Raw genomic sequence first — 56311 nt, forward strand, 5'->3', positions numbered from 1 at the left:
CTAACTATGGCCACCTCCTCCTTAGGCTCTATAGCATCCCGATAGTCTTGGGCTGTTGGCACGATGCCTTTCGCCAGGCCGTCCTTGTAGAGCTTCTCTACCATTTCTTGCATACGGTCAAGCGCGAGATTAAGACTCTTGTTGCCGGTGTACCCCCGCACTTTAAACCTTTGCTCCCCTCCCTCCCACTCCCGTGGATCTGCTTTGACGTCAGTATATACCTTGATCTGCTTGCCGTGTGCGTAAATCGACATATACACAACAGTAGGCTCTTCGCTCTTCGGACGTTTTAGGTGAAATGATACCGTTGCCATGTTCTTGAGGTTTTATGCCGCAAGATAATAATGGGGTATGTAATGGGGCATGAGAACTTTATCAAAGGTTATTCACATTAGTTTTCGAAAAGGATAAAAGTCGCTCAAAAGCTCATTTAACGGGTTTTTATAGGCTATAATTGATAATGCTTGATAACAGGTTCGATTCCAATCATTACCACAAAAACCCTCTCTGTAAATTACAGAGAGGGTTTTTTGTTTTAGCCCGGCCCGTTTTGCTTGTCGACTGTCGGGATGGCTGACGATGGACACTCATTACTGTTATAGAAAATCGGCCTTGTCGTTTTGGAAAAATGCCCGCTGTTCCGGTTCGCCGGAGCAACGGGCATTTTTATTAAATAGTTATTTATCAACTAGTTAATCGGAGTTTCTGAAAATTCTTCCAGAAGCGGCACCGGTATTGGCATTGGGTCGGGGTCACCAAACGCCAACGCTACGCCGATGCCTATTTTCGACAACCTCGCCAAAGCGGCCAAAGACTTCTTCGTGGAGGAAGACGAAAGCCAGCCGGCCGCAGCTCCCGCCGCCCGGCCCCTGCCCGGCCCGGCCGCCCCGCCGGCCACCGGCCCCAACCCGGCCGCTTACCACGCCCCCGCGCCGGTCGTGAGCCAGCCCGAGCAGCGCCACCTCGACCATATCAGCGGTCTGCTGGCCGGCGACGGGAAGGACTTTGTGGCATTCGTGAAGATGGTCAAGAGTATGGCGGCCAGCGGGCTGAGCGGGCCGGTGCTGTACCGCACGGCCTTCAACGCCTTCAGCGCCATGACGGGGCTGGACCTGCCCACGCTGCTAGCCTCGGCCGAGCAGTTTGAAACCCGGCTGACGGCTGACCGCAACAAGGTGCTGGAGCGCCACCAGGAGAAGCTGGGCGAAATCCGGATTCCGAACGCGCCGCCGGGGCCCATCGTGCAGCTGCTCAGCCAGGAACAACAGCTTCAAAAAGACCTGGCCGAGCTGAGCCGACAGCTGGAAGACAAGCGCCAATTGCTGCTCACGGCCCAGCAGCAGCTCCAGCAGGAGCGTCAGAAGGCCCAGACTGCCCTGGCTTCCTACGAGCTGGCCAGCGCCACCGCCACTGCCGACCTGCACGCGCACCGGCAGGCCGCCCAATCCTTCCTCACCTCTTCCACTCCAACCGCCTAACGCTATGAACACACTGCTTTCATCGGATCAAAACGACGCGCTGCCCAAGTGGCAGCAGCCGGAAAAGGTAGCCGGCTGGGTTTTTCTGGCCGGAGCGGCCGGGGCCGCGGTGTACTTCTGGGGCCGCATCGTGCCCTACCTCGTGGATATCGTGTTCGACACGGTGAAGCTGGGCATCGGCCTGGGCGTGCTGTTTGCGCTGTTTCTGCTGGTGACCAACAAGCGGATTCAGACGGGGCTGTGGTACGCCGGGCAGCGGATTCTGCGCACGGCCGCCGGCATCTTCGTCAACACCGACCCCATCGGCATTATGGAGGACTACATCAAAAACACCGAGCAGGAAGCCCGCAAGATGGACGCGGAAGTCGGCCACATCGAGGGAGCCCACGAGCTGGTGAAGAAAAAGATGGCCGCCAACGCCGACCAGATGAAGGAGTACCTGGCTCTGGCCGACGCCGCCACCCGCCAGGGCGAAAAGGACATGGCCGAAAGCTACGCCAGCCGCGCCGCCCAGCTCCAGGACTACAACCAGCGCCTGACGCCCATGGCCACCACCACGGCCAACGTGACGGTGGTGATGCGCCAGATTCTGAAGGCGGCCCTGCGGCAGATTGACGGCAGCAAGTTCAAGGTGAATCTGCTCAAGGACGAGTACCAGCTGGTGAAGCGCACCAGCTCCGGCATGCGGGCCGCCATGAACATCCTGCGCGGCGACCCCGACAAGAAATACTTCTTCGACCTGGCCACCGACCGCGTGGCCCAGGACATGGCCCAGCAGCTCGGCCAGATCAAGCAGGCCATGCGCTACAGCCAGGAGTTCGTGAAGGAAATGGACATCCAGAACGGGGTGATGAGCGAGAAGGGCCAGCGCCTGCTGGAGAAATACCAAAAGGGCGAGTTCAACGCCGTGCTCAACGAAAAGCCCGCCGCCCCCCAGAGCCTCGGCGCCACCCGCCAGGCCTCCAACGACGCTTATTCCTCTTTGCTGGACTGATCTGGCCCCTGCCCTGGCGCGGGGCTCTGCCCCGTGCCAGGGCAGCTTTCCCTTCCTCATCATCTTCAAAAATCAACGCATTAAGACCATGACTACGCGCGGTAAAATCGTCATCGGGGCCCTCATCGTGGCGCTCCTGTACTTCGGCATCAACAAGCTGGTTTCCAGCGGGGCCGTGTTTAAAAAGGCCGACACGCAGTCGGTGCTGCTGAACTCCATCGAGCTGCCCGCGGTGGCGGCCGGCTCGCGCACCAACGTGGTGGTGCCGCTGGCTCCGCTGCCGGACGCGGCCCCCGCCGGCAAGGGCACGCCGGTAACCTGGGAGGTGATGGCCTGGAACTCGCAGATGGCCGGGATGCTGGCCAATGGCGGCCCCCGCACTACCGCCGGCTCCAGCATGGCCGCCAACGGAATCGACATGCAGATCGTGCGCCAGGACGACGTGGCCAAGATGCAGGCCGACCTGGTGAAAAACGCCCTCGACCTGCAATCCAACCCCGAAACCCCGGGCCTCATCGTCAGCATTATGGGCGACGGGCTGCCGGCCTTCTCCGCCGTGCAGGCTCAGCTGGCCAAGGCCGGCACGGGCCTGCAGATCATTCCCTACAGCTGCGGCAAATCGTTCGGGGAGGACAAGCTGATGGGCCCGAAGGAGTGGCTCGACAACCCCAAGCTGGCCCTGGGCAAGACCATTGCCTGCTACCTCCGCGACGGCGACCACAACATTGCCCTGAAGTGGTGCGCCGATAACGGCCTGAAGGTGAACCCCGACGAAACCACCTACGACCCCGAGGCCGTGAACTTCATGGCCGCCTCCGACTTTCTGGTGGCCGCTGAGAAGTACATCATCGGCAAGCCCGAGTCGCGCACCAAGATTGTGAAGGGCAAGAACACCGGGGTGCAGGTGGAGGTGGTAGCCGACGGCGTGGCCACTTGGACGCCCGGCGACGTGAACATTGCCAAGCAGAAAGGCGGCCTGGTGAACATCGTCTCGACCAAAGACTACAGCAACCAGATGCCCAACATCATGGTGACCACCAAGCGCTGGTACGACGCCCACCCCACCGAGGTGCAGGGCCTCATGACGGCCCTGGCCGTGGCCGGCGACCAGGTGAAAAGCCACCCCGAAGCCCTGGCCCACGCCGCCGACATCTCCGCCGCCGTGTACGGCGACCAGGACAAGCCCGGCGCGTACTGGCTGAAATACTACAAGGGCGTGAGCGAGGCCGACCGCAACGGCGAGGTGGTGGAGCTGGGCGGCAGCAAGGCCTTCAACTTCAGTGACAACCTGACCCTGTTCGGGCTGGACAACGGCGGCACCAACATCTACGCCGCCGTGTACAAGACCTTCGGCGACGTGCAGAGCCGGCTCTACCCCAAGGAGCTGCCCACCTACGTGCCCCTGGATCAGATGCTGGACCTGACCCTGCTGAAGAAGCTGCAGAGCCAGTACAAGGGCAAAACCATTGCCCCGGCTGAGCAGCCGCAGTTCGCGGCCGACGACGAAATCCGCCGCAGCGTGAGCCAGCGGGCCTGGAACATCGAGTTCAACACCGGCCAGAGCAGCTTCACCCCCACCGCCGAGCGGGAATTGCAGCAGCTTTTCGACGACCTGGTGGTGGCCGGCCGCCTGAAAGTAGCCGTGCACGGCCACACCGACAACGCCGGCGACCCGCAGCGCAACCAGCAGCTTTCGGAAGACCGCGCCCTGGCCGTGCAGCACTGGCTGGAGGCCAAGAGTGCCAGCGCCTTCCCCGCCGGCCGCGTGCAGGTGTATGCCCACGGCGCCACCGCCCCGGTAGCCAGCAATGCCACTGCCGAAGGCAAAGCCAAGAACCGCCGCGTGGAAGTGGTACTGGGCAATTAATCTCCTGTCATTGCGAGCGAAGCGAAGCAATCCGTCCCGGACAATGAGCTAAGCCTTGATTATACAAAAAGCCCTACTACCGCCCCAATAAGAGGCTTTCTATTGAAACAAAGCTTTCCACAATTCAGAGGACGGATTGCTTCGTCGTTCTTCCTCGCAATGACAAGCGACACCCCCATGAAAACTCTCTTCACCCCCAACGCCCAGCCGCCCCGCGCCACCTTCCTCGTGATGGTGGCCGGCCAAGCCCTCGTGCTGTTGCTGCTGTGGCTGTTCTACCCGCTCCGATTGTTTCCGTCCCTGGGCGAAGTTTTCCGCGCCCTCGGCGACTTAATCACGACCCAGGGGCTGATTCAGGAATTGTGGGCCAGCATGACCACGGCGCTGCAGGCCCTGGGCGTGGCCACGGTGCTGGCCCTGCTGATTTCCTACCTCACGGCCCTGCCCTTCTTCCGGCCCATTGCCTACGCGGCCTCCAAGATGCGCTACCTCACCCTCACCGGCCTCACCTTCTTTATGGCCCTTCTGCTCAGCTCGGGCCACCAGGTGAAGCTCTCGGTGCTCATCTTCGGGGCCACGGTGTACCTGATTACGGGCATGACCAGCGTGATTCTGACCACCACCCAGGAGGAAATGGACCACGCCCGCACCCTGGGCATGAGCGAGTGGCGCAGCTTTCTGGAGGTGGTGGTGCTGGGCAAGCTGGCCGATATGCTGGAAGTAGTCCGCCAGAACTTCGCCATCATCTGGACCATGATAACCCTGGTCGAAACCCTGTACCAGTCGGAAGGCGGCATCGGGCTGTTGCTCTACAAGCAGAACCGCTACCTCCACCTCGACGGCGTGCTGGCCATCCAGCTCGTCATCCTGGCCACCGGCGCCGCTCAGGACTACGCTTTCGGCCTCCTGCGCCGGGTGTTCTTCCCGTATTCGGCGCTGGCGGTGGCGAAGTAGCGCCTCACCCCCCGGCCCCCTCTCCGGGGGAGAGGGGGAGCCAGACGACTTCATTTCCTTCTCTCTTGCACAGAATCCTCTCTCCTTTCTCTCCCACAAAAAAACCGTTCAACGCAACCGCCCACGCTGCCGTGGCTCCCCCTCTCCCCCGGAGAGGGGGCCGGGGGGGTGAGGCACCGCCAGAACGACAACTCACCATCTCACTATCTCACCATCTCCCTCCATGACTCCCTACTCCTACAAAGAGCCCGTCCTGACCCTGGAAGGCGTTTCGATGAGCTATAACGGTGAATTGATCCTGCGCGACATCGAGGCTCAGGTGCTTGATGTGGTGCGGCCGGGCATGAGCCAGGGCCAGGTCGTGGGGTTCTACGGCCGCTCCGGCATCGGCAAGTCGGTGCTGTGCCGCATCATGGCGGGGCTGCTTATGCCCAGCCGGGGCACCGTGCGCGTGGGGGCCGGGCAGCAGGCCGTGGTGCCGGGGGCCGTAGGCTTTGTGCAGCAGCGCTACCCCCTCTTCGACCACCGCACCCTTTTCGACAACCTGCTGGTAGCCGCCCGCCGTAAGCACGCCCCCGACGCCGCCCGCCAACAGGTGGAAACCTACCTGGAACGCTTCTGCCTCACCCCGCACCGTCAGAAATACCCCGCCCACCTCTCCGGCGGCCAGCGCCAGCGCGCCGCCATTGCCCAGCAGCTGCTCTGCTCCGACCACCTCATCCTGCTCGACGAGCCCTTCTCCGGCCTCGACGTGGCCATGATCGACGAGGTGAAGAAGATCATCGTGGAAGTGACGACGATGGACGAGCTGAACACCGTCATCATCGTCTCCCACGACATCGTGACCACCACCGCCCTGGCCGACCGCCTCTGGCTGCTCGGCTACGAGCGGGACGCCGCCGGCCAGCTCCTCCCCGGCGCCACCATCAACAAGGAGCACCAGTACAACCTGGCCGAAATGGGCTTAGCCTGGCACGAGAACGTGGAAGCCGAGCCGGAGTTTGGGCAGTTTGTGGAGCATATTAAAGAGGAGATAAGGAAGAGTTAGGCCGGCACCTCGCGCACTTGCCAATCGGAGGCTAAACGGTCGGCATCGGCCATGTTGTACAGCGAGAAAAGCATTCCCCACTGGTGAAGCTTCGCCGCAAGACGCTGCTGCAAAGTCGTTTTGCCGCCTTTTTTGACGGCGCGGCGCAAGGTAGTTCCAGCTACGGGCGGCTCTACCCAGAATAAGACTACTTCGATTACTGGCTGCTCACTCAAACAAGCCATTGGCCTCAGCAGGTCATCATCCATTTGCTCGCCCAGCCGCTCCGCAATGACTAGGCTTGCCAACGTGCCGGCAACTTTGCTCATCACCGCTTCAAAAAGCAGAGTGCGCCGCTCGCCTTCTGCCCGCGCATCCAGCCGGTCATCCTTCACTTCAACAAATTGCAACCTTTTGGATACCCCCGGCACATTGCAGATGAAATCGACTGCCTGCACATGCTTCACTCCGCCGCCGGTTACTATCCGGCGGTAGAATCCGGCCGGTGCACCAGCAACCAAGTCGGCCAGCGCATCATATTGCGTTACTTGCCAGTCATCAGGAAAATCGAACAGTAGCTTTTTCTCCTTAAAGGTTTGCATGACGCTCCCGGTCTTCCTTGGCAAAAATTTCGTCCAGGTCGTCAGCTTGCTCCAGTTCAACTTCCAGCGCTACTACATCGGGCAGGTATTCAAAATTGTCAGCGGTAAGAACCCGGGTAGCCTCACCCGGGCCGGCATTCAGACCGAAATACTTTATCGGCAGTGGCTTAGCATCCTTCTGGCGGGACAGGATATGAAATTCTTTCAGCAGACTCATGCTGTGTGTAGCCACAATAATCTGGAATCCCTGTCGGGCCATCGAAGCTAGCACCTTTGCCAGTTCCCGCAACAGTAAAGGGTTAAGGTTGGCCTCCGGCTCATCCCAGAAAAGAGTAGTTTTCGGCGTGAGGCTTCCGTTCTCCAACAGCTTTTGAAGTGTGCCAAATTTTCGAAGACCTTCTGCCACCATATTCATCTCTGTTCGCTGCCCGCCTTCGCTTACTAAGTAATACTTGTCCCCTTCTTCCTGTACTTCGCCACCCAATACGGTAGCCAGAGCTGATGCTGTAGTAGAGCCTGAGACGCGAAGAGGTAGAAATCGGAGTTGTTTAAGTAGATGCAGATAATTCTGTTCTACGGGAATTCTGAACTGCTCTGAGGCAGGCAGCATCCAACTTAATGTGAGGACTTCTTTGGCGGGAATGAAAACTGGTGATACTACCTCTACTTGTTTGCTGGTAAGTTCTCTGCCGCCAGTTACCTGTAAGCTGTTAAGACCGGGGTTTACCTCAAATCGAACCTTTTCATTTTCACTTTCAGAATCAGAAAGGAATTCTACATCAATGACCGCATTCTGGTGTGGTTCCCTAGTTGAAACCATATTCTTTAAAAGTGCCGTCTGAAACAAATCAGGCAAATAATAGAATAAGCGGCTGCCCCACTCATCCTCTTTCTTAGCAAGAACTGCAGGATTTTGTACAGGGCTAAGATTCCTGACTTGCTCACGTATCATCTCTACTGCATACCCCAGCTTCAGCACATGGCTCTTCCCCGTCCCGTTGGTTCCAACAATCACATTCAGCCCTTGCACAAACTCGAAGTCGGCATCGGCGAAAACCGTGAAATTCCTGACATGGAGGCGTTTTAGCATATCCCAAAACTACTGCGTAATTGCGGCTTAATCCACTCTCTCTCCCAAAATGCCCACCGGAACCCTGCTCATCATCGACGACGAAGCCCGCTTGCGGCAGCTGCTGGCCCGGGTGCTGGAGCTGGAAGGCTACACCGTGCTCCAGGCCCCCGATGCCACCCGCGGCCTCGAAACCCTGGAGCAGCACGCCGCCGATGTGCTGGTGGTCATCTCCGACGTGAAGCTGCCCGACGGCCACGGCGTGGACCTCATCCCCCGCTTCCGCGCCAAGGCCCCCGAGGCCGAAATCGTGCTGCTCACCGCCTTCGGCACCATCCCCGACGGCGTGCAGGCCATGAAAGCCGGTGCCTTCGACTACCTCACCAAAGGGGATTTCGAGCAGCAGCTCATCGTGGTGGTGGAGCGGGCGGCGGAGAAGGCCCGGCTGCGGCGGCGGGTGCTGGAACTAGAGCGGCGCGTGGGCCAGCAGTACCGGTTCGAGAGCATGATCGGCGAGTCGGGGGAGCTGCGGCGGGTGCAGCAGCTGGCCCGCCAGGTAGCCCCCACCGACAGCACCGTGCTGCTGGAAGGGCCCACGGGCTCGGGCAAGGAGCTGTTTGCCCAGGCCATCCACCAGGCCAGTGAGCGGAAGCTCAAGCCCTTCGTGGCCGTCAACTGCTCAGCTTTCCCCAAGGATCTGCTCGAATCGGAGCTGTTCGGCTACAAGAAGGGCGCGTTTACCGGGGCCCTCACCGATAAGAAAGGTCTGCTGGAAGAAGCCAACGGCGGCACGCTGTTCCTGGACGAAATCGGGGAGCTGGAGCTGAACGTGCAGGCCAAGTTCCTGCGGGTGCTCGAAACCCAAAGCTTCACCAAGCTCGGCGACACCAAGCCCACCAGCGTGAACGTGCGTCTGGTAGCCGCCACCAACCGCAACCTGAAGCAGGAGGCTGCCGAGGGCCGCTTCCGCCCCGACCTCTACTACCGCCTCTCGGTGTTCACCATCGGCGTGCCCCCGCTCAAGGCCCGCCCCGCCGACGTGGCCCCGCTGGCCGATTACTTCCTGCAGTACTTCGCCGCCAAGCTGCAAAAGCGCCTCCCCGGCCTCGACGCCGACTGCCTGCGCCTGCTCCAGCACTACGACTGGCCCGGCAATGTGCGCGAGCTGAAGAACGTGCTCGAACGCGCCGCCATCCTGGCCCCCGCCGACCAGCCCCTTACGGCCGACTTCCTCCCCGACGAGTTCCACGCCCGCCCCCGCGCCGCCGGCCTGCTCGCCAACCCCGATGACGAAAGCCTGCGGGCCCTGGAAGCCCGCCACATCCAGCGCATCATGCTCAACCTGGCCGGCAACAAGCCCGAAGCCGCCAAGCGCCTCGGCATCGGCCTGACCACGCTTTATCGGAAGCTGCAGGAGTATGGGCTGGAACAGCCTCACGGCTAGCTCCTCTCCGTCGCCTCACCCCTAGCCCCTCTCCGGGGGATAGGGGAACTAGCTTTTAGTTTTCTAAATCTAAAATCAGCCTTACTCCAACCACAACTTCCTTTCCCTGGATGCTATCCTGAAAGCTAGAGCTAGTCCCCCTCTCCCCCGGAGAGGGGCTAGGGGTGAGGCAACTGTGGCGGACGGTGGGGCAACAGTGGAGCCCCACACGATGTCCCTTAAACTAAAAATCCGCCTCAGCATTTTCCTGCTGCTGCTGTTGCTGCTGGGGCTGGGCGGGTATGCCTTTTTCACCATGCGCTACCTCGAAAACGGCGCGGGCGGCCTGGAACAGGCTGACTTTGATATAGCGCGCGGTACGGTGCTGGCCTTTTTGGTGGCCGGCACAGCGGTGGGCATCACCATGATGGTGCGGCTGCCGCGCATGGTGGTGCGCCCCCTGCACCGCCTCACCGTGGATGTGGAGCGCGTGGCCGGTCCCGATGCCGCCACCCGCGTGGCCGTGGGTAAGCGCGATGAGGTGGGCAGCGTGGCGGCGGCCGTGAACCGGGTGCTGAGCCAGGCCCAGGCCGAGCGCCGCCTCACCCTGGCCGAGCTGTTCGCGGAGCGCAACCGCATGGAAAGCCTCGTGCGCAGCCTCGACGAAGGGCTTTTGCTGCTCGATGAGCACGGCACCATCGTGCTGGCCAACCCCGTGGCCTGTGACCTGCTGGGCCGGCCGGCGGCCGAGCTGCTGGGCCAGTCGGCCGAAGCGGTGGCGGCCACCTGCGCCCCGCTGCGCGAGTGGCTGGTGCCCCTGGCCGAAGCCAACCTGGCTGGCGACAACGTGCCCGACCCGGTTTTCACCTTTCCGCACCACCCCCGCGCCCCGCACTACCAGCTCAGCATCAGCCCCATCGAGGCCGCGACGCCGGGCCCGGGCCAGCCAGCCGGCGGCGGCCATATTCTCTGCCTACGCAATGTGTCCGACTTCAAGAAGCTGGACGAGACAAAATCGGCTTTTCTGGCCACCATCTCCCACGAGCTGAAAACGCCGCTGGCCAGCATCAACCTCAGCCTGATGCTGCTGCAGAACGAGCGCACCGACCCCGCCGAGCGCCAGCGCATTGCCAGTGGCATTCGGGAAGAAACCCAGCGCCTGCTCCAGATGGTGGGCCAGCTCATCGACGTGTCGCGCCTCGATGCCGGGGCCGATATCAAGCTCAACGTGCAGCCCGTGACCCTGGCCGACGTAGTACGCTACGCTACCGACACCGTGCGCCCCCAGCTCGACGACAAGCAGCTCCGCCTCGATATGCACCTGCCCGAAACCCTGCCCGCGGCCCACGCCGACGTCGAAAAAACCACCTGGGTGCTCATTAACCTGCTCGCTAATGCTATCCGCTACTCGCCGCCCGACGAAACCCTGCTGCTGCGCGCCGTGCCCTGGGGCGACATGGTCCGCGTCAGCATCCACGACCACGGCCCCGGCATTGCGCCCGAATACCACAAGCGCATCTTTCAGCGCTTTGCCGAGTTGCCCGCTTCCGTGGGCCAGCGCCAGGGTAGCTCGGGCCTGGGCCTCAGCATTTCCCGCGAGTTCATCACCGCCCAGGGCGGTCAGCTTTGGGTGGAAAGCGCGGCGGGCCGGGGCAGCATTTTCCTGTTCACGCTGCCGCTGGTGACGTAGCGCGGAAATCCGTTCCGCGACGAGCAAAGCAAGTGCCTGACGTGGGCGCACGCAGCGCAGCTTCGGATACTCGCGCTGCTCGTCGCGAAACAGATTTTCGCGCTACGGCGCTACCGGCAGCTTTTCCGCCGCGCTTCCGCCGCATACAGATACCCCAATGCCTCGGCTCGCCGAAAAAACTCGCATGCCGCCGGCCCGTTGCCCTCCTGCTGCGCCAGCCGGCCCAGCAGAAAACACACCTGCCCGTTGCGCGGGCTGTTTTCCAGCACCCGCCGATAGTCGGCCCGCGCGGCGGCAAAATCCCGCTGCTTGTAGTGGGCCAGCCCCCGATACGTGAGGTAGCGCAACGACAGCGGCTGCCGGGCGGCCAAGCGCTGCCGCAGGCCCGTATTGAAATCCTGAATAGCCTCCGGAAACACGCGCAACTCAAACAGGCGCAGCTCGCCGCGGGCCAGCCACGCCGCGCTGAGCGTGGAGTCCATCGTCACGGCACGGGTCAGGTTCAGTTCCGCCGAGTCGGGGCGGCCCAGGCTGGCCTGGCACTGCCCCAGCCGAAACAGCAGCTCCGCCGTTTCGGGTACCGATTTGCTGGCAGGCAGCGCCGCTTGGTAGTCGGCGCGGGCGGCCCGGAAGTCGTGAAATACCAGCTGGGCCAGCTCGCCGCGCCGCCGCAGGGCCGGCCCGTAGTCGGGCTTGAAGTGAATGGCTTCGCTGAGCAAGCTGTGCGCCGTGCTCCATTGCCGCCGGGCGTAGGCTCGCACGCCGTCTTCGTAGTTGCTCACGGCCGTCACATGGTCCATCGTCACCTTCACCGATACTATAAACAGCCCCAGCAGCCCCAGCAGAGCCGCCGTGAGCACAAAGTCGCGGCGCGTGAAGGTGCGGGCGCGCTGCTTCGGAATGCGCTGGTAGTGCCGCTCGGCCGCGCCGGCCGGCCGCCGGGTGCGCAGCGGCGCGGGCGGGGGCATGGGCACGCCATACACATACTGGCTCTGCGGGCGATACTGCTGCTGCCGCCGGGCATCCTCGGCCCGGCGCACTTCCTGGCGCAGCTGATGGTCGTAGGCGGCCCGCCGGGCCGGGTCGCCCAGCACGTGGTAGGCCGCCGTCACGGCCTTGAATTGCTCTTCAAACTGCGTGCTGCCGCCGTGCTTATCCGGGTGAAAGCGCACGGCCAGCCGCTTGTAGGCCAGCTTCACTTCGGCGGCCGGAGCCGTAGCCGAAACGCCCAGTGTCTGATAATGGTTTTTGCTCAAAATGCGGCAGTATATAGTAAAAGTAACGCCTTTTTCAGACACGAAGCCCGCTTTTGCGTATGGAAGGGTCGGCCCGAAAAACTACGCTCACCCGCCGTTTTCGGGCCTTGGCCTTTCTAAACATTCTTCTTCGCATTTCTTCTCCCCGCCGTATGGCTTACGACGACGACGCCACCAAAACGCCCCGCAACGACAGTATTGTCGGCAACCTGATGGGCTACCTCGACACGCGCATCGACCTGGTGCGCTTGGAAGCCCAGGAAAAAGTCAAGAATGCTTTCGTGGGCACGGTGCATGGCGCGGCCATGGGCCTGTTTGCGCTGCTATTTGTCATTTTCCTGAGCATTTTTGCCGGGCTGGCCCTCAATAGCGCCTTGGACAGCCCGTATTGGGGCTTCGGCATCGTGGCCGGCTTCTACCTGCTGCTGCTCATCATCTTTCTGGTTGGGGTCGATAAAAAGCTGTTTCAGGGCGTTGCCGACAAGCTGCTGAACAACACCATCTACAAATCTGACAAACGTCAAGCATAACCTGACTTATGGCTGAGCTACACAATCCGCTGTTTGAGGATGAAAAGGAATTCCTGGAGCGCCAGAAGCTCGAATATGAGCGGGCGCTGCTGGGCGATGTGGACAACATCAAGGAAAAAGGCCAGCAAGTGGGCAAGTACGCCCTGATCGGCGCGGGCCTGGCCGGCACCGTCTGGCTGATTGCCAAAGCGCTGGGTAAAAAAAAGCCCGCCTACGATGAGCTGGAAGACCGTGACCAGGAATACGGGCGGCACCTGCGGCCGGGCCGCTCGCGCAAAACGCACAAAGGCGCCCATTTTGCCGCGCTCCACACCGAAGCTGACACGGCCGTAGCCGATGATCTGGGCTTCGGGGCCGGCCAGCACCAGTACGACCGCGGCCGCACCACCACCGGCCACGAGGATCCCCACACCGCCAGCTCCTTCGAGGCGCGCTACGAGCAGCCCCGGCAGACCCGCCACACGCCTGCCCCCTACAACGCGGCAGCTTATGAGAACGAGAAGCCCTCTTCGGAAGCAGCCAACCTGGCGGCTTCGGCGCTACAGTCGTTCCTGCAGTCCGATACCGGTAAGATGCTGATTGCCCAGGTTTCGGCAGTTTTGATGGCGTATGTGGCCAAAAAAGTCGGGGAATATCTACCTATGATCAAAAATCCCGACCTTGCCACTTCTCCCGTGTATACCACCACGGAGCCGGAGACCCGGGATATCGACTTTACGTACCACGAAGAAGCGGATGCGCCTCACAAGCCTCTATGAAACCTTAAGTAAGCGTCGGGCGCGCGGCCAGAAGTCGCTGGCCGTATTGCTCGACCCTGATAATCTGGATGAGGCCGGCTGCCGCAAGCTGTTGCAGCTGAGCGAGTCGCACGCGGTAGACTACTTTTTTATGGGCGGCAGCCTGGTGATGAATTCTCACCAGGCGTCGCTCATTCGTTTGATTAAGGGCCTGAGTACTATTCCGGTCCTGCTCTTTCCCAGCCACAGCCTCCACCTCGATACCCAGGCCGACGGCATTCTGCTGCTCAGCCTGATTTCGGGCCGCAACCCCGATTTTCTGATCGGGCAGCATGTAGTGGCCGCGCCGCTGCTGCGGGCCAGCAACCTCCAGATTCTGCCCACCGGCTACATGCTGGTCGATACCGGCCGCCAGACCACGGCCAGCTACATGAGCGGCACCACACCCCTGCCCCACGACAAGCCCGGTATTGCGGCCTGCACCGCCATGGCCGGCGAGCAGCTCGGCCTGCGCCTCATGTTCCTCGATGGTGGCAGCGGGGCCAAATACCCCGTTTCCTCATCCATGATCCGGGCCGTGCGCCAAGCCGTGGAGCTGCCCATCATCGTAGGTGGCGGCCTCAATACGGCCGAAAAAGCTCACGACGCCCTAGCCGCCGGCGCCGATATTATCGTAGTCGGCAACCAGATCGAAAAAGCGCCCGAGTTCCTCGGCGAAGTATCCAAAGTGGTCCACACCTTCAACACCGTGCTGGATATTGCCTAAACCATGTATTCGTCCGGATTTTTCGGATTAATTGGATTTTGTACACGGCGCGAATCTCCGTTCAGCAAGCCCAAAACAAGAAAGGCCACCCGCAGGGGTGGCCTTCTTCGTGTGCAAAAAAATCGTCCACAAAATCCGATTAATCCGGACGAAGCCGTGGTTAGATGTTCATCGCTGACTCCCGACGGCGCATCTTGCCGGCCGGAATGCCGAACATCATCTTGAAGCGGCGGCAGAAATAAGCGGTGTCCTTATAGCCCACTTCCTTGCCGATGTCGCGGATACTTTTCTTGGTGGTGCGGAGCAGGAATACGGCCCGCTCCATGCGCTGGTACTCGATGTAGTCCTGCGGGTTGATGCCGGTCAGCATCTTAAAGTATTGGCCTACATAATCTTCCGACACGTTGGCCACGCTCGACAGCACCTTGTTCGACAGGTCGCCGCCGATGTTCTCCTTGATGTAGTTGAACAGGTCGATGAGGCGCGGGTCCTTGAAATACGTGCTGTTGGTGGCGAGTTGCTCCACAAACATCTTGTTTTTCAGGATGTAGCGCACGATTTCCACCACGATGTTCTCGGTATAAATCGTGATGAGACGCTCGCGGCCGGGCAGTTCCTGCATGCTCTCTTCCACCACTTTAATCACCAGATTGGCCAGCTTGGAGTTGCCGGTAATCAAGAACGCGGGCACGTCGAGCGAGGCGAAGAAGTTCACCGAGTCGAACACCTTGGCCTCGAAGCTCACGAAGCTGTGGCTTTCCTCCGCATCGCCGATCAGGTCGAGGTCGGCGTTGGAATGGAAAAACTTGTCCTTATTGCTAATCAGGTCATCGTTGGTGATGCTCTTGCCCGCGGCTTCACCGTAGCTCACCTTCGTGGCTCGGCCGCCGGGAATGAACAGCATTTCGCCTTCTTCCACCACCTGCTCTTCGTCGCCGAAGGCCACGCGGCCCTTGTGCAGCAGAATCAGGTTGTTGCCCACGTCGTAATAATTACGCACGGTAAAGGGCTGCTGCAGAACCAGATTCTTCGCTTTGATGTAACGCACACCAAGCGATTCAATGACTTTATTATAATCTTCCATATTCCGGGGGTGGTTGGGTTGTCAAGGAAATGTCGTCCAAATAGGAGGCCCGACTTAGACAATGCAAAATAACATATAAAAATTCACAAAAAACAAAAACCCAGCCATTTTGTGGCTGGGTTTAATGCAATCCTTCTGACTTTTAGGCTATTCCGGATTTATTTGAGCAATTCCCGCGAGATTACAATTTTCTGAATCTCGGAAGTTCCCTCGTAAATCTGGGTGATTTTGGCATCGCGCATCATGCGCTCCACATGGAATTCCTTCACAAAACCATACCCGCCGTGGATCTGTACTGCTTCTACGGCCGTATCCATGGCAGTTTTGGAGGCAAACAGCTTGGCCATGGCCCCCGACTTGGCATAGTCGAGGTGCTGATCCTTGTCGTGGGCGGCCTGCAGGCAGAGTAAGCGGGCAGCATCGATATTGGTAGCCATATCGGCCAGCTTAAATTGAATAGCCTGGTGCTTAGCTATTTCCACACCAAAAGCCTTGCGCTCTTTAGCATATTTCAGGGAAAGCTCCAGCGCACCGGAGGCAATGCCCAGCGCCTGCGCCGCAATACCGATACGGCCGCCGGCCAGCACCTGCATAGCGAACTTGAAGCCGAAACCATCTTCGCCAATGCGGTTTTCCTTGGGCACTTTCACGTCCGTGAACATGAGGGAGTGCGTGTCGGAGCCGCGGATGCCGAGCTTGTTCTCTTTCAGGCCCACCACGAAGCCCGGCGTGTCTTTCTCCACAATCAGCACGTTGATGCCGCGGTGCTTCAGCTCGGGGTTGGTTTGGGCTATTACCATATACACGGAAGCGGTGCTGCCGTTGGTAATCCAGTTTTTGGTGCCGTTCAGCAGGTAATGGTCGCCTTTGTCTTCGGCGGTGGTACGCTGCATGGTGGCATCAGAACCAGCCTCGGGTTCAGAAAGGCAGAATGCGCCGATGATTTCGCCCGTAGCCAGCCGGGTCAGGTATTTGCGCTTCTGCTCCTCGGTGCCGTATTTCTCCAGCCCCCAGCATACCAGCGAGTTATTCACCGACATGATAACGGAGCAAGAGGCATCGACCTTGGAAATCTCCTCCATGGCCAGCACATAGCTTACCGTGTCCATGCCGCCGCCACCGTACTCGGGGCTCACCATCATGCCCATAAAGCCCAGCTCGCCCATCTTTTTGATTTGCTCGGCGGGAAACTTCTGGTGCTCGTCGCGCTCAATCACGCCGGCCCATAGCTCGTTCTGGGCAAAGTCGCGGGCGGCCGCCTGAACGGCGAGTTGTTCTTCGGTGAATTCGAAATTCATACGGAAAATCTTGGGTGGGAATGAAGTGGGCCGCGGGAAAAGCGGGAGATACTGCGCCTCAAAATTAAGCCGCTACGCCCGCAGAATAAGCAGGTGGCCCGGATTTTTTAGCACCAAGCCACGGCGAGCTACATTTTTGCGGGAGCTTTTGTTTGCGCAGGCGGCTGATTCGCTCTTTCCAGCGCCGGCCGGATTGGTTTTTGGCGTAACTCAATGGGTTTAACTACCACCCATAATTTCAGTTAAGCCCTAAAAGAAACCAGCCACTCCGGGCTTCCGAAGTGGCTGGAATGCTTGTCAAGAAGCGGCGCTTAGCGGCGGCGACCCATGAAAATGCTGACGTAGTAAAGCAGCGTGGCCAGCGAGCTAATGGCGGCTACCACGTAGGTCATGGCGGCCCACCACAGCGCATCTTTGGCCATGGCGTGCTCCTGGGTGGTCACGATGCCGCGCTTATCAATCCAGGCCAGGGCCCGGCGGCTGGCATCGAACTCGACGGGCAGCGTGACGAAGCTGAACAGCGTGGTGAGCGAGAACAGGGCAATGCCCACGCCCAGCGGAATCACGCTGGTGCGAATCATCAGCACGCCAGCCATCAGAATCCAGGGCATGTAGGTGGCCACGCTGCTGAGCATGGGCACCATGGCCGAGCGAAACTGGAGCATACTATAGGCAGTGGCGTGCTGCACGGCGTGGCCGCACTCGTGGGCCGCCACGGCGGCGGCGGCGGCGCTACGCTCTTCGTACACGGCCTCGCTGAGGTTTACGGTTTTGTCGGCGGGGTTGTAGTGGTCGGTGAGGCGGCCTTCGGCGGAGATGACGCGCACGTCGGTGATGCCGTGGTCGGCGAGCATCAGCTCGGCAATCTGGCGGCCGGAAAGGCCCGACTGCAGCCCGATTTTGGCATACTCGCTAAACTTGCTGCGCAGCCGCCATTGAATGAGCCAGCTTATTCCCATCACCAGGATGAGTAGGAAGAAGATGGGGCTTGAGCTATAGTTCATGGCAGAAAAAAGACGTTAAGTGGTAAAAAGTTGGCGGACGCGCTCCACGATATTGGTGGTGCTGTAGCCGGCCACGAGCGGTACGGTAAGCACCTGCCCGCCGTTGGCTAACACCAGCTCGTGACCCACAATTCCACTGATCGGGTAATCGTCGCCCTTCACCAGAATGTCAGGTTTGATCAGCGTAATCAGCTCCAGCGGCGTGGGCTCATCGAAAAGCACGACGGCATCCACGAACAAAAGCGAAGCCAGAATCCGGGCGCGTGACAATTCGTCCTGCAACGGTCGGCCCGGCTTCAGGCGGCTTACCGAAGAGTCGGTATTCAGCCCCACCACCAGCGCGTCTCCCAGGTGCCGGGCCTTTTCCAGGTAGTCGACGTGGCCCAGGTGCAACAGATCGAAGCAGCCGTTGGTGAACACCACTTTTTTGCCCTGCGCGCGCCACTGCGCCAGCGTGGGCAGCAGGGCCTCGCGGCCGAAAATCTTGTCCTTACTCCACATCGGCCAGCACGGCTACGGGTTCGGCGGCCAACTGCCGCGCCGAGCGGCCCGACTTAATCATGCTGGCTACAAAGCTGATACCGCCCATCAGCACCACCAGCAGCGTTTGGGAGCCGTGCACCACCAGCGCGTAGGCAATGCCGGCTTCCTTGGAAATGCCATAGACCAGCAGAATGCCCTGCACCATGATATGGAAAGGCCCGATGCCGCCGGCCACCGGTGCGGCCATCCCAAAGGCCCCGAAAGTCAGCACTGCCAGACCCGCCCGCATATCGAGCGAATACGTGGCTGGGAAGCACTTAAATGCCAGATAATCCATCAGATAATAGACCAGCCAGGTGAAGAAGGTATGGAACAAAAACAGGGCTTTGTTCTTCATCTTCAGCACACTGAATACACCGGCCAGCAGACCTTTCGCAAAAGCCACGACCTTATTGAATAAAGCATTTTGCCGGAGCCGCTCCAGGTTGCGGACCAGCGCATAGGCCAGCCCCGCCAGCAGCAGCAGCGCAATGGCCGCCGCTACCAGCAGCGGAGTGCGGTTGCGGGCCAGTTCGTCGTAGCGCCCGCCCAGCACGTTATCGGTTACGAACGACCAGAACGTATTGAAATCCAGCAGGAGCGTGGCTCCCAGCAGCAGCACCAGCACCAGCACGTCGATTACCCGCTCCGTCACTACCGTGCCCAAGGATATCTGTACGGGCACCTTGCTGGTGCGCTGCAGTACCGAGCACCGAATCACTTCACCCATGCGCGGCAGCACCAAGTTGGCTAAGTAGCCCACCATCATGGCGTGATACACGTCCCAGTATGCTGTTTTCTGGCGGGCAGCATCGAGCTGCATCTTCCAGCGGTAGGCCCGACTGAAATAGCCCAGCACCGACAGCACCATCGTGAGGATAAGCCAGGTATAATCTGCCTCCCGCACGTGGCGACCAATGCTGCTCAGGTCCTGCCCCTGCACGGCATACCACATCAGCAGGCCCGAAACGGATAGCAGCAACGCATATTTCAGAATATTAAACAGTGTCTTCATGCGGAGCAGAATAGGGCGAACCAGCCGAGCCGGACACCGGAAAGAATATGTTAATGGAAATGCCGTGTACGGGCTCAGCAGCTAAACAGGCTTACACCAACCGATTATGCTGATCCGGGAAGATGACGGTGGGCTTGTGCGCCCGGGCCTCCGCGAAATCAATCAGGGCGTAGGAGATGATAATAACGATGTCGCCTACGGCTACGCGGCGGGCGGCCGGGCCGTTCAGGCACAGGGTGCCCGTGCCCCGCTCGCCTTTGATGGTGTAGGTTTCAAACCGCTCCCCGTTGTTCACGTTCACGATGGTCACCTTCTCATTCTCCACCATATTGGCGGCATCCAATAGATCTTCGTCAATGGTGACGCTACCGACGTAGTGCAGCTCGGCCTGCGTGACTTTGGCGCGGTGAATCTTCGACTTGAGAACCTCGATATGCATAAGCGGAAGGGGCTGGATTTCGGGGCGCAAAGGTAGCTAAAACCGCCCGATTGCCGGGCCGCGGCGGAGGCTTTATGCCTGCACTACCACGTTATCGATCAGGCGCACGCCGCCCAGATGCGCCGCAATGCACACGGCCACCGCCTGCCCCGGCCGCGCGGCCCCAGTCAGCGGCTGCAACGTCTGCGCATCGGCTATTGCCAGATACTCTAGCGTAATGCCCGGCGTAGCGGCCAGCAGTTGCGTCGCGGCCTGCTGCGCGGCTTCTGCCGGCTCTCCGGCTTCGATGAGGTCGGCGGCGTGCACCAGCGCCGCGTGCAGGGCAGGGGCCACGGCGCGGTCGGGGGCAGCCAGCCGCCGGTTGCGCGACGACATGGCCAGCCCGTCGGCTTCGCGCACCGTGGGGAAGGCTACCAGTTCCAGATCGAAGGATAAATCGGCGGTCAGCTGCCGGATGATGGCTACCTGCTGCAGGTCTTTCTGGCCGAAATATGCCCGGTGGGGCCGGCTCAAGTGAAACAGCTTGCTCACCACCGTGGCCACGCCATTGAAGTGGCCGGGCCGGTGCGCGCCTTCCATCACCCGCTCGAGGGGGCCAAAATCGAAGGTCAGCACGGTGGGCTGCGGATACATCTGCTCTACCGATGGCAGAAACAGCACCGTGCAGCCGGCGGGCTCCAGCAGCGCGGCATCCGCCTCGGGCAGCCGCGGATACAGCCGAAAATCCTCGGGGTTGTTGAACTGTGTAGGGTTCACGAAAATGCTGACCACCACCACATCGTTTTCGCGAGCCGCGGCCCGCACCAGCTGCAGATGCCCTTCGTGGAGGGCTCCCATGGTGGGCACCAACCCAATGTGCTGGCCGCTCTGACGCCATTTTTCTGTCCGGGCTTGCAACTCAGCGGCCGCTTGCAGTATCTCCATAAATGCGTGGCCTACGGCGGGGGCCGCAGGGGTGGTTGGTTGATAATTCGCTCAAAAATGCTTAATTTTGTGCATCCCAAAGTGTTGCCACCTCCCAATCATACCAGCCGACCCTTTATGTCCAAGTTGAGAATACTCTACGCTGCCACGGAAATCAATCCGTTTCTGCAGACGACCAAGGTAGCGGAGTTTCTGCGGATGCTGCCCCAGGGAATGCAGGAAATGGGCATGGAAATCCGCATTTTCGTGCCTCGCTTCGGTATTATCAATGAGCGCAAAAACCGTTTGCACGAAGTGGTGCGCCTGTCGGGCATCAACATCGCCGTGGGCGAGGAGGAAAAGCCGCTGATTATCAAGGTGGCTTCCATTCCGAATGCCAAGCTGCAAGTATACTTCATCGACAACGAAGATTACTTCCACCGCAAATCGGTACTGGTTGATAAGAACGACAAGTTTCACCCCGATAATGACGAGCGGGCCATTTTCTTCTGCAAAGGCGTGCTCGAAACGGTGAAAAAGCTGGGCTGGGCACCCGATATCGTGCACTGCAACGACTGGATGACGGGCCTGATTCCGATGTACCTGAAAACGACCTACAAGAAGGACCCGATTTTTAAGGATGCCAAATCGGTGTTCACCATCTACAACAACGAGTTCAGCCACAAATTTGAAGGCGACATCATTGAGAAGGCCAAAATGCTGGACATTGATGACGAGATGCTGGCGGCCCTCAAGTCGGCTGACTTCGGCGGCTTCATCAAGGTCGGCATGGAATACGCCGACTCGGTAGTGAAATCGGACGAAGACTTCAGCGACAATCTGAACGCCATGTTCACCGAGTACTCGCAGAAAAAGCAGCTGGGCCAGGTTAGCGCCGACGAAAACCTGCTTACCTCTTACTACACGCTCTATAATGAATTGGCCAGCTAGCAGCGCCTTCCGATTTGCTTCGGTTCCTTTGTTTTCCGCAGTTCTGCTGTTTGCCACGGCTGGTTGCGAAGACCCCAACGATTTGGGAGTAGAGCTTCCCGGCACCGCTCCCATCAACACAGAGTACCGCGACTATCCCGTGACGGCCTCTACCGTGCTGCAAACGCCGGTGGAAACCCTGAACTCGACCCACTTTCTGGTGGGCCGGTTGCGCGATGAGAAGCTGGGCACCACCACTGCCAAAGCTTTTTTGAACCTGCAGATAGCTTCCATCGGCACCGACTCGCTGCCCAACCAGTACCTCAATCCCATTCTGGATTCGGTGGTAGTGGTGGCGGGCTTCGATCAGGTGTATGGCAGTTCCGCCAAGCCGGTTTCGTTTGATGTGTATGGCCTGGCCAGCTCTTTGGATGAGCGCAGCATCTTCAATTCGGCAACCACCGTTCCGCTGCTGCCCAGCCCTATCGGCGAAAAGCGGCTAAGCTCCCTCAGCCGGACAAAGCTGGAGGTACGGGCTACGGGCCTGAAAACCAAGAAGGACCTCGCTGTAGATAGCACCATCACGGTGCCCGTGCCCGACCGCACGGTGCGCCTGAAGCTCTATCGGAAAGCCGCCGGCACGCTGCCGGAAATTCCGTCGGCCTTTGTGCAGAACCTCTTTACGGCCATCAAGGACAAAGCCACTCCCTTCACGCAAGCCAAGCTGAACGAAGCCTGGAAAGGCATTGCCTTGCAGCCTTCCGACAATCATTCGGGCAGCGTAGTAGGGTTCAATCGGGCCTTCGAAAACCGCGTGCTTTTCTACTATCATGTGGTGGGGGGCAAAAAAACGCCTACTCCCTTCTCCATCACGTTTGGCAACAATGGCTCGGCCAATGCGCCCCGCGCGTACACCCAGATACGCTCGGAGCTGACCGCTCCTTTCGATCAGTTGACTGACGGGACGAAATCGGTGCTGCCTACCGCGCCGGACCAGGCCACGTACATGCAGGAGGGCGTCGGGCTGGGCACCAAGCTAGAAATTCCGGGTCTGGCTGAGCTGATTACCAACCGGCAGGGTCTGGCCATCAACCGTGCCGAGCTGATTGTGCCGCTCAAGCCGGAAACCAATCTGGTGTTTCAGGCCCCGAAGCAGGCCGTTCTTTACGAGCTGGATGCGACCAACAAGATTCTGCAGCGCACCGTCAATATTTCGCCCTTCGAGCGCCTGGTGCAAAGCGACGGAGCCAACCAGCAAGGGGCCGATGCCCCGGCCACGGCCGCATTCATCGACCAAAGCCGGACGACCAAATACTACAGCCTGACCATGACCAGCTACCTGCAGTCGTATGTGTACGACGCGCTGGGGGGCGAGCGGCCGGCGGCGCTGATGCTATATCCGGTAGTGCGCTATTCTCCCCGCTCGCTGGGCCTCACATTGAACCGGGCGGTATTGGATGCCCAAAACATTAAGCTGCGCGTATACTTTTCCAAGCTGCGCTAGCCGAACTCTTCTGCTTTTCACACTCACTGCGGCACGGCCTTTGTTAAGGGCCGTGTCCTTTGATTTTTCTCCTAACATCTCTTTCTCTGACACATTATGTGCGGAATTGTCGCTTATATCGGGTATCGGGAAGCCTGCCCCATCATCATCAAGGGTTTGCGGCGGTTAGAATACCGCGGCTACGACTCAGCCGGCGTGGCCCTGCTCAATGGCTCGCTGAACGTCTATAAAAAGAAGGGCAAAGTCCAGGAGCTGGAAAACTTTATTGCCACCAAAGACACCCACGCGCACATCGGCATGGGCCACACGCGCTGGGCTACCCACGGCGAGCCGAACGACTCGAACGCCCACCCGCACTACTCTACCTCCGAGCGCATTGCCATCATTCACAATGGCATCATTGAAAACTACGCGGCACTGAAAACCCACTTGCAGCAGCAGGGGCACGTTTTCCACTCCGATACCGACACTGAAGTTTTCGTTAATCTGATTGAGGAAATCCAGAAGCAGAACAGCTGCACGCTGGAAGAGGCCGTACGCCTGGCGCTGCACGAAGTGGTGGGGGCGTACGCCATTGTGGTGCTGAGCAAAGACGACCCGAACCAGCTGATTGCGGCCCGCAAAGGCTCACCGCTGGTGATTGGCATTGGCAAAGACGAGTTCTTCCTGGCCTCCGATGCTACGCCCATCATTGAGTATACCAATGAGGTAGTGTATGTGAACGACTACGAAATTGTGGTCATTCGCGACGGCAAGCTCGACATTCGCAGCAAGGAAGACGTGCATCAGACGCCCTATATCCAGAAGCTGGAAATGGAGCTTGACAGCATCGAAAAAGGTGGCTATGACCACTTTATGCAGAAGGAGATTTTTGAGCAGCCCCGCTCGATTCTCGACTCGATGCGCGGCCGCCTGGAGTTGGAAGCCGGCCACCTGAACATGGGCGGCGTGCGGGCCTACGAGCGGAAGTTTGCCAATGCCGACCGGATTCTTATTGTGGCTTGCGGCACTTCTTGGCACGCCGGGCTGGTGGCGGAGTACCTGCTGGAGGACCTGGCCCGCATTCCGGTGGAGGTGGAATACGCCTCGGAGTTCCGCTACCGCAACCCGATTATCACGGAGCGCGACATCGTAATTGCTATTTCGCAGAGCGGTGAGACGGCCGACACGCTGGCCGCCATTGAGCTGGCCAAGAGCAAGGGCGCAACTATTTTCGGTATCTGCAACGTGGTGGGCAGCAGCATTGCCCGCGCTACCGATGCCGGGGCCTACACCCACGCCGGCCCCGAAATCGGGGTGGCTTCGACCAAGGCTTTCACGGCGCAGGTAACGGTGCTCACGCTACTGGCCATGATTGTGGGCCACCAGCGCGGCGCGCTTTCCGATACCAAGCTGCGCGAGCTGATGATGGAGCTGAGCAACATTCCGGCGAAGGTGGAGAAGGCGCTGTTGCTCAACGATGAGATTGAGAAGATTGCCGAAATCTTCAAGGATTCGACCAACTTCCTCTACCTGGGCCGGGGCTACAACTTCCCGGTAGCTTTGGAAGGCGCGCTCAAGCTCAAGGAAATCAGCTACATCCATGCCGAAGGCTACCCGGCGGCGGAGATGAAGCACGGCCCGATTGCCCTGATTGACGAGAACATGCCGGTGGTGGTTATTGCCACCAAAGACAGCTCGTATGAGAAAGTGGTGTCGAACATTCAGGAGGTGAAGGCCCGCAAAGGCCGCATCATTGCCGTGGTGACCGAAGGCGACGACGTGATTCCGGCTATGGCCGAATTCACCATTGAGGTGCCGGCCACGAGCGAAGTGCTGATGCCGCTGGTATCGGTGATACCGCTGCAGCTGCTGAGCTACCACATTGCCGTGCTCCGCGGCTGCAACGTGGATCAGCCCCGCAACCTGGCCAAATCGGTGACGGTGGAATAAGCTCACGGCTACTGACCAAAAAAAGCGCTTCGTTCCGGAGCGCTTTTTTTATGCCGCCGATTTTAGCTGCTTTGCGCGTTCGTTGTCTTCGTCTCTATGCCCGAAGCAGTAGCTTCTTCCCGTTTTCGCCGCCTGGTTGTGCCCGTACTGGGGGCGGTAGCGGGGCTGCTGTGCCTGTTACCCTTCGTGGCGCTGTGCTGGTATGCGCACCCTTCCGCCGATGATTTTCTGACGGCCAACGACGTGCGTAAGCAGGGGCATTGGGGCTATATCTCGTTCATGTATAGGCACTGGACGGGCCGCTACACCTCCGCTACGCTCTGGGGGCTGCTCAACCCGGTGGCGTATGGCTACACGACGGAATGCTACGGACTGGTGTGCCTGAGTATGCTGCTGCTGGTGCCGCTGGCTTTCTATGTGCTGCTCAAAGCCTTGTTCGCCGGGCACTGTCGGCGGCGGAATCTGGGCCTGGCAAGTGCGGCTCTTACCGGACTATACCTGTTTCAGTTGCCCAGCCCGGCCGAAGGCATGTACTGGATTACGAGCAGCTACAACTACCTGGTGCCCGCCTGCCTGACGCTGGTGTGGCTGGCCGCGCTGGTGCGCCACGCCCACGCCCAAACGGCGGCGCAGCGCCAAAGGTGGCTGGCCGTGGCCGCGCTGCTTGCCATAGTGGTGGTGGGCGGCAATGAAACCAATGCGCTGCCCCTGCTGCTGGGCGTGGCCGGGCTCACGCTTATTCGCTTCGTCCAACGCCGCCACCTCGACCGCTACTACCTGCTGCTGACGCTGGTGGTGGCTGGCGCCTGCGCCGTGGCCTTTCTGGCCCCCGGTAACTTTGTCCGGCTCAATCAGTCCGGGCGGCACTACGGCATGCTGGAATCCCTGGACCGGGCGGCGCTGTCGGCGTATCGGCTGGTGATCAGCTGGGTGGGCAATGGTATTCTGCCCGCCCTGACGGTGCTGCTGGCCCCACTAAGCTACCGCCTGAGCCGGCTGCCGGACCTGCCCCTGAACCGACTGGCACGCCGGCCTCTGTTTGTGGTGCTACTGCTGGCGGTTTCTGTGGTGCTGGTGCTTTTCCTCGCCCACTGGACCACCAGCACCTCCATGCCCGCCCGGTCGCAGAATGTGCTGTACCTGTTTTTTCTGCTCGGCTGGTTTGTGCACGCACACGGCTGGCTGCTGCAGGTTTGGCGGCGCTGGCCGGTCGCTTCGTTTTCGCTGCCCGGCTACGCGCAGGCGCTGCTGGCCGGCTGGCTGATTTTTGCCTTTTTCATGGGCCCGCGCTTCCGGATGCGGGGCCGCGACCCGGAGGATAACGTGAACCAGATTCTGGTGGCGTATCAGGACTGGCTGGGTGGGGCTGCGGCCCGCTACGATGCGCAGCTCACGGCTCGCTACGCCTATCTGCGCTCCTGGAACTCGCCGCGCGGGGCCGTGGAGGTAGCGCCGCTGCAATACCCGCCCCGGACCATTTTCTTCTCCGATCTGGAAACGGATACCAATGACTGGGCGAACCTGGCCTACGCGGAGTTTTTCGGCAAAGCCAGCATCCGGGTTCCGAAGAAAGCCTCTTTCTCTCCCGTGCCCTAAGGTGGGCGAAAACGGTAGATTTGCGCCCACCTTCTCTTTGCTTTAACGCCAACAACCTCCCCCGTCATGCCCAACACCATCGTTTATTCCGCCGACGCGCCCGCCCCCATTGGTCCGTATAGCCAGGCCGTGCAGGCCGGCAACACCCTGTATGTCTCGGGTCAGATTCCGCTGGACGCGGCGGGCCAGCTGGTAGGCGGCGGCGACGTGGCGGCCGAAACCCACCAGGTGATGCGCAATCTGCAGGCCGTGTTGGCCGCCGCGGGCCTCACCCTGCGCGATGTGGTGAAGTGCAGCATCTTCGTGAAAGACCTCGGCAACTTTGGCCTCATCAACGAAGTGTATGGCAGCTATTTCCCCGCCGATTACGCCCCGGCCCGCGAAACCGTGGAAGTAAGCCGCCTGCCCAAAGATGTGCAGGTGGAAATATCGTGCGTGGCGGTGAAGTAGTGAGATAATGTACTGTAAGTTGTCGGGCCGTTTGTGCAATTTGAACAACAAACTCACTGATTCGCTAAATCACTAACTCACTGCTTCCCATGAAAGAACTCGGTCTTGGATTATTGCTGGTTGGTTTGCTGTCGTTAGGACTGCCGTTTTTGGGGATGAAATCGATGCTTCTGGGCTGGGTTGACCAGTGGGGCGTGGCCGTATCGTGGGCCATTCGCGGCGGCATCACGCTGCTGGGCCTCATCCTCTACCTCACCTACCGCAACCGGGACTAAGTGATGAGATAGTGAGATGGTGAAATAGTGAGTTTGATGTTCAGCTTGCGCAGGTGGCGCAAATGGCGCATATAGCGCAAGCTGAACATCAAACTCACTATTTCACCATCTCACTATTTCACAATTTCACTGTGCGTACCTTTGCGGGGTGTTTTTCTATCCTGAAAGATGCCGCGAACTGACTGTATTATGGAAAGAGAAGTACGGGTGCGCTTTGCGCCCAGCCCCACGGGGCCGCTGCACATCGGCGGCGTGCGCACGGCGCTGTATAACTACCTGCTGGCCCGCAAGTTGGGCGGCAAGATGCTGCTGCGCATCGAAGACACCGACCAGAACCGCTTTGTGCCCGGGGCCGAGCAGTACATCATGGATGCGCTGCGCTGGTGCGGCATCGAAATCGACGAGGGCATTGAGCAGGGCGGCCCGCACGCGCCCTACCGCCAGAGCGAGCGGAAGCCCATGTACCGCCAATATGCCCAGCAGCTCATCGACAGCGGCCACGCCTACTATGCTTTCGATACGGCTGAGGACTTGGACGCCATGCGTGCTCGCCTCACGGCCGCCAAAGTGCCCAATCCGCAGTACAACAGCATCACCCGCGCCCAGATGCGCAACTCCCTCACCCTGCCCGAGGATGAGGTGAAGCAGCTATTAGAGAGCGGCGCGCAGTACGTGATTCGCCTGAAAGTGCCGCGCAAGGAGGAAATCCGCTTCAACGACCTGATCCGGGGCTGGGTGGTGGTCCATTCTTCGGCCGTGGATGACAAGGTGCTGATGAAGTCGGATGGCATGCCGACTTACCACCTGGCCAACATCGTGGACGACCATCTGATGGAAATCACCCACGTAATTCGGGGCGAGGAATGGCTGCCGTCGGCCCCGCTGCACGTGCTGCTCTACCGCTATCTGGGTTGGGAAGCTACCATGCCGCAGTTTGCCCACCTGCCCCTACTGCTCAAGCCCGACGGCACCGGCAAGCTCAGCAAGCGCGACGGAGACAAGCTCGGTTTCCCGGTTTTTCCGCTGGAATGGCACGGCACCGATGCCGAAACCGGCCAGCCCACCGTGAGCAGCGGCTACCGCGAAAGCGGCTACCTGCCCGAGGCCTTCATCAACTTCCTGGCCTTCCTGGGCTGGAACCCCGGCACCCAGCAGGAGCTGTTTTCGATGCAGGACCTCATCGACACGTTCACCATTGAGCGCGTGAGCAAGTCGCCGGCCCGCTTCGATCAGAACAAGGTACGCTGGTACAACGAGCAGTACCTGCGCGCCAAACCCGATGCCGAGCTGGCCCACTACCTCATCCAGGAGCTGCATACGCAGGGCCTTGCGGTGCCCCAGGAGAAAGCCGAGCAGATTGCCGCGCTGGTGAAGGAGCGAGCCACCTTCCCCGCCGACCTAGCCAAGGAAGCCCAGCTGTTCTTCCAGCGCTCCACGACCTACGACGAACAGGTAATCAGCAAGAAGTGGAACGCGCCGGTAGCCGCGGCCCTCGCCGCCTTTGCCCAGGAGCTTACCACCGCCCCCGACACCACGCCCGATGGCATCAAAGCCTTGCTGACGCAGGTAGTGGAAGGCCAGGGCATGAAGCTGGGCCAAGTGCTACAGGCCCTGCGTGTGGCCGTGACCGGTGCCGCCGCCGGCCCCGACCTGATGCACATCATGCACATTCTGGGAGCCCCGGAAACGGCCCAGCGCATTCAGTTGGCCGTGGAGAAGCTGGCCGCCTAGCGCCATCGGCCGGTGCCGAGTGCAAAACTGAAAAGCCGCCCGTAGGAAACTACGGGCGGCTTTTTTGGCTCGTAGCCTGGGACTGCGCGGCCTGGCCGCCCAGGCAACCTTGTGTATCCGCTTCCCGAGTTGTTGCGTAAGAGGCAGTGGCGGGCGCTTTGCCGCAGGCAAGATGCCGCTTCCTCCCCCTCCGCCACTCTAACCGGACGCTCGCATGGCTAAGAAACTCGTCAACAAACCCAAGAAGACCGACCCCGACAAGAAAGCCCGCGTGCACAAGGAGTTGGAAGGCTTCGAAATAAAGGTGAATCCGCTGGGCGAAATCACGTCCAACTACTCCATTGAGGATATCAACCTGTTTCTCAACCGCCATGTGCGCGACAAGAAGCTGGTGAACCGCGACGGGCAGTTTGGCGAGAAGGACGACGAGGAGTTCCCGGTGGAAGACGGGGCGCAGGAGCCGGAAGAAACCGATGAGGATTTTATGCGCCGCACCAGCAAGGAAGCCAAAAAGAAGGGCCCCAAAGACGAGCCGGAAGCCTCTGCGGAAGCAGATCTGAAGCGGGAGTTGCCCGGCGACGAATAGCCCCGGCCGAGCATCGGCGCGATACCCAAGCCGCACAAGCTAAAAGAAGCCATCCGGACCCGGATGGCTTCTTTTTTGGCCGGTTCAGGCTGCCTGAATAAAGCCGTTTCATTATACTTGGGCCCCGTTTCATCCCTCAGCCCTCCTGCTCATGCTCTCCCACGACATCGACTACCGCATCATTGGCTCCGACATTCAGGTTCTGGAAGTGGAGCTGGACCCCAACGAAACCGTGGTGGCCGAGGCCGGGGCTATGGTGTATATGGAAGAGGGCATTGCCTTTGAAACCAAGATGGGCGACGGCTCGGAGCCCGACCAGGGCCTGATGGGCAAGCTATTTTCGGCCGGTACGCGCCTGATTACGGGCGAGTCGCTGTTTATGACGCACTTCACGCACCGCGGGCACACGGCCAAAAGCCGGGTGGCGTTTTCGGCTCCTTATCCGGGCACCATCATTCCGCTGGATTTGCGGTCATTGCCGCAGGGTCTTATTGTGCAGAAAGATGGCTTTCTGGCCGCCGCCCGGGGTACCAAAATCAGCATTCACTTCAACCAGCGGTTCGGGGCCGGCTTTTTCGGGGGCGAGGGCTTCATTCTGCAAAAGCTCACCGGCGACGGCAAAGCCTTCATTCATGCCGGCGGCACCGTGATTGAAAAGCGCCTGAACAGCGAAATTCTGCGCGTGGATACCGGCTGTATCGTGGCCTTCGAGCCGGGAGTAGATTTCAGCATTGCCCGCGCCGGGGGGCTGAAATCAATGATTTTCGGGGGCGAAGGGCTGCTGCTGGCTACACTGCAAGGCACCGGCCGCGTCTGGATTCAGTCGATGCCCGTGAAGAAGCTCATTCAGGCCCTGATGCCCAACGGCAGCAACGCCGGCAAGGAAAGCGGCGGCGTGCTGGGCCGGCTGGTAGGCGGCGTGCTGGACGAATAGCGCGGCCGGGGCAAGCCTATTCCGTCTGGACAGGTGCCCCGCCCGAATCGGCAGCGGCCGGGGTAGCCGCTACCCCCGCGCCATCAGCAGATGTGGTAGCATCGTTGCGGCCGACAGTGAAGGCAATGACGCTCAAGCTCACTAATAAGGCCAGCACCAGCAGTCCAAACAGACCCATAATGGCTTTGGATCTTAGCTTGGCTGACGTCAGCAAAGACGATGAACGGCGCCGCTTGCGACGCGAGACATAGGGGCGGGAAGAGGTGGTAACAGTAGACACGGTGGGAGCGTGAGTGTTAACAATCCACTAATATAGGTATTTTATTAGTCAGCCACTATACCAATACTCCATATTTTACCAAGAAAAATACTGTATCGCTTTTACCCTTCTGGTATAACTTAGGACTATTAGAGTACGGAGCAGGCCTACAGGATATAACGCGTACGGCTGCATGGCACCTTGCCGGGATATTTGCGTTATGCAATTCCCTGCAGAATATCCTCCAGCAGTTCGCGGGAGTTGCTCAGGCGGGGCACTTTGTGCTGGCCGCCGAGCTTACCTTTGCGGGCCAGCCACCGGCCGAAAGTGCCCGCCGGGGCCACCGTCAGTACGGGGGGCAGCAGGGCCAAGTCGCGGTGGCGCTTGGCGTCGTAGTCGGAGTTGAGCTGGCGCAGGGTTTCGTCGAGCACCTGGGTGAAGTGCTGCGGGTCTTGGGGTGGGTGGGTGAATTCGATGAGCCACTGATGGCCGCCGCGGGAAGCTTCAGTCGCATCGAAGTAGATGGGGGCGGCCGTGTAGTCCTGCACGGTGGTATGGGTGGCGCGACAGGCGGCGGCAATGGCGGCATCGGTGTTTTCGATGACGACTTCTTCGCCGAAGGCATTCAGAAAGTGCTTGGTGCGGCCGGTGATGCGGATGCGATAGGGCGCCAGGCTGGTGAAGCGCACCGTATCGCCGATTTTGTAGCGCCACAGGCCCGCATTGGTGCTGATGACCAGGGCGTAGCTCCGGCCCAGCTCTACCTCCTCCAGCATGAGGGTTTGGGGGTTTTCGGCGTCGAACTGGTCGGCGGGGATGAACTCGTAGTAGATGCCGTGGTCGAGCAGCAGCAGCAGGTCTTCGCTGGCGGGCTGGTCCTGGAAGGCGAAGTAGCCTTCGGAGGCGTTGTAGATTTCGAGGTAGCCCATCTGCTCGCCGGGAATCATCTGGCGAAATAACTCCCGGTACGGCCCGAAGGCCACCGCGCCATGCAGAAACAGCCGCAGATTGGGCCACACCTCCGTGATGTTGGCGGCCCCGGCCAGCTCCGTCACGCGGCGCAGCAGCACGATCATCCAGGTAGGCACGCCGGCCAGCACCGACACATTTACGCCCTGCACGTGGCGGGCAATGCGCTCAATCTTTTCTTCCCACTCATCCAGCAGGGCCAGCTCCAGCGGGGGCGTGCGGATGTATTCGGCCCAGCCGGGCAGGTTCTGCATAATCACGGCCGACACGTCGCCGACGCGGGAGTCCTTTTCGTCGGGGCGAAAGGGGTTGGGGGCGTGCGTGCCGCCCAACGACAGCGTTTTGCCGGCCAGCACCCGCGACTCGGGGTAGAGCAGCGTGGCGGTGGCCGTCATGTCGCGGCCGGCGCGGTAGTGGCTCTCGTGCAGCGACTCCGGGGTGACGGGAATGAACTTGCTGCGGGCATTGGTGGTGCCCGAGGACTTGGCAAACCACAGCACGCGGCCGGGCCAGAGCACGTCGGCTTCGCCGCGCAACACGCGCTCCAGGGCGGGGTACAGCTGCTCGTAGCTGCTCACGGGCACGCGCTGGGCAAATTCGCGGGGGCCGGGCGCATCCAGGAACCCGTAGCGGCGGCCCCACTCGGTGGCGCCGGCCGTGCGCAGCAGCTCCCGAAACACGCGCTGCTGCACCTCGTGCGGGTGCTGGCGGAAGTGGTCGATGCTGGCCAGTCGCCGCTGCACGGCCCACGTCAGGATAGAGCCAATCACGCCGCTCAGACTTTACGTTTCAGCTCAAAATGCTTGCCCAGGTACACGCGGCGCACCATTTCGTCGGCGGCCAGCTCCTCGGCGGTACCAGCTTTGAGCAGCTTGCCCTCGAAAAGCAGGTAGGCGCGGTCCACGATGCTGAGCGTCTCGTTCACGTTGTGGTCGGTGATGAGGATGCCGATATTCTTGTGCTTGAGCTTAGCCACAATGCCCTGAATCTCTTCCACGGCAATGGGGTCAACACCGGCAAAGGGCTCATCGAGCAGCACGAATTTGGGGTCAACGGCCAGGGCGCGGGCTATTTCGGTGCGCCGCCGCTCGCCACCCGAAAGCACGCGGCCGAGGTTTTTGCGCACATGCGTGAGGCTGAACTCGTGGAGCAGCTCCTCTACCTTGTCGTGCTGGGCCGGCTTGGGCAGGTTGGTCATTTCGAGCACCGAGAGGATATTTTCCTCCACGCTCAGATCCCGAAAAACCGAAGCTTCTTGGGCCAGGTAGCCGATGCCGCGGCGGGCCCGCTGGTAAATGGGCAGCTTGGTGATGTCCTCGTCGTCGAGGAAGATGCGGCCGCTGTTGGGCTTCACCATGCCCACCGTCATATAAAAGCAGGTGGTTTTGCCCGCGCCGTTGGGCCCGAGCAGCCCCACGATTTCGCCCTGCGCCACATTCAGCGACATATCATTGACGACGGTGCGGGACTTATAGGTCTTAACGAGGTGTTCGGCGCGAAGAATCATTGGCACAAAGGTAGAAAAACCGGCCGCAGACCGGCAGTGGCCGATAGAACGGCCAGCGTGGAGGAATTGATGCGCGCTAGGAGCTTTTAAAGCTATGGCTAAAAACTAGCTCCCCTCCTTTTTTCAAGGAGGGGTTGGGGGTGGTTCCGTCGTTGAACGGTTTGCTAGCTCTAGCTACAGTTCAACGACTTTCTAGTTCTAGCTAACCACCCCTGCCCCTCCTTAAAAAAAGGAGGGGAACTAGCTTTTCTAGCTTTGTAACCCCTAAAAACCCTTTTATCGCAGCGGATTCAGCATTTTCTCCCGCAAAGCTACCTGCGCCGGAGTAGCGCTTGAGTTCAGCTCCAGCACGTTTTTCAACTCTACCTCAAACTCCTTCGAAGCAGCCTGCTTCTCCTGCGGCGCGGCCGTGCCCGACTGAAAACGCACCGTGACGGCGGCCCCGGAAGTGGGCTCCACGAGCGGGCGAAGCAGCTTTTCGGCGTTGGTCAGATCCAGGGCGGTGCCGTTTACGGCCAGCAGCACGTCGCCTTCGCTCAGGCCGAAGGCGTTCTGGTCGGGCGCGGTCTGGGCGGCCAGGAACTGCTTTTTGTCGGGGTCGTAGCGGAAGCCGAGGTTGCCGAAAGCTTTGATCTTGCTGGGCGCGGTGGGCTGAAAGCGCCAGCCGATCTTGTCGAAATACTCGGCATAGGGCAAGGGCTGGCTGCCGATAACGTATTGGTCGAAGAACTGCTGCAGGGCGGGGTTGGTGAGGGCCACGACTTCCGGAATCAGGTCTTTATCCTCAAAGGAGCGGGTGGGGCCGTATTTCTGGCGCAGGGCCAGCAGCACGTCGCGCAGGTTCTGGCGGCCCTGGCTCAGCTCCTGAATGCGGATATCGAGCAGCAACCCGATAAGCGCGCCCTTCTCATACACGTTGTCGTACATGTCCTTGTAGGGCGGCTCCAGGATTTTGCGGCTCATTTCGGTGAACGAAGCCGGGGGGAATTTCTCCGCTTTGTCGATTTTGTCCTTGATGCGCTGGCGAAACTCGTCGGGGGTGGTGAGGCCGCCGCGCACCTGCACGAGCTGCGCAATGTATTCCGTGACGCCCTCATACAGCCATAGGTGCTGCGACATCTGGGGGTTGCGGAAGTCGAACTCCCCGATTTCGCGCGAGTGAATATTGAGCGGGGCCAGCATGTGCAAAAACTCGTGCGAGGCCACCTCCTGCACCATGCTGCGCAGCCGGTCGGCATCGGGCACCTCGGGCAGGAAGTAGAGCGACGAATACGAGTGCTCCATAGCCCCGTAGCCGCCCTTCTCGCTGGCCAGCGGCGAGCCGAAGCTGGGGAAATACATCAGAAAGTGATAGGCCGGCACCGGCATCTGTCCGAAGTACTTCGTCAGCGCCTCCGCCATCGGCCGGATGATTTCGCGCACCTGCGCGGCCCGCACCGCCCCCGTTTCCGACACTACCGCCACTGAAATGCGGGCCCCGCCGGTGCTGAAGCTGGCCGTATCGGGCTTGCTGTACAGGATGGGCGCATCGGCCAGGCTCACGTAGCTGGGGGCCGTGAAAACGTCCTGCGTAGGCGTGGGACGGTGGGTGCTGAGCGACGTGGCCCCGTAGAAGTCGGCGGGCTTAGCCACAGTCACCTGGTAGGGCTGCATCTTGTAGCCTTCGAGGTAGCCGTAGAGGCCGTAGTGATTGAGCACGAAATCCTTGCCCGCATCGAAGTTGGTGCCGCCGGGCTGGAAGATGAAAGCTTCGTCCTGCTTCACGTCCCAGGTGTCGTCCACTACGTATTCGAGGCGGGCCAAGCGGGGCGCGTTGTCAATGATAAACAGGTTGGCCCCGTCCTTCTTCACCTTTAGCTTTTTGCCCTGCTTATCGTAGGCCGTGAAATTGGTAACGAAGCGGCCGTAGTCCTTTTTGGAGTAGGAGCCGGGCACCACCGAGGGCATCACGTAGGTAGCCTGCGCCTCCTTTACCGGCGGCGTAGTGATGACCACGCGCACCTGGTCGTTGGCGACCTTCTGCAGGTCGAGGGCAATCTGGTAGCCGGCGGGCTGCTGGGCCAGGGCCGGGGCGGCAAGAAGCAGGGCGAAGCCGAGCAGGCAGGATAGTTTCATGCGGGGTACGTGAGGATAGAATAGGTGGCTCCCCAACGCCGGGCGCGGCCGGAACTGGCGTAAGCGGGTCCCAAAGCTGGGATTTTTGCGCCACTATTGCCGCACCGACGTATGGCATAGCCCACGGGCTGCTTCCCGCCTTTCCTCCCTCCTGCCCCATGCCCCGCTTCCGCACCTTCAGCCGCTACGCGCTGGCCCTGTTCTTCGTGGGCACCGGCATCCTGCATTTCGTGGCGCCCGCCACGTTCTTGCGCATTGTGCCTCCCTATCTACCCGCCCCGCATCTGCTGGTGCTGCTCAGCGGCGCGGCCGAACTAGCCAGCGGTCTGGGCCTGCTGCTGCCCGCCACGCGCCAGCTGGCCAGCTGGGGTCTGGTGGCGCTGCTGGTGGCCGTATTTCCGGCCAACGTGTACATGCTGCAAACCCACGGCGCGGGCTTGCCGGTGCCTATGTGGGCGCTGTGGCTGCGGTTGCCGCTGCAGCTAGTGCTGATCGGGTGGGTGTGGTGGGTGGGACGGCCGGCGGCAAAATAGATTTTGCGCCGCATGTTGCCGGAGAATGGTAGCGCGCTATTTTCGCGGCAGTATTCAACTTCATTTATCTTTAACTCATGCTGAAATCAATCGGCCTGCTGGCTGCGCTGGCGCTGGCTACCCTCACCACCCAGGCGCAAACCAGCGATGCCGCCCGCTTTGGCATCGAGCGGGATTCACTAACGGCTCGGGCCGCCAACGTGCGGGAGCAGGTTGATGCGCAGATCGGCTCTTTCAAAACGTCGTTCCTTTCCATTCATGGAGTGCGGCAGAAAACCACCAGCTACGCATCGGGTACCACCGTGAATTTCCGGGGCGACAAAACGCCTGGGGTCCGCCTCAAACAGCAAATAACAAAGCACAAAAAATCCGGGGTGCTGCTGGAGAAGGTGATTTATTACAGCCCCACCCACCGCCTGCTGCTGAAAGAATACTATCTCAACGGGCAGCTAAGCCGCCTGATCCTAAACGACGGCTACCGCCTCTTCAACATCGAGCGGCCCACCCCAAGTCAGACGGTGGAGTTCGTGCAGGGCGACTACATCCGGAAGTCTTACCGGGACGGCAAACAGCCGCAATACTTCTTCCTGGCCCGCCCCCGCTCCTAACCCAGGCGATGCCAAAAGGGTATGCGCGCCCCTACTCCGCCCACCGGATATCCTTCACCCGCAGCTGCAGGTTCTTCACGCCGCGGTACTCGTTGATTTCCAACGTGTAGCACACGTTGAAAGGCTGGCCCTGCAAGATTCGCTCGTGGTACTCGCCCAGGCCGAAGCCGATGGCGTCGATGGTGTGCTGGCCGTCCTGGGTGAGGGCCAGCTTGAGGTGGGAGTTGCCCACGATGCGGGCCGAGTTGGTGGCCGCGTACACGTTTTCCGACTCAAATACCGGGTTCGGGTTGCCGGGGCCGAAGGGCTCCATCTGCTGCAGCAGCTTGTAGAAGCCGGGCGTAATCTCGCTCAGCGGTAGCACGGCATCTATTTCCACCGGCGGAATCATCTGCTCGGGCAGGATGCGGCCGGCCACGATGCTTTCGAACTTCGCCCGGAACTTGTCCACGTTTTCGATGGGCAGCGTGAGGCCGGCGGCGTACATGTGGCCGCCGTACTGGTCGAGCAGGTCGGCGCACTCCTCAATGGCCTGATGCACATCAAAGCCCACCACCGAGCGGGCCGAGCCGGTGGCTTTGCCGTTGCTCTGGGTCAGGATGATGGTGGGGCGGTAGTACTTATCGAGGCAGCGCGAGGCCACGATGCCCACCACGCCCTTGTGCCAATCTTCTTTGTAGAGCACTGTGGAGTGGGCCGTGCGGTGGGTACTGTCCTCCTCAATCATCTGCAGCGCCTCCTTGGTTATGCTGGTATCGAAGCCGCGGCGCTCCTGGTTGGTTTTGTCCACCACGCCGGTTTTTTCGGTGGCTTCCTCCTTGGTTTCGGCCAGCAGCATGGCCACCGAGCGTTTGGCGTCGCCCATGCGGCCGGCCGCGTTAATGCGCGGCGAGAAGCCGAACACGAGGCTACTGATATTCAGAGGCCCAGCGCCCAGTCCGGCCAGCTCGCGCAGGGCATCGAGGCCGGGGCGCTGCCGGTGGGTAGGGTCATTCAACAGGCGCAGGCCGTGGTAGGCCAGCGTGCGGTTTTCGCCCACGATGGGCACGATATCGGCGGCGATGCTCACGGCCAGCAGGTCGAACATCTGGTGCAGCGGCGTTTCGTCGAGGCCCTGGTTTTCGCGCAGCGCCTGCATCAGCTTGAAGCCCACGCCGCAGCCCGAAAGCTCCTTGAATGGATACTGGCAGTCGGCCCGCTTGGGGTCGAGCACGGCCACGGCCTTTGGCAGCTCGGCACCCGGCAAGTGGTGGTCGCAGATGATAAAATCGACGCCCTTTGTGTTGGCGTAGGCAATCTTATCCACCGACTTCACGCCGCAGTCCAGGGCAATGATGAGGGCGTACTGATTATCGGCGGCGAAGTCGATGCCGGCCTCCGAGATGCCGTAGCCTTCCTTGTAGCGGTCCGGGATGTAGTAGTCGATGCGCGCGGGGCCGAACAGCGGGAGCAGGTAGGAATACACCACGGCCACGGAGGTAGTGCCGTCCACGTCGTAGTCGCCGAAGACGAGCACCTTTTCGCCCTCGTGCAGGGCCCGCACCAGGCGCTGCACAGCGCGGTCCATGTCGCGCATCAGCAGCGGGTCGGGCAGGGTGCTGAGAGCGGGGCGGAAGTAGGCGTAGGCTTCGTCGTAGGTGCACACGCCGCGCTGGCAGAGCAGGGCCACAATGGCTTCGTTCACGCGCAGCGCCTCGGCCAGGTGGCGCACTTTCTCAGCCTCGGGCGCGGGCTTGCGAATCCATCGTTTTTCCATAATCTCGGCGGGATACCTTATAGCGGCACTACCTCCAAAAGTAAGAAGAAAACGGCGTTCGGGCCGCCCGATGCCCAGCCGCCGGGGGCCGAATGCATACTTTTGGCTTTCCGTTTTCCTTCGTAAGTCCTTATGAGCAAGCTCCGCGCCTTTTATCAGCAATACCGGCAGTACATTCTCTCCGATGGGCTGATGTATCTGGTGTTTATTCTGGCTCTGGTCATCATGTTCGTCTTCTTCGGATAGCTCCGGCCAGCCAGCCCCAGCAGGGCGATATATTGGTAGAAAAGCGTTTTTTTTGAATGCTGAAAAGCCCCAGCGGGGCGAGACATTCGTTCAATGACGGGTGACGCCCCGCTGGGGCTTTGCTTTGCTTGCTGATGGTTTGCCTACCGATATGCCGCCCCGCTGGGGCTGGCCGGGCTGCCCTTAATTCACTACGTCGCCGCGCAGCTTGCGGAAGCGTTTGCGGGCTTCGGCCACGTAGATGCTCCCGGGATATTTCGTCAGCATCTGGTTGTAGAGTTCCTTGGCTTTGTCGCGGTCCTGTAGGTTTTCTTCCAGAATGCTGGCGGTCAAGAATAGCGCGTCGTCGCTGAGTACGTCGTATTTAGGGTTGGCGGTGATGCGCTGTAGCGTGGTCAGGGCCTCCTGATAATTGCCCATGCGGCGCTGCAGTTGGGCTTTGAGGTACCAGGCATCATCGGAGAGGGCGTGGCCGGGATACTTCTGCAGCAGGTTATCGAGGCCCCTCACGGCCTCCGGCAAGCGGTTCTGGAATACGAGCAACTCCACCTTCGAGTAGTCGCGCAGGGCCACGCCGGAGGTGTCCATGGCCGTATTATCCGTGATGAGCAGACTGAGCTGCATGGCGTCGTTGGCAATTTCGCGGCTGGTGGCTTCCTTGAGAATGTCGAGGTGACTTTTGGCCAGCTTGAAGTCGCCGGCGTAGTAGCTCAGGCGGGCATTGCGCAGCTTGGCCTCGTATCCCACCGGCGAATCCTTGTGCGACTTCTCCACCTGCGAATACAACAGCGTGGCTTCCCAAGGCTCGTTGCGCAGCAGGTATATATCGGCCAAGTTGATTTTGGCGTCGTCCACCACATCCAGGCCGGCGCGGGGCATAGCAATGACTTCCTGCAGCAGCGTCATGGCCCGGTCTTTCTCATCGAGCTGAAAGGCGTAGAGCGCGGCCATGTTGCGCAGCATGCCGGCCGTTTCAGGCGTTTTGCCCAGCTCCGTCAGCACGTTCTGGTACTCCCCGATCAGCCCCCGGATTTTGGCCGGATCGACCGGGTACGTGCTGCGCACCTGCTCCTCGCGGGCCTGCACCAGCCGCTGCCGGGCCAGGCCATAATACTGCCCGCCGCGGTATTGCTGCGTCACGTATTCGTAGCCGCTGATGGCGGTTTCGTAGTCCTTATTGCGCTGCGCGATGGCGGCCAGCTCAATTACCCGCATTCCTTCGGTGCGGCTGCGGCGGTCCAGGGCTTTGGCCTGCACCAGTGCCCCACCGAAGTCGTGGCGCTGCACCTGCAGCCAGAGCAGCAGCTCGCTATTCACGGCCCGCTCGGGGTATTTCTGCACATTCGTAATCAGAATGCGCTCCAGGGCGTCGAAGTCTTTGTCTTCGCGCAGGCTGTTCTGCAGCATGTTGCGCACAAAGGGCAGCTGCTGCTCGTCCTGCTGCACCAGGCGCAGGGTTTCGTCCATCACCTTGTCGGTCTGGCCGTCCTGGGTGTAAAGCTGAATGAGCTGGGGCGCAAACTCGGTTTCGCTCTTGGCCAGCGCCCGGCCGCGCAGGTAGGTTTTCTCGGCCCACTGTGGCAGCTTGCGCCGATTGAACTCGACGGCCACGGCCAGAATCTGCTCCGCCGAGGCCTGGCTTACTACCCGCTCAAACTGCTTGTCGGCGCTGGCCTGGTCGGCGGCAGCCAGGTAGAGGCTGCCCAGCGCCACGCCGTAGCCCACCTCCTCGGGGTGCTGCCGGATGCCCTTTTTCACCAGCTTTTCCGCGTCTTTATAGCGCTTCAGGTTTTGGAGCACCAGCAGGTAGTCGGGCAGCACGTTGGCGGCTAGCTGCTCCTCGGCCCGCAGGCGGCCGAAGAGGAAAGCGGCCTTCTCGTTTTCGCCCTTGCGGGCATATTCCTGAGCCAGAGCAATGCCGCCGCCCTCTTCCTGGGCGTGCAGCGGCGTGGCACCCAATAGCCCGCAGCTCAGCAGCAGGGCCAGACGATAGGTGCGGAAACGGGTCGGAAAGATCGGACGCATAGCGGAAAGCAAGGCCGGTGAATGATAGCGGTAAGGTAAACCCCGGACGGTTGGGTTTCATTCCAGGCTGAAAGGATGACAGCAATAAGGCCCTTTGTCATCCTGAGCTTGCGAAGGACCTTACCACGATAGAAGGACAGATGTAGCAACGACTTGTTCTGACGTGATAAGGTCCTTCGCTCTGCTCAGGATGACACACTGTTTTCAGATAACCCTGCCAAACAAAAAGGGCTGCACCCGAAGGTACAGCCCTTTTGCGGCTCTAAGCGCGTAGCGGCTTAGAAGAACTTGGTGCGGTTGTCTTTGATTTCGGCACGGGCCTTCACGGCCTCGTAGGTAGCGCCATCCACGCGGGCGGTGCGCTGCGCGGCCAGCTGCTGGCGCAGGGCCTTCACGTCCTGCTGCGCGGTGGGCTTCACGATGGTGCCGCCCTCTATCACCAGCACACCCTGCTCGCCCTGAATTGGGGCCGACTTCTGACCGGCTTTCAGGCCGAAAGCTTTGCCCAGTGCCACCGGCTCGCCGCCGAGGCCCTGAATTACGCCCGTGCCCAGCACTACATCAGAAGCGGTTTTTACCTGGGCGGCGGGGCCGTAGGCGGCAGCCAGCTGCTCCAGCGTGCCCTGCTTGCCTTCCAGCTTGGCCATGATCTGCTTGGCTTTTTCCTCGTTGCGCACCTGCGCGGTCAACTCGGGCTTCATGCTGGCTACGTCGGCTACGCCTTTGGTCCGCTCGCCGGTGAGGGCGGCAATAACGTACTGGCCGTTGATTTCAAACACGTCGGAAACGTCGCCCACTTTCGTGGCTTTGCCGCCCTGGCCAGCCCCGTACGACCAGCGCACCAGTTCGCGGGCATCCTGCAGGCCACCCACGGCCCGGTCGCCGCGGCCCAGGCCTTTGGCTTCCAGCTTCTGCAGGGTCTTGTCCTTGGTCACCAGCTTGCGGAACGACTCCAGATCGGTGGCCTGACCTTTCAGCTCCTGGGCGCGGGCGTAAGCAGCTTCACGGGTAGCATCCGAAGGCACGATGTTTTTCTGCACCGCGGCAATCTGGTAGGTCTGGTTGGTTTTCGGAGCCGTGATTTTGATGATGTGGTAGCCGAACGAGGTCTTTACCAGGTTGGGCAGCAGGCCGGCCGAAGTGGCGCCGAATACGGCTTTCTCGAACTCGGGCACCATGCGGCCCTGCGTGAACCAGCCCAGGTCGCCGCCCTGCTCCTTGGTGCCATCGGTGCCGAACTGGCGCGCCATAGCCGCGAAATCAGCCCCGCCTTTGATCTTGTTCAGCAAGTCCTGCGCCTTGGCCTTAGCGGCGGCCTCCGCCTCCGGCGTAGCGCCTTCGGCCTTGATGAGGATGTGGCTGGCGCGGGCTGAAGCCTGGGTGCCGGCTTTCTGGCCGGTTACCTTGAAGATCGAATACACGCCATTCTCGGCGTAGGGGCCATATACCTGGCCCACTTTCAGCGGCTGCTGGCTGCGGAGCTTCTCGGGCATATCCGCCGGCGACACGTAGGCCGCGTTGTAGGGCTGGTCGGAGTTGAGCTTCACAAACAGCGAGTCGCTGGGGGCGGTGCTGAACTGCGCGGTCAGCTCGTCCACGGTTTTGCGCACGCTCAGGCTGTCTTCTTTGGAAGCCGTTACCGGAATGGTCACGTACTCGATGGTGCGGCCGTCTTCTACTTTGTAGCGCGCCTGGTTCTTGTCGAGGTAGGCCTGCAGCTGGGCATCCGTCACTTTCACCGCCGAGTCGGAGATGGAGAAATACGGCACCAGCAGGTAGCGGAAGTTAGCTTTCGTGTTTTGGTTTTCGCCAAACAGCTTGGCTTCGGCCGTCGTTACGTAGGTCGAAATCTTGAGCAGGTTGTTGTACTTGTTGGCGAGGCGCTCGGGGCCGAGGTTGGCTTCGAAGTTGCGGAAAGCATCCTGGGCCTGGGGCGGCAGCTTGTCGAGGTTGCGCAGGTACTCAATCACCTTGGCGCGGTCGAACTGCTGGGTTTTGGGGTCGGTGAAGGCCTGGCGGATGCTGGGGTGAATGTTCTTGCCCTGCACCATGTCGGTCAGCTCGTCGTCCGATACTTTCAGGCCCAGCTTGTCGAATTCCTTCTGGAAGGCAATGCGGTAAATGGTCTGGTTCCAGGCCTGGTCGCGCAGGTAGCCCATCGTCTGCTCGTCGGGCTGGCGGCCCTGCTGGGCAATGAACTGCTGCTTGGCCTGCTCTACGGCCACCTGAAACTCGTTGTAGTCTACTTTCTCGCCGGCGACCTCGCCCACGACGTTTTCATTGCGGTTGAACAGGCGGTTCTTGCCGCCGATCAGGTCGCCTCCGACGATGAAAAGCAGCAGACCAATGGCAACGATGCCAACGGCCCAGCTCGATTTTTCCCGAATCGTGTTAATTAATGCCATTTACTTGAAAAAAAGCGCGGTAAGAAAAGTACAAAGAGGCGCAAAATAACCAGAATCCGCCGGACATTCAAAGCCGGTGCTATACAACAACGCCCGAAGGCTACTTCGGGCGGGCAACTTTCAGGGAGAAAGCTAGTTTCGGCGCTTGGGGTGCGCCGGAATTTTAACGGTTTTGCCCGGCGGCTTCCGCGCTGCCTGCGCTTTGGCGGCCGCCTCGTTTTCGCGCTGCTTGAGGTAGCGGTAATACATGGTGCAGGCCAGGGAAATCATGAACACAAAGTAATTGCGCTGCAGACTTTCCAGGGGCTTCTGCGGATTGTTTTCCACCAGGGTCTGATACACGCCGATGACGAACGTGACCACGGCCACCGAAAACAGCACGGTGCGGCCCATGCCGGGGGCCCAGAATTGCTTCAGCAGCTGCCGCATCAGGGTTTTTGGGGGCTAGGTTGGGGCGCAGAAGGGGTGGCGGCCGCATCGAGGGTGAAAATGCCTTCCGGCTTCATGATGCGGTAGCGCGAGAAGTCCTGGTTGGCGGTCAGGCCGTAGCCGGTCAGCACTTCCGTCAGGGTTTCGACGCGCACGAAGGTGGCCGGCTGGGTGTAGATCTGGGCTTTGGCTTTGTCGTAGAACAGCTCTTCGGTGTTCATCTTCTGCTGCTTCTGCTCGTTTTTCACCCGCACGTCGCCGCGCACTACATAGAGGTTCTTGTTCTTGTCGTACTTGCCGTAGTTGCCGCTTAGCGTGTTCACCACGGTGCGGCCGCCGTCGCCGTAGAAGGTGACTTTCACGCCCTTGGGGTATAGCTGGTCGCCCGACTCGAAGGTTTGCTCCAGCGGGGCCGTGAGGCGAATCTGGAGCTTGGCCGAGTCGCTGATGAGCGTCAGCACGTTGGTCACTTCCACCGTCGGCCCCTTGTACACCATCTTCTTGGTGGTGGCCGCGTCTTTCTTTTCGCAGCCCGCGCCCAGGCCGGCTATTGCCACCAGGGACAACAGCAGCCAGCATCGGTTGGAGGAGAAGACGGGCTTCATGGCCATAAGCTTATTCAATGCGGCGCTTGATAAACCAGCGGTTGTTCAGCGTCACGCCCAGCTGCAGGCGCAGGTAGTCGTCCTTCACGTTGTTCACGGTGCGCGTGCCGGCAGCGTCGCGGAGCTGGTAGGTGTCGAGGTTGCCGCGCTGCCCGTAGGTGAAGGCCAGCCCGATAACGGTGGCATCGAGCGGGGTGGCGCTGGGCAGCGGGAAGGCGAAGCCCCAGCTCACTGAGCGGTCATACAGCGCCTGCCCGTTGGGCTGATACGGCATCTGAGCCACGTTCAGGCCCGCCCGGTAAGTGATGCGCTTGAAGTAGTTTTCTACGGAAGTGGCATCCGGCGTGTACTCGCCGCCCACGCCCACGCGCAGCGTGTTGTCGAGCCGTGCCGATGTGGCCGAGCTGGTGAAGGCCTGGTATTTCGACCATTGCTGGTGGGCCACGTCCACGTTGGCGCTCCAGTTCTTGTTGTTATCAAAGCTAACCCCGACCTGGGCCAGGGCCGGCACGATGGATTTGCCTTTCTGATCCACCAGCTCATCGAAGCGCTCCACTTCGAAGCCATCCAGGGTTTCGCGGCGCTGCGCCTGGCTGCGGGTGCCGTTCAGGTTGGTCTTGAAGCTGTATACGCCGCCCAGGTTGTAATTGAGCTTATCATTCACTTTGCCGCGGTAGTGCAGCGCGCCCCGGAAAGCAAAGTCGGAGTAGTGGATCTGCTCGGTACGCACCACCCGCGTGATATCGGCGGCCGTATCGGTGTTGCGGGCCAGCGCGGTGCCCGTAGAGAGGTCGATGCTGCCGAACACGTAGGAGGCCGTGACGCCCACCGCCAGCCCCTTGCCGAGGCGGTAGCCCTGCGCTAGGTACGCTTCCGACAAGCCGCCTTTGCCGCGCTCCTGCAGCTGGGCCTTTGTGTCGGGGTCACCGGCCACGGTGGTCACGGTGTTGGCCTCGTAGTCGACGGACGTGTAGGGCTTCAGACCGGCGGCGGCTCCCCAGCTTTTGGAAAGCGGCACCGCCAGCGCCAGATAGCCCAGCGAGGCGCTGCCCGTCCGGTTTGACTGGTTCACGGTATGCAGCCGGCGCAGCAGGGCATTAAAGCCGGCCTCGTAGGTAGTGCGCGAAATGTAAGCCAGCATGGCCGGGTTCAGCTCGTTCACGTTCGTGCTGTTGGGCGCAGCCAGCCCTACGCCGCCCATGCCCAGCTGCCGCACGCCGCCCACGTTGCCCGCAAAGTCGCCGAAGCCGATGCGGGAGTAGGGCGAGTTGCCGAGGCCCTGCCCCTGCGTGCGTGGCGCGGCCCACAGGCCCAACAGAGTCAGCCCCACGAGGCCGGCGAATTTAGTTTTCAACATTGTGCACCAATATTCGGTGAAGCCCGAGTAGCACGAGCTCCGGAATGACAAAGATATGGCCTTTCAGCCGGGGTTGAAAAAACCGGGCATCGCCGCCGGCCAGCACCACGCCCAGTTGCGGGCTGTGCTGCCGGTACTGCGCAATGAAGCCGTTGACCTCCGCCACCGCCCCGTTCAGCACCCCGCTCCGGATGGCCGACTGCGTGTCGTCGCCAGTGAGGGGCAGCGGGGCCGCCGTGTCGGCGGGCAGGGCTACCAGCGGCAGGCGGCCCGTGAGCTGGTGCAAGGCCTCGAAGCGCATGCGCAGCCCTGGCGCGATGCTACCGCCCCGAAACGTATGGCCGCCCTCCACCCAGTCGCACTTCAGGGCCGTGCCGGCATCCACGATCAGCGTATCGGCGGCGGGGCGCAGCCAGGCCGCGCCCACGGCGGCGGCCAGCCGGTCGGCCCCCAGCGTGTCGGGCGTGGCGTAGGTATTCCGCAGGGGCAGCGGCGTGGTGGCGGGCTTAAACTCCAGCACCCGGCCCGGCACCAGTGGCCGCAGCCGCGCCGCCCATTCGGCCGTGGGTTCCGCCACCGAGGCCACCAGTACATGGTCGGGCCGGAGCCGCGCCACGGTTTCCGGCACCGCCTCCAGCGTGTGCCCGCCCGCCGATTCGCGCAGCACGTCGTCCTCGAAGCAGCCGTATTTCACGGCCGTATTGCCGATATCGAAGACCAGGGTACGCATGAGGACAAGAGAAATTACGGGCCGAACGGGCCGGCGGCACAAAGCAGTGCTGCCCGCCCCCCAACTTCACGAGTCGGTGGGCGGGCAGCGGGTTGCCTGCTACATGAAATACTTCAGCCGGATTACTTCCTTTTCGCTCAAAAAGCGCCACTTGCCGCGCGGCAGGTCCTTCTTGGTCAGGCCGGCGTACTGCACGCGGTCCAGCGCTACCACCTCGTAGCCGAGGTGCTCGAATATGCGCCGCACAATGCGGTTGCGGCCCAGGTGCAGCTCAATGCCCACGAAATGGGCGTTGCCGGCCACAATGGCCACATCATCCACGTCGGCTTTGCCGTCTTCCAACTCCAGGCCTTCCGCAATCTGGCGTAGGTGCTCTTCCGTCAGCGGCTTGTTCAGCTCCGCCTGATAGATCTTCTTGTTCTTGTGCGACGGGTGCGAGAGTTTCTGCGCCACCTCCCCATCATTAGTGAAGAGCAGCAGGCCTGTGGTGTTGCGGTCGAGGCGGCCCACCGGGAAAATGCGCTCCTTGGAGGCCGTAGCCACCAGGTCCATCACCGTTTTGCGGCCCTCAGGGTCTTCGGTGGTCGTAATGAAGTCCTTGGGCTTGTTCAGCAGCACATACACCTGCTTCTCGCGGTTCAGGTTGGTTTTGCCATACTGCACTGTATCGGTGGGCTTTACCTGGTAGCCCATTTCGGTCACTACCTCGCCGTTCACCTTTATTTCGCCGGCGGCAATCAGCTCATCCGCGTCGCGGCGCGAGCAGATGCCGGCGTTGGCAATGTAGCGGTTCAGGCGCACCGCGTCGGTCTTCTCCTCTTCGCGGCGGCGCTTGTTGCCACGGGTTTTGTCGTCTTCGTAGTGCTTCAGGTTGGCATACGATGGCGCTTCACCCGCTACCTCGCCCCGCTTGGGCTTGTCGGCCCGGTTGGAGGTGGCAAAGCGCTTATCGGAGCTGGGGCTGATGCGCGGGTTGCGCTCATTGCCATAGGGCTTGCCCTCTTCGCGGGAGCTGGTCGCGCCCCGCTTGTCGTCGTCAAAGCGGCGTGGTGCGGCGTTGCGGTCGGCGTAAGTGCCTCGGTCGCCGGTAGGCTTGTTGCCGAAGGCCGGCCGCTCGCCAAAGCTGCGGCTGCCAAAGCCGCCTTCGCGGCGCTCCGGCCGCTCGGTGCGGTCATTCTCCTCGCGGGTAAACTCTTCCGGCGGCTTGCGGAAATCGAAGGGCCGGGCCGGCCGGATGGCGCGGTTCGGACCCATATCCGCATCCCGCTCAAAGCGCTCAGCGGCCGGGGCCGGCGTGGGCGGCAGCGGCTGGCTGGTGCCCGACTCCTGCTCAAATGGGTTGGCCTTTTTGAATTTGCGGTTTCGCTCGCCGTGGTCGCCGCGCGGCACGGCCGGCTTGCCCTCCTGCCGATACGGCTGGCCGGGCCAGTTGGCCTTGGGCTCGTAGGGGCGGGCCGGGCGCTCATCGCGCGGCTTTTCCCGGTCGCCGAAGCTGCGGCGGTCGTCGCCGCGGCTCTCGAAGCGGCGCGGCGCGTCCCGGTCAAACGAGCGGGGTGGCCGGCTGTCCTGCTCGCGGTTGAAGGGGCGCGTCGGGCGGTTGCCCCCATCACGGCTGCCAAAGGATGGCCGGTCGTTACCGCCTTCGCGGTTGAACGGACGGCGGGTGTCGTCGGAGCCTTCGCGGCGGGCACCGGCACCAAAGCTGCCCCGGCTACCTGCGCCCTCGGGCCGGTTGAAGCCGCCCTGCGAGCCGAATTTCTTCGGTCCCGAATCATTGCCGCCGAAGCGTTTGCCGCCAAAGCCGCCGCCTTCGCCCGGCTTGCCAGCCGAGCGGCCGAACGATGGCCGGGAAGAAAAGTCGCGGCCTTTGGGGCTGTCGTTGCCGAAGCGGTTGCCGCCGCCGGTGCTGCCCTCGGCGGGGCGGGGCGGGTAGTTGCGAGGGCCATTGGGGCCGCCCGCGGGCCGGGAGCCGGCGGAGTTGCGACGTTCGGGCTTATCGCCGGAGAAGTGTTGCTTGCTCATGGTTGCAAGGAAGGAGTGCCGTATCGCTACGGTACGAGTGAAAACAGAAATTCAAAAACCAGGACCGGAAAGTGTTCAAACGAACTACCCCGGAAAACAGTGCCCGGACCAGCGAACCGGCCCGAACGAGCCGGCCGAAAGTCCGGGCAGAATGTATACAATGAAAAAGCAGTAGCGTGCTTAGTCGCGGCGGGCCATCTTGGCTTCGATGGAGTGCTGCGTATGCGGCACCGCCCGCAGGCGCTCCTTCGAAATCAGCTTGCCCGTACCGATGCACACGCCGTAGGTTCCGTTTTTAATGCGGATGAGGGCGTTTTCGAGTTGCTGGATGAACTTCATCTGGCGCGAGGCCAACTGGTTCATGCTCTCTTTTTCGGCAGTGTCGGCTCCGTCTTCCAGCACCTTCGACGAAGATGCGGTGTTGTCGGTGCCCGAATCGTTGCGGCGGCTCAGCGTCTCCTTGATGAAGGCGACTTCCTTCCGGGCGGCGGTGAGTTTCTCCTGGATAATATCCTGGAACTCACTCAGTTCCTCCCTGGAATACCGTAGGTTTTCTTCACTCATGTTGGGTCAGAGAAAAATTTAACGTATTGAAGGTTAGTCACTTGCCTGGCATTGCACGACTGGCAAAGCTCACGCATCTGGCCCCCCAACATGAACTCCGGCAAATTGGTTTGACCGGATTTCAGCGCCGGAAGCTCATGCGCTGACTTCTTGCAGCCCGGATATGGTCCGGCATGATTCGGGCGCAAAGCTACGCTTTTGTCCGATACCGCCCTATTGTTGCGCTTTGTCAGGATCGGGCGGTCGGCGGCCGAAGCATCAGAAACCCAGCATGTGAATGGCGGCCACGGCTCCTTCCACGCCCTTATTGCCGTGCTTGCCGCCGGCCCGGTCCCAGGCCTGCTCCAAGGTGTTGGTAGTCACCAGGCCAAAGATGACCGGCTTGTTGAACTTGAGCCCCACGTTGGTAATGCCGCTGGCCACGGCGTGGCAGATATAGTCGTCGTGCTTGGTTTCGCCCTGAATGACGACCCCGAGGCAAATGACGGCATCGATTTCCTCGTGCTGGGCCAGTAGCTGGGCCCCCAGCGTCAGCTCGAAGCTGCCGGGCACGGTGTTGCGGAAGATGTTCTCCTCCTTGGCTCCGTGCTTGAGCAGCGTTTCGTAGGCTCCCTGGCTGAGCACGTCGGTGATTTCGCGGTTCCACTCGGCCACCACTATGCCGAAGCGCTTGTCAGAAATATCGATGAAATGGGCGGAGGTGTAGTCGCTCAAGTTTTTGAGTGAGGTTGCCATTGCGTTGTTAGTTGTTGGTTGTCGGTTGTTATTAGCCAGTTGTGGGTTGTGGGTTTATCGTTGCAGAGACTGGCAACTCACAACAGACAGCTGGCGGCGCAAAAAAGAAACTGCGCCTTCCCTCGCGGAAAAGCGCAGCTCTGAATGAGGGTGCATCGGGGGCTTACTTGCCGGCCAGCCCTTCGGCGCGGGCCTTGAACTGTTTGGCTTCGCTGGCCTCTACCGAAGTCTGGTAGTCGGTCAGGATCTTGTCGTAGGCTGCAATGGCACCGGTGTAGTCTTTGGCCAGCTCGCGGGCGGTGGCTTCTTTCAGCAGGTAGCCGGGCGAGAAGAACTCGTTGGCGTTGTAGTTGGCGGCTTTGTTGTAGAAGTCGGCGGCTTCCTTGGCTTTGTTCAACTCCAGGTTGGCATCGCCGAGCAGAGCGTAGGCGCGGGCCTGCACCAGCAGATCATCGGAGCTGAAATCTTCCAGGTAGTCGATGGCCGCCTGAAACTTGCCTTCCTTCAGCGAGGCTACGCCGGCGTAGAAGTTGGCCATGTTACCGGCCTTGGTGCCGCCGTACTCCGCGGCCACGGCTTCGAGGCCATCGTACTGCCCGTCGCCTTTCATGGCTTTCTGCATCGAGTCGGCTTCCCAATAGTTCACGGCCTGGAACATGGCAGCCTGCGCTTTTTCATCCTGCGAGGTGCGCCAGGTGTAGTAGCCAAACGCGCCTACCACGGCCAGCACCACTACCGCCAGCAGACTGAGCAATGCAGTTTTGTTGCGACGCAGGAAATCCTCCGACTCGGCCAGCCGGGCGGCCAGCGCATCGGGGTCTTCGAACAGCGGATGCTCGGGCGTGAGAGGGCCGGTGGGCTCATTGGGGTCCGCCGGAACCGGCTGCGGCTGAGGACGATTTTGCGGGCTGTTGCGCGTGTAGGGAATCTTAGACATTACTGTTGATTTCTGGAAAGACGGCCGCTAGGCCGGGGAAAGTTCCGCCGCGGGGTTAGTCGCGGATGTAGGGGTAATCCTGCTGTACGTACACATCCTTGTACAGCTCGTCGGCAGTAGGGTAAGGCGAGTTTTCGGCAAAATCAACCGACTCCTGCACCTGGGCTTTGATCTTCTCGTCGATAGCCATCAGATCCGCTTCCGTCGCCATGTTGTGGGTGAGGATGGTGTGCCGCACGGCCTCAATGGAGTCGCGCTGGCGGTACTCTTCCAGCTCTTCTTTGGTGCGGTACTTGGCCGGGTCGCTCATCGAGTGGCCTTTGTAGCGGTAGGTTTTGAACTCCAGGAAGGTAGGGCCTTCACCGGCGCGGGCACGCTCGGCGGCGCGGGCCACGGCGTTATGAATGTCTTCCACGTTCATGCCGTTCACTGGCTCCGACGGCATATCGTATCCTTCGCCCAGCGTGTACAGGTCCGTCACGTTGGAAGTGCGCTGCACGGAAGTGCCCATTGCGTAACCGTTGTTCTCGACCACGAAGATGACGGGCAGCTTCCACAGCATAGCCATGTTGAAGGCTTCGTGCAGCGCACCCTGGCGCACGGCTCCATCACCCATGTAGCAAATGCAGAGATTTCCGGTCTTGTTGTATTTCTCCGCGAAAGCCAGCCCGGCGCCCAGCGGCACCTGCCCGCCCACGATGCCGTGGCCGCCAATGAAGTTCACGGCCTTATCGAACATGTGCATAGAGCCGCCCTTGCCTTTCGAGCAGCCGGTGGCTTTGGCAAACAGCTCAGCCATGATGGCGTTCGGCGAGGTGCCCAGGGCCAGCGGGTGGGCATGGTCGCGGTAAGCGGTAATCCACTTGTCACCTTTGGTAAGCGCCGAAACGGCCCCAGCCACGCAGGCTTCCTGCCCGATGTAGAGATGGCAGAAACCCTTAATCTTCTGCTGCCCGTAGAGCTGACCGGCCTTCTCCTCAAACTTGCGCATCATCACCATCTGCTCGTACCACTGCATGTACGTCTCCTTTGGAAACTCAGGCGTGGCAGGGCTGCTGGCTTTGGGAGCGTTGGTAGGGACTTGGTCCTGGCCGTTGGGCGGCAATACTGAATCAGGCTGTTCCACCGTATCGGTAGCGGCCGTGGGTTTAGTAGCAGCCTTCTTGCCCGACGATTTACTCGTCGAATTGGAAGGTTTTGAAGTAGCCTTTACTTTCGTCTCCGCCATCGTGCTCGGTTGTTCGCGTTTGGGATGCGAAAGTACGTAAAAGGATTGCAATTCCGAACCCCGAATGATTCTTGAAACTCTGCATCTGCTGTTCTTTAAGAACTACGACGAGGCCAACTTACGTTTCTCCCCGCACATCAATTGCTTCATCGGCGACAACGGCAGCGGCAAGACCAATCTGCTCGATGCCATCCATTATCTGGCCCTGACCAAGAGCGCCTTTACCGCCGCCGATGCCCAGAGCATCAAGCAGGGTGAAGAGTTCTTCGTGGTGCGCGGCCGGTTCTGCACCCCGCCCGACGACACGCGCGACACCATTCAATGCAGCCTGCGCCAGGGCCAGAAGAAAGCCGTGACGCGCAACAAGCAGACCTACGACCGTATCTCCGACCACATCGGCCGCTTTCCCGTGGTGCTCATCTCGCCCTACGATACCGACCTGATCCGGCAGGGCAGCGAGGAGCGGCGCAAGTATTTCGACAGTCTCATCTCGCAGCTCAATCACGACTACCTGGAGCTGCTGATGGCTTACAACTACATCCTGCGCCAGCGCAATGCGCTGCTCAAGCAAGCCGCCGACCGCCAGAGCTACGACCGGGATTATCTGCTGGCGCTGGATGAGCAGCTGGTGCCCGCCGGCGAGCAATTGGTGCAGCTGCGGCAGCAGTTCCTGGCTGATTTCACGCCCATCTTCCAGCGCCACTATCAGCAGCTGGCCGACAGCCGCGAAACCGTAACCCTCGACTACAAGAGCCAGCTCCCCGGTGCCGACTTTGCTCACTTGCTCCGCACCGCCGAGCGCAAGGATCTGGTGCTGCAGCGCACCACCATCGGCCCCCACAAGGACGACTTCGTTTTTCTGATGGATGAAGGTTCGGTGAAAAACTTCGGCTCGCAAGGCCAGCAGAAGTCCTACGCCATTGCTCTCAAGCTGGCGCAGTTCGAGATTCTGGCCGAGCGCAAGCAGCATAAGCCCCTTCTCCTACTCGACGACATCTTCGACCGCCTCGACGAGAAGCGCATCACTCGCCTGCTGCAGCTGGTCGCCGACCGCACGTTCGGCCAAGTCTTCCTGACCGATACGCACCTGGACCGCACCGACCGAGTACTGGCCAACCTCTCGGAGCAGATCAGCCGCTTCCGGGTAGAAAAGGGGACCGTCACGGCGCTTTAGCTTTCCTGCGGGCTACCTTTGCAAGTACCGATGCTTCCCCTTCTATAGTCAGGGTTAGGCCGGGGTCTTCGCGCGTTATTTTACTAGTCAGCTTTGAAAAAACATAGCAATTCCGAAAACTCCCGTCAGGCTGACATCGTCACGCTCAAAGACGGAATAACGGCTTTGCTGAAGGCATACCGACTCCAGGGCAAGCTCAATGAGGTGACGGTCGTTTCGAGTTGGGAGCGAATAATGGGCAAGGCAGTAGCCCTCAAAACCCAGGAGATTTATATAAGTCAGGGCAAGCTATTTGTCCGGCTCAGTTCGGCCCCACTCAAGCACGAGCTAGTAATGGCCAAGACTCGGGTGCTTGAAATTATCAACGCCGAAGTGGGTGAGAAGGTGATTCAGGAAGTGGTGTTCCTGTAGCGCAAGCATAAGTTGCTGGTAAGAGTATACTGCCTTGCTTGTCTCAGTTGGGTAGCTCAGCTCATCTCGTACCTATATCGATTTTGCTGGCCAGTCAGGCTCAACTCCTATCTGTGCTTGGCCGGCCAATTCCAGTTGCACAGGCGTGATCGGGGCTAGTAGCTTATTGGCTTTGCCCCTACTCTCTCTGCCTGGTCTATCCGAGTTGTGGCTTCGTCTCTCAAAGAGCACGTACGATTGGCCAGTTGCAGTCGAGGTGACTAATAACAGTATCAGCCGGCTTCACACTGTAGCCATTCAGGCGTACTCACCGCGAGATGCCGGCAGAGACTCCGGAAGTAAACCAGGCGGATGTTACCTTTTGCAGCTTTGATCCACCGACTGCTTTCACAGCGGGTTCTTCGCTCTGGTCTTGTTGCCTACAACCCCAACCCTTTCTTCCTCTTCCCCATGAACTATCCACAACCAGAATTCCGTCCGGTATCTTACTCCCGGGTCACGCTTACAGAATTGATGATTCCTTCCTATGCCAATTTCGGCGGCAAGATCCACGGCGGCATTCTACTGTCGTTGATGGATAAGGTGGCGTATGCGGCGGCGTCCAAGCACGCGGGCAACTACTGTGTGACGGTGAGCGTGGACGGCGTGAATTTTCTGCAGCCGGTGGAAGTCGGCGAGTTGGTGTCGCTGCTGGCTTCGGTCAATTATGTCGGGCGCACTTCGCTGCTGGTCGGCATCAAGGTCATCGCGGAGGATGTGCGCAGCGGCTCGGTCAAGCACACCAATACCTCTTATTTCACGATGGTGGCTAAGGACGAAAGCGGGCAGCCAACGCAAGTGCCAGGGCTAAATTTAGAGACGCTGGAAGACACGCGGCGCTTCCTGGAAGCCATCAAAAGACGGGAGTTTAAGGAGCGCTACCGGGCCGAGTTCGACAACGCTGTTTCTTCGTTGGCAGTGCCGCATCAGCTGCATCTGCTGGAGCGCGAAAGGTGTCAAATCGTGTATTGATTCTTTGTCCGCAAGCTTGGCACCGATGCGTCCGTAGGACGTTTTAAAGCGGCGTTTCGCTACTGTAGGAGTGACAAAAATGTTTCACGTGGAACATTTTTGTCACTTAGGGCCATACACTTTCATCAGGAGCTCATTGTGCGCTTCCAATAGCGCTATATACTTCGTCTGGAGGGCCATTAGCTGCTTTACCGGGTCAGAATCAACTGCTTGTATCTGTAACGCACGCGGTGTAACATTGGCGGACAAACTATTTGTTACAATGGGAGCGACGAACGGTAATACAGTCTGTTGTAACGACGTAAAGTCATTAGAAAAATCGTGTCCGATAATATCACCTACTCGCTTTACGAAAGCGTAATCAAGTGTCTCTTCTTTGAATTTACGATAGATAGTAGGACGGGTAATGCCCAGCTCGTCCACGATACGGGTAATGGAAATACCGCTGTTTTTGATGGCATCTTGCAGGATTTCGCCCTGATGTGGCATAGAGAAGCTCTGTAATGCAATGAGTTTGTAAAGATGATGAATATGTATCAATTGAACAAACACAGTGTATGTAATTATGGACAACTGATACAAGTGTAACGATACAAACCAAACAAACGAAACGCGTTACACTTGACGTATTACACAGAATTTGTAACATATTATTTGTAACACAAAACGATACACTTGGTAAACGAAGTCTAAAACATGCCCACACTGCTTTGTATGCTTGTTTGCGGCATACAAACACAACTGCCGTATTATTTCCCGAGAGAGGTCGACACTCATTCCCTACGAGTGAGTTGGACATAGCTGTGCTACGAAACCAGCCGGGGTGTATGGTTGCCGTTAGCCTTGGCTCAGCAGGCTACGAAGTACGTCCGGGTAGTCGGTGGTCAGGCCATCTACACCGAGTTGTAGTAGCCGCTGCATATCCTCAGTTTTGTTCACCGTCCAGGGTACGATGCGGATGCCTTGCGCGTGTAGTGCGGCCACCAGCGTGGCCGTGACCAGCGGGTGATGAGGGCCGTAGACATCCGGCGCAAAACCCAAAGCGGCCGCATGCTCGGCGTAGGGAATTTCGTCTTCCACCAGCATACAAACGGGCAGTTCGAGCAGCTGTTGGCGGGCGGCCTGGAGGACGCGCTTGTCGAAGGCAAGCAGCGTGACGCGGGACAAAATCTGCTCGGTTTCGAAGAGAACGGCCAGCACTTTCCGCACGAAAACGGCGGGCTTTGGATGGAATACCCCATCCCCTTCCGGAGTCGATTTCACTTCGATGCTGTAGCCTACTGCCGGGCGGCCCAGCTGCTGCGAGAACTGCTCTGCGGCCCGAATTACGTCGCGCAGCAGCGGCTTGCAGGCCGCCGCCAAAAGCTGCCGGGGGAATTCCGGATGCGGGGTCAGGCCACAGTCGCAGCGGCGGATTTCGGCGTAGGACATCCGATAGATGTTGTGCTGCTGCTCAGTGCCGGCCGCTACCGGCTGGCCCTGCGCATCGCGGCACAGCCCGGATAGCCAGGGCTCGTGCGATACCACTACTTCGCCATCGGCCGATAGCACTACGTCCATTTCCAGCACATCTACCCCCAGCGCGAGGGCATGCAAAAAGGCGGGCATCGTATTCTCGGGGCGCAGGCCCCGGCAGCCACGGTGACCATGAATCTCGGGGCGGGGTGACCCAACAGAACGGGGCGCAGGAATAGGCATAATAGCAGTAGTGAAGGTTGGCCGCGGCCAGCGTCAGCAGGCGCGGTGAGCTAAGCAGACAGCACGCAGCAAAACAATTCGCGGGGCCGGCATGCTAGCTTGTACGGTGGGTAGGCAAATGATGCCGCGAGCTTAAAAGCGGTATTTTGCGGGCTGAACCATTCTTTTCATCATCCCAACCTTATGAAGAAAATCATCCTGCTGGTAGTTCTTGCGGCTCTGGTAGCCGGGGGCTACTACTTTTATCATAGCCTGACGACGGGGCCCAAATATGCCCTGATGCAGGCCGCCAAAGCCACGCAGACCCACGATATGGCTGCTTTTGAGCGCTACGTGGACGTGAACAGCGTGACGGGTAGCCTGGTGGACCAGGTGGCGGCGCAGGGCTCGG

The 56311-nt window shown here is 60.3% G+C and carries 54 protein-coding genes (2 of these 54 running past the window's edge); 25 read left to right on the plus strand and 29 right to left on the minus strand.

Annotated elements, in window-relative coordinates:
• Window positions 1-254 carry the 5' portion of a site-specific integrase gene (locus BUB62_RS02480; RefSeq protein ID WP_073105665.1) on the minus strand. 907 nt of this gene lie to the left of the window's left edge, so only the first 254 of its 1161 coding nucleotides appear in the window; its start codon is at window positions 252-254; its stop codon lies off the left edge, out of view.
• 522 nt (window positions 255-776) lie between these two features.
• Here BUB62_RS02480 and BUB62_RS02485 point away from each other — a divergent pair.
• The 5 genes from BUB62_RS02485 (at window position 777) to BUB62_RS02505 (ending at window position 6341) form a co-directional block, all read left to right on the plus strand.
• Window positions 777-1478: a hypothetical protein gene (locus BUB62_RS02485; RefSeq protein WP_073105667.1), complete on the plus strand. Its 702-nt coding sequence runs from the start codon at window positions 777-779 to the stop codon at window positions 1476-1478.
• Window positions 1479-1482: 4 nt separating this feature from the next.
• Window positions 1483-2472 carry a hypothetical protein gene (locus BUB62_RS02490; protein WP_073105668.1) on the plus strand — a complete coding sequence of 330 codons (990 nt, stop codon included), beginning with the start codon at window positions 1483-1485 and terminating at the stop codon, window positions 2470-2472.
• Window positions 2473-2560: 88 nt separating this feature from the next.
• Window positions 2561-4339 (plus strand): OmpA family protein, encoded by a 1779-nt coding sequence (locus BUB62_RS02495; protein WP_073105671.1) that lies wholly within the window; start codon window positions 2561-2563, stop codon window positions 4337-4339.
• Between the two features lie 177 nt (window positions 4340-4516).
• Window positions 4517-5293, plus strand: a complete 777-nt coding sequence (locus BUB62_RS02500) for an ABC transporter permease (protein ID WP_073105674.1) — start codon at window positions 4517-4519, stop codon at window positions 5291-5293.
• 223 nt (window positions 5294-5516) lie between these two features.
• Entirely contained in the window at window positions 5517-6341 is an 825-nt protein-coding gene (locus BUB62_RS02505; RefSeq protein ID WP_073105675.1) for an ATP-binding cassette domain-containing protein, read from the plus strand.
• Here BUB62_RS02505 and BUB62_RS02510 read toward each other — a convergent pair.
• Both BUB62_RS02510 and BUB62_RS02515 read right to left on the minus strand, forming a co-directional pair.
• The gene (locus BUB62_RS02510) at window positions 6338-6922 is read right to left on the minus strand and encodes a hypothetical protein (RefSeq protein WP_073105678.1); all 585 of its coding nucleotides are present in this window, start codon (window positions 6920-6922) and stop codon (window positions 6338-6340) included. The two genes, BUB62_RS02505 and BUB62_RS02510, sit on opposite strands and share 4 nt — an antisense overlap.
• Window positions 6909-8012: an AAA family ATPase gene (locus BUB62_RS02515; RefSeq protein WP_073105681.1), complete on the minus strand. Its 1104-nt coding sequence runs from the start codon at window positions 8010-8012 to the stop codon at window positions 6909-6911. Before BUB62_RS02515 ends, BUB62_RS02510 begins: the two co-directional genes overlap by 14 nt.
• A gap of 49 nt (window positions 8013-8061) precedes the next feature.
• On the opposite strand from BUB62_RS02515, the gene BUB62_RS02520 reads away from it, so the two are divergent.
• Entirely contained in the window at window positions 8062-9435 is a 1374-nt protein-coding gene (locus BUB62_RS02520; protein ID WP_073105684.1) for a sigma-54-dependent transcriptional regulator, read from the plus strand.
• 211 nt (window positions 9436-9646) lie between these two features.
• Window positions 9647-11104 carry a HAMP domain-containing histidine kinase gene (locus BUB62_RS02525; RefSeq protein ID WP_073105686.1) on the plus strand — a complete coding sequence of 486 codons (1458 nt, stop codon included), beginning with the start codon at window positions 9647-9649 and terminating at the stop codon, window positions 11102-11104.
• Between the two features lie 110 nt (window positions 11105-11214).
• Here BUB62_RS02525 and BUB62_RS02530 read toward each other — a convergent pair whose 3' ends face one another.
• Entirely contained in the window at window positions 11215-12360 is a 1146-nt protein-coding gene (locus tag BUB62_RS02530; protein ID WP_159437391.1) for a J domain-containing protein, read from the minus strand.
• A 152-nt stretch (window positions 12361-12512) separates the two neighbouring features.
• Here BUB62_RS02530 and BUB62_RS02535 point away from each other — a divergent pair, with 152 nt between their 5' ends.
• Genes BUB62_RS02535 through BUB62_RS02545 form a run of 3 tightly spaced genes read left to right on the plus strand, consistent with a single transcriptional unit; the run spans window position 12513 to window position 14393 of the window.
• On the plus strand, window positions 12513-12890 hold the full coding sequence (locus BUB62_RS02535) for a phage holin family protein (protein WP_073105693.1): 378 nt from the start codon (window positions 12513-12515) through the stop codon (window positions 12888-12890).
• Window positions 12891-12898: 8 nt separating this feature from the next.
• Complete coding sequence (locus BUB62_RS02540) at window positions 12899-13648, plus strand: hypothetical protein (protein ID WP_073105696.1); 750 nt, start codon at window positions 12899-12901, stop codon at window positions 13646-13648.
• Complete coding sequence (locus BUB62_RS02545) at window positions 13626-14393, plus strand: geranylgeranylglyceryl/heptaprenylglyceryl phosphate synthase (protein WP_073105699.1); 768 nt, start codon at window positions 13626-13628, stop codon at window positions 14391-14393. The genes BUB62_RS02540 and BUB62_RS02545 overlap by 23 nt, the downstream gene beginning before the upstream one ends.
• 160 nt (window positions 14394-14553) lie before the next feature.
• Here BUB62_RS02545 and BUB62_RS02550 read toward each other — a convergent pair whose 3' ends face one another.
• From BUB62_RS02550 to panC, 7 genes are all read right to left on the minus strand, one after another.
• Window positions 14554-15477: a helix-turn-helix domain-containing protein gene (locus BUB62_RS02550; protein WP_073105702.1), complete on the minus strand. Its 924-nt coding sequence runs from the start codon at window positions 15475-15477 to the stop codon at window positions 14554-14556.
• Window positions 15478-15635: 158 nt separating this feature from the next.
• Entirely contained in the window at window positions 15636-16775 is a 1140-nt protein-coding gene (locus BUB62_RS02555) for an acyl-CoA dehydrogenase (protein WP_073105705.1), read from the minus strand.
• 311 nt (window positions 16776-17086) lie between these two features.
• Window positions 17087-17779, minus strand: coding sequence for a zinc metallopeptidase (locus BUB62_RS02560; protein WP_073105708.1), 693 nt, complete (start codon window positions 17777-17779; stop codon window positions 17087-17089).
• A 15-nt stretch (window positions 17780-17794) separates the two neighbouring features.
• Window positions 17795-18280 (minus strand): D-glycero-beta-D-manno-heptose 1-phosphate adenylyltransferase, encoded by a 486-nt coding sequence (gene rfaE2 / locus BUB62_RS02565; RefSeq protein ID WP_073105711.1) that lies wholly within the window; start codon window positions 18278-18280, stop codon window positions 17795-17797.
• Window positions 18270-19316, minus strand: coding sequence for a lysylphosphatidylglycerol synthase transmembrane domain-containing protein (locus BUB62_RS02570; RefSeq protein ID WP_084538763.1), 1047 nt, complete (start codon window positions 19314-19316; stop codon window positions 18270-18272). The genes rfaE2 and BUB62_RS02570 overlap by 11 nt, the downstream gene beginning before the upstream one ends.
• 91 nt (window positions 19317-19407) lie before the next feature.
• Window positions 19408-19755, minus strand: coding sequence for an aspartate 1-decarboxylase (gene panD, locus BUB62_RS02575; RefSeq protein ID WP_073105713.1), 348 nt, complete (start codon window positions 19753-19755; stop codon window positions 19408-19410).
• A 72-nt stretch (window positions 19756-19827) separates the two neighbouring features.
• Window positions 19828-20679: a pantoate--beta-alanine ligase gene (gene panC, locus BUB62_RS02580; protein WP_073105716.1), complete on the minus strand. Its 852-nt coding sequence runs from the start codon at window positions 20677-20679 to the stop codon at window positions 19828-19830.
• 117 nt (window positions 20680-20796) lie between these two features.
• Here panC and BUB62_RS02585 point away from each other — a divergent pair, with 117 nt between their 5' ends.
• The 9 genes from BUB62_RS02585 to BUB62_RS02625 all read left to right on the plus strand — a co-directional run bounded on the left by BUB62_RS02585 (window position 20797) and on the right by BUB62_RS02625 (window position 30596).
• Window positions 20797-21609: a glycogen/starch synthase gene (locus BUB62_RS02585; protein WP_073105719.1), complete on the plus strand. Its 813-nt coding sequence runs from the start codon at window positions 20797-20799 to the stop codon at window positions 21607-21609.
• 28 nt (window positions 21610-21637) lie between these two features.
• Entirely contained in the window at window positions 21638-23092 is a 1455-nt protein-coding gene (locus BUB62_RS02590) for a DUF4270 family protein (RefSeq protein WP_073105721.1), read from the plus strand.
• Between the two features lie 96 nt (window positions 23093-23188).
• Window positions 23189-25024 (plus strand): glutamine--fructose-6-phosphate transaminase (isomerizing), encoded by a 1836-nt coding sequence (gene glmS, locus BUB62_RS02595; protein ID WP_073105724.1) that lies wholly within the window; start codon window positions 23189-23191, stop codon window positions 25022-25024.
• 96 nt (window positions 25025-25120) lie between these two features.
• Window positions 25121-26620, plus strand: a complete 1500-nt coding sequence (locus BUB62_RS02600; RefSeq protein WP_073105727.1) for a DUF6056 family protein — start codon at window positions 25121-25123, stop codon at window positions 26618-26620.
• A 66-nt stretch (window positions 26621-26686) separates the two neighbouring features.
• Window positions 26687-27070 carry a RidA family protein gene (locus BUB62_RS02605; RefSeq protein ID WP_073105730.1) on the plus strand — a complete coding sequence of 128 codons (384 nt, stop codon included), beginning with the start codon at window positions 26687-26689 and terminating at the stop codon, window positions 27068-27070.
• Window positions 27071-27159: 89 nt separating this feature from the next.
• Window positions 27160-27345 (plus strand): hypothetical protein, encoded by a 186-nt coding sequence (locus BUB62_RS02610; RefSeq protein ID WP_073105733.1) that lies wholly within the window; start codon window positions 27160-27162, stop codon window positions 27343-27345.
• Window positions 27346-27534: 189 nt separating this feature from the next.
• Window positions 27535-29076 (plus strand): glutamate--tRNA ligase, encoded by a 1542-nt coding sequence (gene gltX / locus BUB62_RS02615; RefSeq protein WP_073105735.1) that lies wholly within the window; start codon window positions 27535-27537, stop codon window positions 29074-29076.
• 214 nt (window positions 29077-29290) lie between these two features.
• Complete coding sequence (locus BUB62_RS02620) at window positions 29291-29662, plus strand: hypothetical protein (protein ID WP_073105737.1); 372 nt, start codon at window positions 29291-29293, stop codon at window positions 29660-29662.
• Between the two features lie 151 nt (window positions 29663-29813).
• On the plus strand, window positions 29814-30596 hold the full coding sequence (locus BUB62_RS02625) for a TIGR00266 family protein (protein ID WP_073105740.1): 783 nt from the start codon (window positions 29814-29816) through the stop codon (window positions 30594-30596).
• A 16-nt stretch (window positions 30597-30612) separates the two neighbouring features.
• On the opposite strand, the gene BUB62_RS19255 is transcribed toward BUB62_RS02625, so the two are convergent.
• The 4 genes from BUB62_RS19255 to BUB62_RS02640 form a co-directional block, all read right to left on the minus strand.
• On the minus strand, window positions 30613-30774 hold the full coding sequence (locus BUB62_RS19255; RefSeq protein ID WP_159437392.1) for a hypothetical protein: 162 nt from the start codon (window positions 30772-30774) through the stop codon (window positions 30613-30615).
• 299 nt (window positions 30775-31073) lie between these two features.
• Window positions 31074-32594 (minus strand): GH3 auxin-responsive promoter family protein, encoded by a 1521-nt coding sequence (locus BUB62_RS02630; protein WP_073105743.1) that lies wholly within the window; start codon window positions 32592-32594, stop codon window positions 31074-31076.
• Window positions 32595-32599: 5 nt separating this feature from the next.
• Window positions 32600-33331: an LPS export ABC transporter ATP-binding protein gene (lptB, locus tag BUB62_RS02635; protein WP_073105746.1), complete on the minus strand. Its 732-nt coding sequence runs from the start codon at window positions 33329-33331 to the stop codon at window positions 32600-32602.
• Window positions 33332-33607: 276 nt separating this feature from the next.
• A complete protein-coding gene (locus tag BUB62_RS02640) occupies window positions 33608-35446 on the minus strand; it encodes a M61 family metallopeptidase (RefSeq protein WP_084538765.1) in 1839 nt (612 codons plus the stop codon).
• 158 nt (window positions 35447-35604) lie between these two features.
• On the opposite strand from BUB62_RS02640, the gene BUB62_RS02645 reads away from it, so the two are divergent.
• Together BUB62_RS02645 and BUB62_RS02650 are read left to right on the plus strand one after the other, a co-directional pair.
• Window positions 35605-35979, plus strand: coding sequence for a DoxX family protein (locus tag BUB62_RS02645; protein ID WP_143163991.1), 375 nt, complete (start codon window positions 35605-35607; stop codon window positions 35977-35979).
• Between the two features lie 77 nt (window positions 35980-36056).
• Window positions 36057-36587: a hypothetical protein gene (locus BUB62_RS02650; RefSeq protein ID WP_073105752.1), complete on the plus strand. Its 531-nt coding sequence runs from the start codon at window positions 36057-36059 to the stop codon at window positions 36585-36587.
• Between the two features lie 31 nt (window positions 36588-36618).
• Here the strand turns inward: BUB62_RS02650 and recJ are convergent, their stop codons facing one another.
• From recJ to pdhA, 12 genes are all read right to left on the minus strand, one after another.
• Window positions 36619-38343: a single-stranded-DNA-specific exonuclease RecJ gene (recJ, locus tag BUB62_RS02655; protein WP_200799890.1), complete on the minus strand. Its 1725-nt coding sequence runs from the start codon at window positions 38341-38343 to the stop codon at window positions 36619-36621.
• Between the two features lie 429 nt (window positions 38344-38772).
• Window positions 38773-40614, minus strand: coding sequence for a tetratricopeptide repeat protein (locus tag BUB62_RS02660; RefSeq protein ID WP_084538766.1), 1842 nt, complete (start codon window positions 40612-40614; stop codon window positions 38773-38775).
• Between the two features lie 278 nt (window positions 40615-40892).
• Window positions 40893-43019: a peptidylprolyl isomerase gene (locus tag BUB62_RS02665; protein WP_073105754.1), complete on the minus strand. Its 2127-nt coding sequence runs from the start codon at window positions 43017-43019 to the stop codon at window positions 40893-40895.
• A gap of 132 nt (window positions 43020-43151) precedes the next feature.
• On the minus strand, window positions 43152-43448 hold the full coding sequence (locus BUB62_RS02670) for a hypothetical protein (protein WP_073105756.1): 297 nt from the start codon (window positions 43446-43448) through the stop codon (window positions 43152-43154).
• Window positions 43448-44053, minus strand: coding sequence for an LPS export ABC transporter periplasmic protein LptC (gene lptC / locus BUB62_RS02675; RefSeq protein WP_073106016.1), 606 nt, complete (start codon window positions 44051-44053; stop codon window positions 43448-43450). Before lptC ends, BUB62_RS02670 begins: the two co-directional genes overlap by 1 nt.
• A gap of 10 nt (window positions 44054-44063) precedes the next feature.
• Window positions 44064-45410 carry a BamG family beta-barrel-assembly machinery protein gene (locus BUB62_RS02680; protein ID WP_073105758.1) on the minus strand — a complete coding sequence of 449 codons (1347 nt, stop codon included), beginning with the start codon at window positions 45408-45410 and terminating at the stop codon, window positions 44064-44066.
• Entirely contained in the window at window positions 45397-46140 is a 744-nt protein-coding gene (locus tag BUB62_RS02685) for a type III pantothenate kinase (RefSeq protein ID WP_073105760.1), read from the minus strand. Before BUB62_RS02685 ends, BUB62_RS02680 begins: the two co-directional genes overlap by 14 nt.
• A gap of 99 nt (window positions 46141-46239) precedes the next feature.
• Window positions 46240-48162 (minus strand): pseudouridine synthase, encoded by a 1923-nt coding sequence (locus BUB62_RS02690; protein WP_073105763.1) that lies wholly within the window; start codon window positions 48160-48162, stop codon window positions 46240-46242.
• Between the two features lie 180 nt (window positions 48163-48342).
• Window positions 48343-48726: a TraR/DksA family transcriptional regulator gene (locus BUB62_RS02695; RefSeq protein WP_073105765.1), complete on the minus strand. Its 384-nt coding sequence runs from the start codon at window positions 48724-48726 to the stop codon at window positions 48343-48345.
• Between the two features lie 258 nt (window positions 48727-48984).
• Entirely contained in the window at window positions 48985-49461 is a 477-nt protein-coding gene (gene ribH, locus BUB62_RS02700; protein ID WP_073105767.1) for a 6,7-dimethyl-8-ribityllumazine synthase, read from the minus strand.
• A 163-nt stretch (window positions 49462-49624) separates the two neighbouring features.
• Entirely contained in the window at window positions 49625-50398 is a 774-nt protein-coding gene (locus BUB62_RS02705; protein ID WP_143163993.1) for a tetratricopeptide repeat protein, read from the minus strand.
• A 55-nt stretch (window positions 50399-50453) separates the two neighbouring features.
• Window positions 50454-51416, minus strand: a complete 963-nt coding sequence (gene pdhA / locus BUB62_RS02710; RefSeq protein ID WP_143164001.1) for a pyruvate dehydrogenase (acetyl-transferring) E1 component subunit alpha — start codon at window positions 51414-51416, stop codon at window positions 50454-50456.
• A 274-nt stretch (window positions 51417-51690) separates the two neighbouring features.
• Between pdhA and recF the strand changes: the two genes are divergently transcribed.
• The 3 genes from recF to BUB62_RS02725 all read left to right on the plus strand — a co-directional run bounded on the left by recF (window position 51691) and on the right by BUB62_RS02725 (window position 54222).
• Entirely contained in the window at window positions 51691-52800 is a 1110-nt protein-coding gene (recF, locus tag BUB62_RS02715) for a DNA replication/repair protein RecF (protein WP_073105771.1), read from the plus strand.
• Between the two features lie 93 nt (window positions 52801-52893).
• Complete coding sequence (locus tag BUB62_RS02720; RefSeq protein WP_073105773.1) at window positions 52894-53211, plus strand: DciA family protein; 318 nt, start codon at window positions 52894-52896, stop codon at window positions 53209-53211.
• A gap of 450 nt (window positions 53212-53661) precedes the next feature.
• Complete coding sequence (locus tag BUB62_RS02725; RefSeq protein WP_234988616.1) at window positions 53662-54222, plus strand: acyl-CoA thioesterase; 561 nt, start codon at window positions 53662-53664, stop codon at window positions 54220-54222.
• Between the two features lie 102 nt (window positions 54223-54324).
• Here BUB62_RS02725 and BUB62_RS02730 read toward each other — a convergent pair whose 3' ends face one another.
• Both BUB62_RS02730 and BUB62_RS02735 read right to left on the minus strand, forming a co-directional pair.
• Entirely contained in the window at window positions 54325-54774 is a 450-nt protein-coding gene (locus tag BUB62_RS02730) for a helix-turn-helix domain-containing protein (RefSeq protein WP_143163994.1), read from the minus strand.
• A 285-nt stretch (window positions 54775-55059) separates the two neighbouring features.
• Window positions 55060-55920: a glycerophosphodiester phosphodiesterase family protein gene (locus tag BUB62_RS02735; protein ID WP_073105779.1), complete on the minus strand. Its 861-nt coding sequence runs from the start codon at window positions 55918-55920 to the stop codon at window positions 55060-55062.
• Between the two features lie 183 nt (window positions 55921-56103).
• Here BUB62_RS02735 and BUB62_RS02740 point away from each other — a divergent pair, with 183 nt between their 5' ends.
• A protein-coding gene (locus BUB62_RS02740; RefSeq protein WP_073105782.1) for a DUF2939 domain-containing protein crosses the window boundary here: on the plus strand, window positions 56104-56311 show its 5' portion. The gene runs 413 nt beyond the window's last position; only the first 208 of its 621 coding nucleotides appear in the window; it begins with the start codon at window positions 56104-56106; the stop codon falls past the right edge of the window.

The sequence above is a fragment of the Hymenobacter daecheongensis DSM 21074 genome (genome assembly GCF_900141805.1).
Taxonomy (GTDB): Bacteria; Bacteroidota; Bacteroidia; order Cytophagales; family Hymenobacteraceae; genus Hymenobacter; species Hymenobacter daecheongensis.

What these genes read in the sequence shown, in the direction of transcription:
- BUB62_RS02485 (WP_073105667.1), top strand. Translation starts at nt 777, where the DNA reads ATGCCTATTTTCGACAACCTCGCCAAAGCGGCCAAAGACTTCTTCGTG.
- BUB62_RS02490 (WP_073105668.1), top strand. Translation starts at nt 1,483, where the DNA reads ATGAACACACTGCTTTCATCGGATCAAAACGACGCGCTGCCCAAGTGG.
- BUB62_RS02495 (WP_073105671.1), top strand. Translation starts at nt 2,561, where the DNA reads ATGACTACGCGCGGTAAAATCGTCATCGGGGCCCTCATCGTGGCGCTC.
- BUB62_RS02500 (WP_073105674.1), top strand. Translation starts at nt 4,517, where the DNA reads ATGAAAACTCTCTTCACCCCCAACGCCCAGCCGCCCCGCGCCACCTTC.
- BUB62_RS02505 (WP_073105675.1), top strand. Translation starts at nt 5,517, where the DNA reads ATGACTCCCTACTCCTACAAAGAGCCCGTCCTGACCCTGGAAGGCGTT.
- BUB62_RS02510 (WP_073105678.1), bottom strand. Translation starts at nt 6,922, where the DNA reads ATGCAAACCTTTAAGGAGAAAAAGCTACTGTTCGATTTTCCTGATGAC.
- BUB62_RS02515 (WP_073105681.1), bottom strand. Translation starts at nt 8,012, where the DNA reads ATGCTAAAACGCCTCCATGTCAGGAATTTCACGGTTTTCGCCGATGCC.
- BUB62_RS02520 (WP_073105684.1), top strand. Translation starts at nt 8,062, where the DNA reads ATGCCCACCGGAACCCTGCTCATCATCGACGACGAAGCCCGCTTGCGG.
- BUB62_RS02525 (WP_073105686.1), top strand. Translation starts at nt 9,647, where the DNA reads ATGTCCCTTAAACTAAAAATCCGCCTCAGCATTTTCCTGCTGCTGCTG.
- BUB62_RS02535 (WP_073105693.1), top strand. Translation starts at nt 12,513, where the DNA reads ATGGCTTACGACGACGACGCCACCAAAACGCCCCGCAACGACAGTATT.
- BUB62_RS02540 (WP_073105696.1), top strand. Translation starts at nt 12,899, where the DNA reads ATGGCTGAGCTACACAATCCGCTGTTTGAGGATGAAAAGGAATTCCTG.
- BUB62_RS02545 (WP_073105699.1), top strand. Translation starts at nt 13,626, where the DNA reads ATGCGCCTCACAAGCCTCTATGAAACCTTAAGTAAGCGTCGGGCGCGC.
- BUB62_RS02550 (WP_073105702.1), bottom strand. Translation starts at nt 15,477, where the DNA reads ATGGAAGATTATAATAAAGTCATTGAATCGCTTGGTGTGCGTTACATC.
- BUB62_RS02555 (WP_073105705.1), bottom strand. Translation starts at nt 16,775, where the DNA reads ATGAATTTCGAATTCACCGAAGAACAACTCGCCGTTCAGGCGGCCGCC.
- BUB62_RS02560 (WP_073105708.1), bottom strand. Translation starts at nt 17,779, where the DNA reads ATGAACTATAGCTCAAGCCCCATCTTCTTCCTACTCATCCTGGTGATG.
- rfaE2 (WP_073105711.1), bottom strand. Translation starts at nt 18,280, where the DNA reads ATGTGGAGTAAGGACAAGATTTTCGGCCGCGAGGCCCTGCTGCCCACG.
- BUB62_RS02570 (WP_084538763.1), bottom strand. Translation starts at nt 19,316, where the DNA reads ATGAAGACACTGTTTAATATTCTGAAATATGCGTTGCTGCTATCCGTT.
- panD (WP_073105713.1), bottom strand. Translation starts at nt 19,755, where the DNA reads ATGCATATCGAGGTTCTCAAGTCGAAGATTCACCGCGCCAAAGTCACG.
- panC (WP_073105716.1), bottom strand. Translation starts at nt 20,679, where the DNA reads ATGGAGATACTGCAAGCGGCCGCTGAGTTGCAAGCCCGGACAGAAAAA.
- BUB62_RS02585 (WP_073105719.1), top strand. Translation starts at nt 20,797, where the DNA reads ATGTCCAAGTTGAGAATACTCTACGCTGCCACGGAAATCAATCCGTTT.
- glmS (WP_073105724.1), top strand. Translation starts at nt 23,189, where the DNA reads ATGTGCGGAATTGTCGCTTATATCGGGTATCGGGAAGCCTGCCCCATC.
- BUB62_RS02600 (WP_073105727.1), top strand. Translation starts at nt 25,121, where the DNA reads ATGCCCGAAGCAGTAGCTTCTTCCCGTTTTCGCCGCCTGGTTGTGCCC.
- BUB62_RS02605 (WP_073105730.1), top strand. Translation starts at nt 26,687, where the DNA reads ATGCCCAACACCATCGTTTATTCCGCCGACGCGCCCGCCCCCATTGGT.
- BUB62_RS02610 (WP_073105733.1), top strand. Translation starts at nt 27,160, where the DNA reads ATGAAAGAACTCGGTCTTGGATTATTGCTGGTTGGTTTGCTGTCGTTA.
- gltX (WP_073105735.1), top strand. Translation starts at nt 27,535, where the DNA reads ATGGAAAGAGAAGTACGGGTGCGCTTTGCGCCCAGCCCCACGGGGCCG.
- BUB62_RS02620 (WP_073105737.1), top strand. Translation starts at nt 29,291, where the DNA reads ATGGCTAAGAAACTCGTCAACAAACCCAAGAAGACCGACCCCGACAAG.
- BUB62_RS02625 (WP_073105740.1), top strand. Translation starts at nt 29,814, where the DNA reads ATGCTCTCCCACGACATCGACTACCGCATCATTGGCTCCGACATTCAG.
- BUB62_RS19255 (WP_159437392.1), bottom strand. Translation starts at nt 30,774, where the DNA reads ATGGGTCTGTTTGGACTGCTGGTGCTGGCCTTATTAGTGAGCTTGAGC.
- lptB (WP_073105746.1), bottom strand. Translation starts at nt 33,331, where the DNA reads ATGATTCTTCGCGCCGAACACCTCGTTAAGACCTATAAGTCCCGCACC.
- BUB62_RS02640 (WP_084538765.1), bottom strand. Translation starts at nt 35,446, where the DNA reads ATGAAACTATCCTGCCTGCTCGGCTTCGCCCTGCTTCTTGCCGCCCCG.
- BUB62_RS02645 (WP_143163991.1), top strand. Translation starts at nt 35,605, where the DNA reads ATGCCCCGCTTCCGCACCTTCAGCCGCTACGCGCTGGCCCTGTTCTTC.
- BUB62_RS02650 (WP_073105752.1), top strand. Translation starts at nt 36,057, where the DNA reads ATGCTGAAATCAATCGGCCTGCTGGCTGCGCTGGCGCTGGCTACCCTC.
- recJ (WP_200799890.1), bottom strand. Translation starts at nt 38,343, where the DNA reads ATGGAAAAACGATGGATTCGCAAGCCCGCGCCCGAGGCTGAGAAAGTG.
- BUB62_RS02660 (WP_084538766.1), bottom strand. Translation starts at nt 40,614, where the DNA reads ATGCGTCCGATCTTTCCGACCCGTTTCCGCACCTATCGTCTGGCCCTG.
- BUB62_RS02665 (WP_073105754.1), bottom strand. Translation starts at nt 43,019, where the DNA reads ATGGCATTAATTAACACGATTCGGGAAAAATCGAGCTGGGCCGTTGGC.
- BUB62_RS02670 (WP_073105756.1), bottom strand. Translation starts at nt 43,448, where the DNA reads ATGCGGCAGCTGCTGAAGCAATTCTGGGCCCCCGGCATGGGCCGCACC.
- lptC (WP_073106016.1), bottom strand. Translation starts at nt 44,053, where the DNA reads ATGAAGCCCGTCTTCTCCTCCAACCGATGCTGGCTGCTGTTGTCCCTG.
- BUB62_RS02680 (WP_073105758.1), bottom strand. Translation starts at nt 45,410, where the DNA reads ATGTTGAAAACTAAATTCGCCGGCCTCGTGGGGCTGACTCTGTTGGGC.
- BUB62_RS02685 (WP_073105760.1), bottom strand. Translation starts at nt 46,140, where the DNA reads ATGCGTACCCTGGTCTTCGATATCGGCAATACGGCCGTGAAATACGGC.
- BUB62_RS02690 (WP_073105763.1), bottom strand. Translation starts at nt 48,162, where the DNA reads ATGAGCAAGCAACACTTCTCCGGCGATAAGCCCGAACGTCGCAACTCC.
- BUB62_RS02695 (WP_073105765.1), bottom strand. Translation starts at nt 48,726, where the DNA reads ATGAGTGAAGAAAACCTACGGTATTCCAGGGAGGAACTGAGTGAGTTC.
- ribH (WP_073105767.1), bottom strand. Translation starts at nt 49,461, where the DNA reads ATGGCAACCTCACTCAAAAACTTGAGCGACTACACCTCCGCCCATTTC.
- BUB62_RS02705 (WP_143163993.1), bottom strand. Translation starts at nt 50,398, where the DNA reads ATGTCTAAGATTCCCTACACGCGCAACAGCCCGCAAAATCGTCCTCAG.
- pdhA (WP_143164001.1), bottom strand. Translation starts at nt 51,416, where the DNA reads ATGCAGTGGTACGAGCAGATGGTGATGATGCGCAAGTTTGAGGAGAAG.
- recF (WP_073105771.1), top strand. Translation starts at nt 51,691, where the DNA reads ATGATTCTTGAAACTCTGCATCTGCTGTTCTTTAAGAACTACGACGAG.
- BUB62_RS02725 (WP_234988616.1), top strand. Translation starts at nt 53,662, where the DNA reads ATGAACTATCCACAACCAGAATTCCGTCCGGTATCTTACTCCCGGGTC.
- BUB62_RS02735 (WP_073105779.1), bottom strand. Translation starts at nt 55,920, where the DNA reads ATGCCTATTCCTGCGCCCCGTTCTGTTGGGTCACCCCGCCCCGAGATT.